Genomic DNA, 57,671 nt, shown 5'->3' on the forward strand with positions numbered 1-57,671 from the left:
AGTTGCGGATTAGGCTTGCCTTAGACAGTAATGACAATCCCCATATTTTATATCGGCACTGGGGTGCTGCCTATCCGCGTTATTGTTATAAAGACAGTATCTGGCATCTGTGCGGACCAGTGGAACCAGACTCTGGTGATGCTAATGTGCAGGCGGATGTCAATATCGTGCTCGATAACCAGGACCAGATTCATATTGCTTATAAATATAATGATTATGTTCAGTTTATCAGTGGTTTTAAGTATGCGGTGGGTACGCTTCAGGGTGTTGATGAAAATTCGGGTAGTGGGAAGAAAGGCAGGTTAAAATCCCTGGTGGTTTATCCGACTCCGGCGTCAAAAAGAGTCAAGATAAGATATGACCTGATTCAACAGTGTGCGGTTGAGCTGTTGTTTTACGATGTCACTGGTGCGTGCATAAAAAGGTTAAAGAGAGGTTCTCTTATGCCGGGGACTTATCAGGAGGAGTTTGATCTTCGTGATTTAGCTGTTGGGGTTTATTTCATCGTCGTCAAACAGGATAAAGAAAAGGTGAGTAAAAAGGTTTTGTTGATAAAGTAGTTCTTTTGTTTTTTCTTTAAACGTTTAATATATCTCTCGAACAAATTGTTATTCTCTATAAATATTGATAAGCAGAGTCCTTTCTAACTGTGTAACTACCGAGTGGTAAGATTTCATGATTTAATCCTGTTAACTCAAAGATAAACTTGACGTCGGTGTCACCAGACTGTTTCGTTACGGTGCTGATAACGGAAGATTGAATGCTGATCCACATAATAAATTTGACCAATACCATATTTTAACGCCACCGATTTCATCACTTGGATATGTGCCCAGGTGGTTTCCACATCAATTAACTCCGCATAGAGGATAATCGCTAAAATTACTCAGTCCGGTTTTATCTTTTAAAAAATACCCCCAAATAGTCCAGTTTTAACTTTTACCTAACATCTCTCAAATCGAGTATTGACTTTGCCATATATTTACATAGAATATACTATAAATAAAGGAGGTTAAAATGCCTTTCAGCGGAATGATAATAGTCATCATTCTCTTAATTATCATCAGCGCAATTAAGATCTTGAGAGAGTATGAGCGGGCAGTTGTCTTCAGACTCGGGAGGTTCTTAAGCGTCAAAGGACCCGGTCTATTCATTCTCTGGCCGGGGATTGATAAAATGATCAAGGTATCACTGAGAGTAATCACAATGGATGTTCCTCCTCAGGACGTAATCACCAAAGACAACATTTCGATAAAGGTGAATGCCGTGGCGTATTTCCGGGTCTTTGAACCGAGTAAAGCAATCCTGGAGGTCGAAGACTACCTCTATGCGACGAGCCAGCTTGCTCAAACCACACTGCGCAGTGTACTCGGCGAATACGAACTCGATGATATCCTTATGAAACGGGAAAAGATAAATCTACGGCTGCAGAAGATCATCGACCTGCAGACCGACCCCTGGGGAATAAAGGTTTCCACGGTTGAAATTAAGCACGTGGATATTCCCCAAGAGATGCAGAGGGCGATTGCCCGTCAGGCCGAAGCAGAAAGAGAACGTCGTGCAAAGGTGATTCATGCTGAAGGAGAACTGCAAGCCGCTGAGAAGTTGAACCAGGCAGCCAAGATAATAAGTGAAACACCTACCGGCATACAATTGCGTTTCCTGCAGACCCTGACCGAGGTGGCGACGGAGAAAAATTCAACGACGATCTTTCCGGTTCCGATAGACCTCTTTGCACCGTTCATAAAGAAAATCAGCAGTAAAGAATGATTGATGTTTATCAGCAAAAATCCCTGAATTACTTCGAGGTCGTCAAAGATGTCATAAGGAAATACCTGGATTTAAATGTCTTTGACGCCGGTTCTTTCGAGATTCCAGCAAACGCCTATAATCCATTGCGTCAGCAGTACAACGCAATGCATATTATTAATTATCTCATTACACTGAGCGAAAAAAAGAAAGCTATGAAGCTGGGAATTGTCGACGTTGACATCTATTCTCAAGGAATGAATTTCATCTTCGGTCTGGCAGCTCCCCTTCAAAAAACCGCTCTCGTCTCCACCCACCGTCTATTCGGTGAAAGACTTCTCGAGAGAATCTCCAAAGAGGTAATCCATGAATTAGGACATCTTCTTGGTCTTCGGCACTGTTCTAATGAAAAATGTGTTATGCGTTTTTCTATGACGATTCAGGATACCGACGATAAGGATCTTGGTTTTTGTAAAGAATGCAGGAGTAAAATTGAATAAATACACTCTTTTCACCCCGGGGCCCACTGACATACCGCCTGACGTACTGAAAGTACTCTCAAAACCCATCTTCTATCATCGGGAAGAGAATTTCGCTAAACTTCTAAAAGAGGTAACCGACGCCCTCGGAAAAATCCTCTCGAGCAGCGGTAAAATCTATTTCTTTACATCCTCGGGGACCGGAGCCATGGAAGCGGCATGTACCAATATTCTTTCAAGCAAGGATAAACCAGTCGTCGCGCTCTGTGGAAAATTCGGCCAGCGGTGGCTGGAATTATGTAAAGCGTACAGGATAAAACCGATTGTAATCAAAGAAGATTACGGTAAAGCGATATCTCCCGATAAAATAGAGAAAGTTCTAAAGAAACGGAAAAGTCCGACGGTGCTGTTTACAACCCTCACTGAAACTTCAACCGGGGTACTTAATGATATCAAAGCATTCGGTAAAATTACAAAAAAATTCAACGCATATCTGGTCGTCGACGGAGTCGCCGGTATCGGAGCCGACCGCTGTTATCAGGACGAATGGAATATCGATATCCTGGTCGGAGCATCCCAGAAGGCATTGATGTCACCTCCTGGAATATCTTTTATTTCAGTCAGTAAACGCGCGCTTAAAAAAATACAAACCTCAACGCTTCCAAAGTATTATTTCGATCTCAATATATACGAAAAGTTCAGAGAAAAAGCGCAAACACCCTGGACGCCTGCAATCAACGTCCTCGTCGGCCTCGCCCGCGGTCTCAAAATTATTCTGAAAAGAGGCATCGAGAAAAATTTTCTATATCACCAGAGACTCGGCGACCATACGCGTCAACGTGTTCAAAAGATGGGGCTTGAGATAATGCCAAGCCGTCCTTCAAACGCATTAACCGTCGTAAAGATGCCTGAGGATATCGGTGCCACACGGATTATAAAGAGAGTAAAAGAAAAATACGGCATACTCTTTGCCGACGGTCAGGCGGAACTTAAAAACAGGATAATCAGAATCGGACATATGGGTAATTACTCGATAAGAAAAATGGACCGGGCACTTGATGCCTTAGCAGAGGTCTTAAACCAATGGAGAAGGTAGTATGAATAGATACATTAAGTTGGGATTTGAAGGTATTGAGCTGGAGCTTCCGGTTCACGCCCTGTATCTCTATCGGGAGAGCGACCAGCTCCTTTCCAACATCATCCCTCTGATTACCGAGGGAAATGAAAGAAAGGAAAGATGTATCTTCATCGGTAAAGAAAAAGAGTGTAAACTCTTAAAGAAAAGATTCAAAAAACATATTACGACAATCAGTAAAGGCGTGGAAGCTGCGGATTTTATTCCCTGGATAAAAAGTGAGTATGACAAACTGCCGAAATCATATCGAGGATTGAGGGTATTTCTCCAGAGTACCCCAGATTTTATTAACTATGAAGATATTCTCGATGACTTCAACACTCAACCTGATCTCCGTCTCTTCTTATTGTGCCAGTATCAAATAACCGACATCAGCTCTGATCAACTCCTCAATATTCTCAAAATACATCCCTATGTCTTCGTCGAGCATCTTTTGAAACCGAACTGTTTCTACTCAAGGGTGAAACATCGCATCTGGCTGGATCCTTTAACCGGTATCTTCAACAGGCGATATTTCGAAAATCAGCTGAGTAAAGAACTGCAGCGCGCCTCACGCTATGAACACACCCTTTCGATTCTCTTCATCGACATCGATCAGTTCAAGAAGATAAATGATGAGTTCGGTCATCAGGTCGGAGACAGCGTTCTTTCTCAATTATCCGACATCCTTGAAAGAAGCGTCCGCAGTGTCGACGTGGTGGCGCGTTACGGAGGCGATGAATTCATCATTTTACTTCCTGAAACCAAGAAAACCTATGCACTCAAAACCGCGGAACGGATATTGAAACACATAAAAAACTATGATTTTTTCAAAAATGCGCTTAAGGTGAAAGAGTTGAATATCTCAATCGGGATCGCCGGTTTTCCTGAAGATGCGGGAGGTACGTATGAATTAATCAAGAAAGCGGATACAGCTCTTTACCAGGCGAAACGCGAGGGCGGTGGAAAAGCACTTTTATGTAAATAGGTTCCATTTAATTTTTATAAGGAGGTAAAATGCCGATAACACCGTTAGAAATACGGAAACAGGAATTTAGAAAATCACTGCGCGGCTATGATCCTCATGAAGTCCGTTCTTTTCTGGAAATGGTCTCCACGGAAATAGAAAATCTGTTGAGAGAAAACGCGGGTTTGAATGAAAAGGTGAAGGATATGGATGCAAAGATCGAAGACTACCGACGGATGGAGAAGATACTCCAGGACACCCTCACCACCACACAGAAAGCCGCTGACGAAGTGAAGAACGGCGCCCGTAAAGAAGCCGAAACCATAATCGCAAATGCACGGGTTGAAGCCCAGCGATTTTTGAAAGAAGCCCAATCCGAACTCGCCCGGGTAAAAGAAGAGACAAAGATGATCGAGCATCAAAAACTGTTGCTGGTTTCAGAATTCCGCGGACTTCTGGAATCCTACCTGAGACTCCTTGAAAGGCTGGAAAATAAATGAGGAAAGAATAAGTGAGGGAAAAAGCTACAGAAGCAGCACGGTTTTTAAGGCGGAAGATAAAAGCCAGGCCGCGCATCGGAATCATTCTCGGTACTGGTCTCCATCAACTGGCAAAGGCGATCACTGTGAAGGCTTCAATTCCTTATGAAAAAATTCCCAACTTTCCCACTTCAACCGTGGAATTTCACAAAGGAAGACTGCTTATCGGCAGGCTGAGGGGCAAACAGATCATCGCCATGCAGGGACGTTTTCATTACTATGAAGGATATAGTGCAAAAGAAATAACCCTTCCCATCATTGTAATGAAAATGCTCGGCATAAGATACCTGATAATCTCCAATGCCAGCGGCGGCCTGAATCCACAATTTTCACCGGGTGATATAATGGTGATCACCGACCATATAAATCTCCTGCCTGATAATCCTCTACGCGGTCCCAATGATCCCCGCCTGGGTCCGAGATTTCCTGATCTGTACAACTGTTATAATGACCGCCTGATTAAATCGGCGGAAGAGGTTGCTTTAAAGAAAAGGATAAAGATACAGAAAGGTGTCTATGTCGCTGTGCCGGGTCCCAATCTCGAAACAGGAGCGGAGTACCGCTTTTTAAGGATAATCGGAGCCGATGCCGTAGGTATGTCCACTGTTCCCGAGGTTATAATGGCACGTTATCTGAATATAAAGGTGCTGGGTCTGTCAATCATAACCGATATGGGGATCGCCGACGCACTGGAACCCGCCAGCCTGGAAAAAATTCTGAAAACCGCGGCTAAAGCTGAACCTTTTTTAACGAAACTCGTTTCCGGAATAATCGAAAAATTATGAAAATAAAATTTCATCTATTAATATGGTCCTCTTTTTTTATCCTCTTTTTTATCAATTGCTCGAATAAAACAGAACATATCAAAAAAGCGCGTGAGTTTATTAAGAAATGGGACTATGATCGGGCTTTGACGGAAATCATTTCATACAGAAGAGAACAGGATGCAGAAGTGCAGTATCTTCTGGGTTACTGCTATCTGAAAAAAAACGTCTTTGAGGAAGCGGCTAATTATTTCAAAAATTCATTGGCGATAGATGATCTTTTTAAAGACAGTATCATAAACATCTATGATAAACTCGCAAAGAATGCACTCAGGATAAATGAACCGGAGCGGGCGCTCATCTTTTATCAGGAAGCGGCGAAACTGGTGCCTGAATACGAACAGGCGAGTAACCTCTTTTTGATCGCCGGTTTGAACTTCAAAAAAGGCAATTATCCCGCCGCTTTAAAGGCGTTCATGCGCGCATTTGAAATCGACTCGACCTCAGAGCAGGCGAAGAAAGCAAAATACAACTACATAAAAACACTTAAGGAATGTGACAGTCTGGAACAGGCGCTGCACCTTGCCGAAGAAGAATACGAAAAATTAAAGACCGCCGCCAATATGCTGCAGTTGAATGAGATCCGGTTTGAACTCGGCAGGAAATTGTTTACAGAAGGAGCCCTGGACAGTGCGTCGCTCTTCTTTGAACAGATTCTCGCGATGCAGGAGCCGAAATCCCTGCTGGACATTTCATATTTTTATATGGGAGAAATCCACCTCAAAAAAGGAGATCAGTCAGCGGCTCTCAAGATGTACAAGAAGGTGCTGCGGCTGAATCCTTATGAAAAAGGAGAAATTGTCAAAAAAGCAAAGGAACGCATAAAAGAATTGAAGGAGAAGAACCGATGAAACTCAACGCCTTTCTTTTCATGGTTTTCTTCCTCATCGCTCTTCTATCGTGTGGAAGCAGACAGGCCGTCACAGTACCGCTGGAGCCCGATATTCAGTTTGAAACCGCTATGGAATATTTTAAAGCGGGAAAGTACGACAAAGCCATACCACTCTTTGAAAAGATACTTTTTTATCATCCCTCATCCGAATATGTAGACGATGCGCAGTACTGGCTGGGAAAAGCGTATTTTGAGAAGAAAGACTACAACCAGGCGATTATTGAATTTGATTATCTCATTAAGAATTTCACGACGTCGAAATTCATCGAAGATGCATATTTTTATCGGGCGAAATCATATCTCAACAAAGCGCCGGGTTATGAAAAAGACCCCACGGAGACAGAGAATGCAATAACCCTTTTCGACCAGTTTCTGACAAAATTTCCAGGTTCCAAATATATTGATGAAGTGAAGAAATCAATATTATCAGCACGCAACCGCCTGGCAAAAAAAGAACTGGAAAACGGAAAGCTCTATATAAAACTGGGGGAAAAAGATGCGGCCCTCCTCTACTTCAACTATGTTATGGAAAATTATCCCGAGACGGACGCGAGCAATGAAGCAAAATATCTGGCGGCGACGCTTTATGAGAAAAAAGGTATGACTGAGGAAGCGCTGAACCTCTATAAAGCCCTTATGGAAGAAGAAGAGTGGAAGGAAAGAGTAAAAGAGAGAATCGAACGGATAAATCAGAAAGATCAACAATCAGTAAATGAATAGAAGAAAAAAAATCGGTGTATTCGGCGGCCTCTTCGACCCGCCGCATATCGGTCACCTCATTATCGCTCAATCGATTCTGGAAGAATTCCATTTTGAAAAAATAATCTTCATCCCGGCGGGAAACCCTCCTCATAAAAGAAGATACTCACCATATAAAATTCGATTCCATATGACGAAACTGGCGATAGAAGATAATAAAAAATTCTTAATAAGCAACATTGAAGAAAAAATAACGGGAAAGACCTATACCGTTGAAGTGATTAAAGAACTGAAAAGAAGAATCAACGGTGCACTATACCTCATCATCGGAAGTGATCAGTGGGCTGAAATCAAAACCTGGAAAAATCCGGATGAATTATTCAAACACTGCAGAGTCATCGTTGCACCGCGCGCCCCGTATAAAATAAAAAAGGTAAGGCGCCTCTCCAATAAGCTCCTGATCGCCCATACACCTTTGATTAATATCTCTTCAAGCGATATAAGAAAAAGACTCAAAAGGAATCGAAGTATTCAATACCTCGTGCCGTCGAAGGTTCATCAATACATCAAAAAAAAGAGATTGTACCAAAGCGTTGATTCATAAAAGCCACTCAAGATGATACTTGTCACCGATTTGAGATTACGTATAATATAGCTTATGGCAAAGACCTTCGTCCTTATCGACGCCCACTCCCTTATCTATCGCTCATACTTCGCCTTCAGTAAAAATCCATTAAAGAACAGTAAAGGGATGACCACTTCAGGAATATTCGGTTTTCTCAACACATTCGAAAAAATCAAACAGCGGTTCACTACTGATTACATTGCACTCGCCTTTGACGCACCGGGCAAAACATTCCGTGACGAGGTTTATGAAGAGTATAAAGCAACTCGACCGCCGACCCCCCCTGATCTGCCGTTCCAGGTGGAAAAGGTCAAAGAAATCTGCCGTTATCTGGGAATCACCGGTTTTGAACTTGAAGGATATGAAGCCGATGATATCTTGGCTACCTGTGTCGTGAAGTTAAAAAAAGAAGGAACGATTTATATCGTCACTTCAGACAAAGACCTTATGCAACTGGTGGACGATACGGTTTTTCTCTATGATGCCTATAAAGACATTGTTTATGATCGGGAAAGGGTCATACAAAAATTCGGGGTGCCGCCGGAACGAATCGGTGAATATCTCGCCCTGACCGGCGATGCGAGCGACAATATCCCCGGAGTTCCCGGTATCGGTCCGAAGCGCGCCACCGCCATCCTGAAAAAATACTCAAGGTTCGAAGATATGATTGTATCCGAGAAAAAGCTCGTCGAGTATAAAGAACAGGCACTCCTGTCCCGAAGACTCGTAACCCTTGAGTTCAACGTTCCCCTGAAGATTACACCTGAAGATCTCAAGATCAAACCTCTGACCAGAGATAAACTGATGCCCCTGCTCATCGACCTCGAACTCCATTCATACATAAAAACCCTGTCAAAAACCGGTATGGCCGAAGCGACGTCGAAATCCGTTGATACCGTCCCCCCACTTAAACAAGGAACGGCCGTCGCCGTATTCAAAGAAAACGATGAAGAAATATACTTCTGTATCGATGAAAATGAAATCTACAAAACATCTTTAAAGGCGGCAGAGGGATTCTTGAAGAACCGAACCATTACAAAAGTAGGCCATGATTTGAAGAACCTGCTGAAAGGCGGTGAGACAGAACCTCCTTTCTTTGACGTCACCATCGCCGCATGGCTCATTGATCCGAATAAAAGGCAGTACAAACTTGAAGACACCGTACTCGCTTATCTGAACGAATATCTGAGAATGACACCCGCAAATGCGGTCTCTTCGATTTTTAAATTATATCCGATACTTAAAAAACGACTTGAGGAATTGAAAGAATTAAAACTCTATCAAGAGATCGAAGAACCGTTGATCTCGGTATTGGCGCGGATGGAACAAAGGGGTATCTGCGTGGACATCGACTATCTCAAAGGGCTGCTTGATGAGTTCAACGATGAGATAACGGCGATTCAGAATAAAATTTACGATCTTGCCGGTAGAAGATTCAACATCAATTCACCGAAACAACTATCGACCGTTCTGTTTGAGGATCTTGCGCTGAGACCGTCGAAAAAGGGAAAGAGCCATTACTCCACCAGGGTCGAGGTACTGGAACAACTCAGCAGCGTACACCCCCTTCCCGCTCAAATCCTTAAATACCGTGAATATACAAAAATCAAATCGACCTATATCGAACCCCTGATTGCGGCTGCCCGCAACGGCCGTGTTCACACGACATTCAACCAAACAGGTACGGCGACGGGACGACTATCCTCATCCAATCCCAATATTCAGAATATACCCATCAGAACCGCGGTCGGACGTCGAATAAGAAAAGGATTTATCGCAGAAAAGGGCTTTCTGCTCGTCTCCGCCGACTATTCCCAGATTGAGCTGAGACTCCTCGCTCATGTTTCAGGTGATGAAACACTTATCCGGGCGTTCAAAGAGAAGAAGGACATCCATACCCATACTGCTTCACTGGTCTTTGATATACCTGAAGATAAAGTCGACGACAAAAAGAGAAGGATGGCGAAAGTCGTGAATTACGGGCTCATATATGGAATGAGTGATTATGGACTCGCCCGGGGGCTCGATATCTCCCGCGAGCAGGCCCTCCAGTTCATCCAATCTTATTATAATCTTTATCCGGGAGTGGCTGAATGGCGGAGATCCGCCGTCGCCGCAGCCGAAGAAAAGGGATATACTGAAACTCTGCTCGGCAGGAAAAGGCCCCTCCCCCATATTCATTCGCAGAATCATACCCTGCGGGAGTTTTCCAAAAGGGCGGCGATCAACACCCCGATACAGGGAACTGCAGCGGATTTGATAAAAATCGCTATGCTCCGCGTTGAAAAAGAACTTTCGAGAAAAGGGTTCAAACGAGGGCTCCTTCTCTCGATCCACGACGAATTGATTTTTGAAATCGAAGCTGAAAGAATCGACGAGGGCAGGGAAGTTATAAAAGAATGCATGGAAAAGGCGCTCGACCTCAAAATCCCGATTGAGGTCACCATCGGCACAGGCGGTAATTGGGATGAAATTCATTGATTATTTGTGTTGACATTTTGAAAATTTTATCTATAATAATAGTCTATGAAAACAAAAGTTTTGAAGAAAAATGATGTGAGCAGAAAGTGGTATGTGGTGGACGCCACTGATAAGGTTTTAGGAAGATTTGCGTCTAAGATCGCCGGATTGCTTATCGGTAAGAATAAACCGCAGTATACACCACATATCGACTGCGGTGATTTCGTGGTTGTCGTCAACGCCGATAAGTTTCGTGTGACCGGCAAGAAATTAAAAGATAAAATATATTATTCACACTCTTTTTATCCGGGTGGGCTCAAGGAGATAAGTCTTGAAATGCTTATGAAAAAGGACCCGAAACGTGCGATATATCATGCGGTAAGCGGAATGCTTCCCAAAAACAGGTTGCGTGCGAGAAGATTAAAGCGGTTGAAGATCTATACTTCCTCGGAGCATCCCCATAAAGCGCAATCCCCCACCAAAATTGAGTTATAAGAGTGAAATCAGTAAGGAGGAAAAAGATATATGCCTGAAGTCATAACCGGTTCCCGAAAGAGAGCACGGGCAAAGGTAATGTTGAAATCCGGTACCGGAATAATAAAGATCAATAGTCGGGATCCCCTCGCCTACTTCGGCAGGCAGGACCTCGTCGATCTCGTTCACCTGCCGCTGAAGACCGCCGGGGTTATGGGCAGTGTCGACATCCGGGTAAAAGTTCTCGGCGGTGGAATTGCTGGTCAGGCAGGGGCAGTATGCCACGGTATCGCCAAGGCACTGGTTAATTACAACCCTGAATTAAGGTCGCCCTTAAAGAGCGCCGGGCTCCTGAAACGTGACCCGCGCGAGAAAGAACGTATGAAATACGGATTAGCCAAAAGAAGAAAAAGATTTCAATTTTCCAAACGATAAGGAGGTATCTTGGAGCTTGTTGATATTGAACAACTAATCACCGCCGGCGTGCACTTCGGACATCGAACCAAACGTTGGAATCCAAAGATGAAGAAGTATATTTTCGGAAAGAGAAACGGCGTTCATATCATAGACCTGCGCCAGACACAGGAAGCGCTCAAGCGTGCCTATGAAGCTGTCGTGCGTGTCGCTGAACAGGGAAAAGGTATTCTGTTCGTCGGAACAAAAAAACAGGCTAAGGACATCATTAAAGAAGAGGCACAACGAGGGGGCATCTTCTATGTTACGGAAAGGTGGTTGGGCGGTTTACTGACGAACTTCGAAACATTAAATCAGCGTGTTCATAGATTAAGGGAATTCGAGCAGATGAAAGAGGACGGACGGTGGGCGCTCCTTCCAAAGAAAGAACTCTCCAGGGCGGAAAGGGAATTTTCAAAATTACTGAAATACTTCCAGGGGATCAAGGAGATGGACCGTTTACCGGGATTGGTCTTCATCATCGACATTAAAAAAGACGTAACCGCACTTCGGGAAGCAAAAAGAAAGAACATCCCGATAGTGGCGATGGTCGATACAAATGTTGATCCGACCGATGTCACCTATCCGATTCCGGCGAACGACGATTCCATCCGCTCCATCGCCCTGATCACGAAGATAATCACAGATGCCGTCGTCGAAGGAAGAAAAGGGTTTGAAACAGAAGAAGAAGTAAAGGAGGAATATGGATCTGGAAAAAGTTAGAGAATTAAGAGCAAGAACCGGCGCCGGAATAGTGGATTGTAAAAACGCCCTTAATGAAGCCGGGGGCGATCTGGACAAAGCCGTGGATATATTACGAAAAAAAGGACTGGCTTTAGCGGCGAAGAAAGTCGGTAGGGTCACAAAGGAAGGGATCATCGACGCCTATATCCATCCAGGTGACCGATTGGGGGTTCTGCTGGAAGTCAATTGTGAAACGGATTTTGTGGCGAGGACTCAGGAATTCAAACGATTCGTGCGCGACATCGCACTTCAAATTGCAGCGAGTGAACCGATTGCAGTAAGTCGGGAAGAACTGCCTGCAGAAGTTATTGAACGGGAAAAAGAAATTTACCGAAGCATGGTCAAGGATATGAAAAAACCCCCTGAAATCATTGAAAAGATTGTCAACGGCAAACTGGAAAAATTCTATTCCGATGTTTGCCTTTTGGAACAACCATTTGTGAAGATTCCTGAAAAAACAGTAGGGGAATATATTAAAGAGCAAATTGCTAAGTTCGGCGAGAACATCGTGATAAGACGCTTTGTCCGTTTTCGCCTCGGTGAATGAAGAAAAAAAAGAATCTTAAAAGAACCTCAAAAAAATCAAGCTATCAAAGACTCATCCTCAAGATCTCCGGTGAAATACTGGGAGGAAGAAACAGCATCTTCAATATCCCGGCTATAGATTATATCGTAGAACAGATCGCCGCGGCGAGGAATATGGGAGTAAAGATCGGGGTGGTCGTCGGAGGCGGAAACCTTGTCAGAGGCAGACAAATCTCCTGGCTCAATAAAGTCGATGCGGACCTCTGCGGAATGATGGCGACCGTCATTAACGGCATTGTCCTGCATTCACGACTACTTGAACACGGCATCACATCCCGATTGTGCAGCAGTATTGAAATCAACGGGATCATCAGGCGTTTCAATAAATTTGAAGACCGAAAATTCTATGAAAAAGGAGAGGTCTTGTTGTTCGTCGCTGGGACGGGCAACCCGCTGTTTACGACCGATACAGCCGCCGCCCTGAGGGCGGTGGAACTCGACGCCGACATTTTGATAAAAGCCACCAAGGTGGAAGGAGTATATACCGCGGATCCAGAGAAGGATAAAAAGGCAAAATTATTCAAAACCCTCACATTTAAAGAGGCAATAGCTAAGAATCTGGCGGTTATGGATTTATCAGCCTTCAAAATCTGCAAAGACGCCGGCGTCCCTATATGTGTATACAACCTGATGAAATACCCGCTCTCCAGAATCATAAAAGGTGACAAAATCGGAACATTTATAACCAAAGGGAGGACAAAATGATAAAAGAGATTCAGGAAAATGCCCGGACGAAAATGGAAAAATCCGTATCTCTTCTGACTCAGGAACTGGCGAAATTAAGAACCGGTAGAGCTTCTCCGGCGCTTCTGGACGGAATCAAGGTGGAATATTACGGCAGTGTCTTACCGTTGAATCAAGTCGCATCAATAAGCATTCCCGAACCCCGTCTGATAATCATTCAACCGTGGGACAAAACCGCACTCGGTGCGATCGAAAAAACACTCTATAAATCCCCCATTGGTATAACACCGAATAATGACGGAAATGTCATCAGACTTTCAATCCCACCGCTGACCACTGAACGCCGGGAAGAACTCGTCAAATTAATCCAGAAATTGGGTGAGGATACTAAAGTAGCAATAAGAAATATAAGAAGAGAAGCCAATAATGAGGTAAAAAAAGAAGAGAAGGATAAAAAGATCTCAGAAGATGAATCATATAAATCTCTGGAAATGATACAGAAAATAACCGATGAATATATCGAAAAAGTCGACGAAATACTTAAAAAGAAAGAAAAAGAGATCAGGGAAACATAACCCTGTTTGAAGTTGGAATATCTGTTAATAAACTATTTATTTAAATATTTGTCTAAAGTGTGAAAGGAGGAGAAATGCCTAATTTTTGGAATGATTTGACGAAATGGTTGGAAGAAGCCTCGAAGGTGGTTGGTAAGGAAGCCGGTGACCTCACACTGAAAGGGCGACTTAAGCTCGAAATCTTCGAACTGAGAAGAAAGCTGAGAGACAACTTTTCTGATCTTGGTGCACTGATTTTTGAACAGGTATATCTCAAAAAGAAAGCGGAATGGAAAAAGAACGCCAAGATAACGGCGCTCGTCAGAAAGATAAAGAAGAATCAAAGGCTTCTTGCGAAGAAACAGGCTGAATATAAAAAGATCGGCAAACAGACAAAAAAGAAGAAAAGATAAGAGTTATTCAACCAAAATAATCCAACCTCTCCGATCTACGGCTGGAATCACCGTGGATTAAAAAGGAGGTATATATGTCAAACAAAATTTCTTTACGGACAGCGGGTATCATCACCGGTGCGGCAGCAGTATTCGCATTCCTCTTCGGGATCATCATAACGGTCAGTCTTCCCACCGTCGTGAACAAAGGTGAAGCGAGCCCGGGTGAACAATCTGCTGTACCTTTAATCGATGAATCGGGTAACAGTCCTTTCACGAAGATCGTTGAACGTGTCTCGCCCGCCGTGGTCAATATCTCGGCTGAGAGAAAAGTAAGCAGCAATATAAGGAATTTTGAATGGCGCTTTGAAGGTCCCTTTGACGATTTCTTCCGGGATTTCTTTAAGGACTTCCCTAAATTTGAAGGCAAAACCCAGACCCTCGGTTCAGGATTTCTCATCAGTTCGGACGGATATGTCGTAACAAACTATCATGTCATAAAAGACGCCTCTGACATAATAATAAAATTGACGAATAAAAAAGAGTTCAAAGGAGACAAGGTCAAGATCATAGGTGCGGATAAGAGAACCGACATCGCCCTATTGAAGATCGAAAGTAAAGAAAAGCTGCCCTTCTTGAAATTCGGTGATTCGGAAAATGTAAAGGTAGGTGACTGGGCGATAGCCGTCGGCAATCCCTTCCATCTTGAAGGTACTGTCACCGTCGGAGTGATTTCCGCAAAAGGCAGAGCCAACATCCCTCTTCCAGAAGGGCCTGATTTACAGAGTTTTCTTCAAACCGACGCGGCGATCAATCCCGGAAATTCAGGAGGACCTTTGATGAATATCCACGGTGAAGTGATCGGAATAAATACCGCAATCACTTCGCCCAGCGGCGGAAACGTCGGCATCGGTTTTGCGATACCGGCGAATCTCGCCAATGAAGTAATTACAAAATTGAAGAGCGAAGGAAAAGTAATCAGAGGCTATCTCGGCATACGCCTCCAGGAAATCACCGAAGACCTTAAAGAAGCATTGGAATTGCCTTCCCTCGATGGTGTATTGATAAGCGAAGTTCTTGAAAATACACCGGCGAGTAAAGCCGGTTTCAAAAGCGGAGACGTCATTCTGAAGTTCGATGGAAAAAAAGTCACGGATATACAATCATTCCGGCTGCAGGTATCGTCCACGCCCGTGGGAAAGACCGTAAAGGCGGTGGTATATCGCGACGGAAAGAATAAAACCATTACGGTGAAGATCGGTGAATATCCTGAAGAGGAAATAAGCGCCGGACTTCCGCAAAAAGAAACCCCCGCACTGGGACTGAAAACAGTCGACATAGACGATTATCAGGCACGGCGATTCAACATCACGGCGGAGACAGGAGTTCTCGTCATCAATGTCGCAAAAGACTCACCGGCTGATAAAGCGGGTATTAAAACCGGCGACGTGATTCTGGCGGTCGGTAAAAAGAAAATAAACGATCTCGGAGATTACAATAAAGCAATCGCAAAATTGAAAAAAGGAAAACCTGTGATATTTCACATTCAGCGCAATAACAGAAAATTATATGTTGCAGTAACACCGTAATTCGATGTTCAGGGTAAGCGGTGACAGAGGACTGAAGCAATATCTCACTGAGATAAGTCAATATCCGATACTCACAAAAAAAGAAGAGTTTGAACTCGCCCGCAGAATAAGGCTCAAAAATGATGAAGCGGCTAAGGAAAAATTAATCTGTTCCAATCTGCGGATAGTCGTCTACATCGCGAAGAAGTTTCAACAGCAGGGTCTTACATTATCCGAACTGGTGAATGCCGGAAATGAAGGATTGATTCACGCCGTCAACAAGTTCGATGAACGAAAAGGATATCGTTTTAATACCTATTCTGTCTGGTGGATAAAAAGGTCCATATACGACGCCATAAACGCCGGACGTGGGATTGTACCCAAAAGTTATCTTGCAAAAAGAATCCAGATTCAAACATTGAAATATGTCCAAAAACACGGTCAGGAGCCGACTGTGAAAGAACTGGCGAAGATGCTGAAAGTGGACGAAAGTGCCATCTCCCTGGCGCTGGGTGAGCTGGTACCGCCTTATTCCCTTGACGAGACATTTGAAGATTCGGAAAACCCTTATATCGAATCAGTCCGTCTTGATATTGAAGGAGCCGATAATTTAATCTCTCCGCCCCCTGACGAGCTTTTCAAAAAGAAGGTTCAGAAAGAAAAATTGCTCAACGCCTTAAATACCCTCGAACCCCGAGAACGGGAAATTCTGAAAAGGAACTTCGGATTGGGGGATTATGAGGTGCACAGTCTGGAAGACATCAGCCGGATAATGAATATCACGCGGGAACGTGTCCGCCAGATAAAAGAGAATGCCTTGAGAAAGTTGAAGATCGTGATGTTGCGCCATAAGATTTAAAAACCCCGGAAAGATCACAGCTCTTCGATAAAAATCTCACGATTGGTATATATGCATATACCAGCGGCGATCTCAATCGCTTCCTCAACAATCTCTTTGGCGGAAAGGTTTGAATATTTGATCAATGCCCGACATGCTGCAAGCCCGTAAGAGCCGCCTGAACCGATGGCGACGATTCCGTCCTCAGGTTCCACAACATCCCCTGAGCCTGAAACAATATAAGCATGTTCTTTATCCAGGATTGCAAGCATCGCTTCAAGGCGACGCAGTACCTTATCCTGCCGCCAGTCTTTTGCCAGCTCCACCACACTCCGCGGCAGGTTGCCGCTGAACGCCTCGAGTTTCGATTCGAACCGTTCAAAAAGTGTAAGGGCGTCGGCAGTGGAACCGGCGAAGCCAACCAGCACTCTGTTATTGTACATCTTACGGATTTTTCGGGCTGTATGCTTCATAATAACCTCTCCGGCTGTTATCTGACCGTCACAGCCGATCGCCACTTTTCCTTTATGTTTTAGACCAACTATAGTCGTTCCTCTCATACGAAACCTCCTCTGGGTTTAAATTTTTATATTACACATATCGCTTTGATCTTCGATTCGATCTTCTCATAACGTTTTTTCAACTCTATGTCTTCAACCATCTTCTCCTTCAAGCGCCGGCGTAATTGATGCACCGAAACATAATCAATCCTTCCCAACAAACTTCCTATCTGAACCTGAGTGAGTCCACAGTACCTGTACAACAGGTCGGCTGCCATCCCCCGAAGCTCACCATGAGCGCCGCGCTGCTCGAATAACTCTCTACTGATGCCGTATTCCCGCTGGAAGATCTTGAAAAGTGCGGTCGGTTCCAGAGTCGCTGCTGTCGTATTCCGGGAAAACGACTGTTCCCGCCGCGCGCCCCAGCTTAAATACTGTTTGGCATAAACCACGAACTTATCGTCACCCAGGATGAATCGACTCTTCACCTTCTCAAAAGGATTTCCTTTATCGTATTTCAAACCGTCGATCATGAAATTACGATAGCCCCGCCGGCCGCCGGCCTTCGACAGAATAAAATCATAATTTATAAAAGAAAGTGCATATCGCTTTCTGAGATAACCACCTAAACTGCTCCAGCGGTAATGTCTTGCATATCGCCACTGTCCACGATAATCCGCTGATCTTTTTCTCAATCGTACGATACTCAAATGAAGATATCGGGAAACTTCAAGTAAATAGGTATCGGCGTCAACCAGAAACGCCTGGTACCGTCCCTGATATAAACTGCCGCACCGGCCATAGCGGCGATTAAACCAGCTGGTGTAACGAATATTAAAGTGACGCATGAATTCAGAACAATTCGCTCTTCTGGTCTGAATCAGTAGATGAAAATGATCGGACAACATAATGTAGGCGAAGGGTATGATCTGATAGATTTCTGATGATTCCAGGAGTAATTCGAGAAATCTGGAACGGTCTCTGTCATCAAGGAATATCCTCCGCCGTTCCATTCCCCGGCAGGTGATATAATACACCGCACCCGGGAATTGAATTCTTAAAGATCTCGCCATAAACTCAATATAACCATTTTACGGTTGATGTCAATGTACAATGTAAAGATTTGACCCCAGCTTTCGGCCTTGACAAGTTTCAGAATACGTATATAATATCTTATATGAAAACAACGGTTAATAGCAACAAGGAGGTCTATGAAAAAATTAATCGTGTTCTTTTGTTTTATTTGCATCGCCCTTGGCGAATGGCACCAGAGCAAGGAATTTACCTTACCTAAGGGACTCCAGGTCAATGACCTGGCTATAAGCAACACAGGAGAGCTGTGGATTCTCTCCTCATCTTCTATCCTTAAATATGAAACGGCTGCGGATGCTCCGTTTTATATCAGGGATTTTGAAAACGGTAAGGTGCTCGCCGTCTATGACAACACGGTCTATATCATTGACCAAGCCAACCGCTTATACTCCCTCGATCTCGTCAAGGAAGAGATGAAACGTGCTCTCAACACGTCCTTAAATATAACCAACCAGATAGTCGTCGTGCCCGTTGAAGAAAAACCCTTCCTTGTAATCCGTGAAGCCAATCGCTTGTCTTTCATCCTAAACGACAACCGGGTCGGCTCAATAAACACCGTGGCGGAAAAGATAAGTATGATCCCCACCGGTGATTATGGAAATTCACAAACTCCTTTCTATACCCTGTCCAATAACCGCATCTCCGCCTGGGCCGGCGGAACATTCACCAATCCTGATGCCTATACTGAAAATCCGCTCTACAGCACATCAAGCGGTATACTCGACTTTACCGCCGACCGAAACGGTAATCTCTACATCCTCTTTTCCGACTCCATCGTTGTATTACAACCGAACGGTAAGTACCGGAAGAAAATATCCATCGATAATGTCCCGATGAACTCAAAGATACTTACGGATCCGACAAACAACAATGTCGTTATTTTCAACAGGCGATTGAATTCCTTGAAAATTCTCACGGGCATACAAAAAAATGACAGCCGGGAGATAATCGTGCTGAACAACAATCAGCCGAATCCTGTTGACAACTACACGGAGATCGAGTTCAGCATAAATCAACCCCTGAATCTGACCCTCACGATCTACAATTTGATCGGAGAACCGGTCAAGGTCATCGCCAGTGGACGTTATTCCAAAGGTACTCATAGAGCTGTCTGGCGGGCTGACGACGAAAACGGAAACCTGGTGCCCAATGGAATCTATTTTTACCGTCTTGAATCGAACAAGGGTGTTGCAATAAGGCAACTTATCGTACTCAGATAATTGCTGTTTGATAAAACCGAAGGCAGAAATATAGTCAATACCTGCCTTACATTAATAAGACAGGCGATAGAACGCCATCATTTTCTTGAAAAGAATTCCCGGGTTTTGATCGGTGTGTCAGGCGGTATCGACAGTATCTCTCTGCTTCTGCTGTTGACAGAATATAACCGGCGATACAACCAGAAGTGGGAGATACATGCTTGTCATGTGAATCCTCAATTTCCGGGTTGGGATGCAACGTCACTAAAAAAAATATTCAAGGACCACAATATACGCCATACAATGGTCAGGACGACCATCTATCAAAAAATAAAAGCACTTCCGAATAAATGTTTTTTCTGCTCTCGTGAACGAAGAAAAAGACTCCTGGAAACAGCCGATCGACTCAACATCTTTCAGGTCGCCCTTGCCCACCACAAAGAAGACGCTGCTGAAACCATGCTTTTGAATATGATCTACAACGGTGAAATATCGACTTTGGTTCCGAAGCAGTCGGTGATCCAGGGCAGGTTCTTTTTCATACGGCCGCTGTACTACCTCGACAAAGGAATTTTAGAGGCCCTGGTCAGAATCTACAAGCTCCCGGTTGCGGGTAACGTATGCCCTTTTTACAAGAACTCGAAGCGTGAAACGATAAGACGATTTCTTAAAAGACTCGAAAAAGGCAACCCCGATGCATACCACAACATTTTCAGGGCGATATTTCATATCAAAAAAACATATATGCCTTAAGATCGATTTCAAAGCAGACAGTCGTTTCTTTTTAATCTTTTTGTTTGAGGGTAAACTTTTGTAATATCTCATACACCGGGCCTTCCGGTGTAAGGGTGGATTTAAAAAGCACAAACTCCTTAATCCTGAACGGATCGGTTTTGAACTCTCCGGCGATGAGGTCATCCAGTTTACATCGCTTTTTAACCCGGCCTATCGTAAGATGGGCGTGGAAGCGCCTTTCTTTTTTAAAACCGAAATGAACCAATTCTTCTTCCAAATCTCCGGCGATGGTTTTAAGTTCATCCGCTCCCTGCCCGACACCGATCCACACCACCCTCGGATTTCGGATATCAGGGAAGCAGCCGAAATTTTCCAGATTGAGCTGGAAGTCCGTGTGTTTCCCGGCGATTTTCTCTACAACGGGTGTTATCTGTCGTCTCTTCTCTTCACTGGTTTCACCGAGAAATTTAAGTGTAATGTGGAGATTTTCGAACTTAACCCATTTAATGGGTAAACCTTTTCTTCGCTCCGCAGCAAGTAATTCATCAATCCTTTTCCTCACGCCATGGGGAACTTCAACAGCAAAGAACAATCTCATCGCCGTCCTCTCTTTGACAGCAGGTCGTTCAGAAAAATCAGTGCTTCCTTACAGGCGTTTTTTCTGACTGTGTTACGGTTTCCCTTGAACAGAAATTTCTTTACAGAACATCTTCCACCTATTGCAATACCGATGTAAACAAGTCCGACTGGTTTATCTTTCGTACCGCCGGTCGGTCCGGCGATTCCTGTAATACCGACTCCAATCTTTGATTTCAACCTTCGCCGCCCCCCTCTTGCCATCTCTTCCGCCGTCTCAGCGCTCACCGCACCGAATTTCCGTAAAACAGTTCTTCGTACTCCAACGACCTTTTCTTTTATCAAATTGGAATATGCAATCACCCCGCCCTGAAAATATCTTGAGCTTCCCGGAACAGCCGTAATAATACTTCCCAGCATACCGCCGGTGCAGGATTCGCAGATACCGAGTGTTAATCTCTTCGAAATGAGCTTTTTACCGACCCGCTCTGATAACTCGTTTATATTCATATCCGGATGAACAATCTTAAAATCACGACGATTACCGTGGTATAAACCGCCGCTCCGAAATCATCAAACATTATCCCCCATCCTCCGGGCGCTTTTTCCAGCCGTCTTAAAGGTGGAGGTTTAATTATATCAAAAATTCTGAAGAGGATAAAGCTCAGCACCAGAGGCAAAAATCTTCGGGGCGTGAAATAGAGAGGAATAAGAAAACAGGCGTACTCATCAATGACAATCATACGGGGATCCCGTCCCCATTCTCCGGTAAGGCTGTCGGAGAGAATTACACCTGCAAAAAGAAAGACAGCGGTGACCGCGATATAAATAATCTTATAGGGAAACAGAAAGTACCAGATTATTATACTTATTGCGCAGGAAAATGTGGCTGGAGCTATGGGGATGTATCCTGTATAAAACCCCGTCGCGACTATCTTCTTAAAAAAATCTATTTTTTCTTCTTTGGAAATTTCTCTTCCCAGACTGAAACGATATTAGCCACGATAAATATCGATGAATAAGTACCGATCAGGAATCCGACGAGCAGAGTAAAGGCGAAATCAGCAATGACCGCACCACCGAAGATCAACAGTGCGAGGACGGCAAGTAAAGTCGTGCCTACGGTCAGTACTGTCCTTGAAAGAACCTCATTCAGACCGGTGTTCAACACGGTATTATACGGCTCTTTGCGCATCTTCTTGTATTTTTCCCTTATCCTGTCGGAGATGACGATCGAATCATTTATGGAATAACCGATTATGGTCAGAAGCGCACCGACGATTACGATTGAAAACTCCTTCTGGGTGAGAACGAGAACACCGATGGTGATTATTGCGTCATGGAACAGAGCGATGACCGCCGCAGTGCCGAAACGATAGTCGAATCTGAAAGAGACATAAATGAGAATCAAAACCAATGCGACGATGATCGACCAGAGTGTTTTAACAAGTAATTCCTTTCCTATCTTCGGTTCAACCGTCTCTTCCCGCAGAAACTCACGTTTGTTGTCAGGAAAATCGGCGGCCAGAATCTCTTTGAGCGCCCTGGCGAATTCCACCGGGTTCTTTTCCGCAGCACGGATGATATATTCCCGATTCTCCGCCCCCAGCGATTGAATCATCGCATTTTCAGTCCCTAATTTTGCAAGAGAATTTCTTAAGTCGGCGGTGGAGATAGGTTTATCGAATTTTATCTGAAGAAGAACACCACCCGTGAAGTCGATACCGAAATTCGGACCCTTTATGAAGATAATTAGAACAGCTACAACAAGCAGAACAGCGGAAAAAATGAATCCAAACTTTCTTTTACCGATGAAATCAATATTCGGATTTTTTATTATCTCTACCATCTTTCAGATCCTCAGTCTCTGTACTTCGAATTTATACACGAAATAATTGAATATCACCTTACTGACGAATACCGCGGAAAAGAGGTTGCTGATAAGACCGATAGTAAGTGTCAAGGCAAAACCTTTGATCGGACCGCTTCCGAAAAGAAAGAGTATGACACCGATGATTATCGTTGTGACATTGGAATCAAATATTGTAATCCAGGCACGTGCGAACCCCTGATCGATCGCCGTACGGGTGGTTTTCCCCACTTTTAACTCTTCGCGGATCCGTTCGAAGATTAAAACATTGGCGTCAACCGCCATACCGATGGTCAACGCGATACCCGCGATACCGGGCATGGTCAAACTGCCTCTGAATGCGCTCAGGATGGCGATCAAGAAAAAGAGGTTTAAAAAGAGGGCGATATCCGCGACAAAACCTGAAAACGAATAATATATCAGCATAAAGAGAATAACCAGGGCGCCGCCGATCAGCACCGCCCGAATACCGCTCTCAATTGAATCCCGACCAAGACTTGGACCCACTGTCCTTTCCTCAACGATCTTCAATGGGGCGGGAAGGGCACCTGCCCTGAGTACAATCGCTAAATCCCTTGCCTGTTCAGCCGTGAATGTGCCTGTAATCACCGCACGCCCATGAGGTATTCTTTCCTGGATAAAAGGAGCTGACTGCACCACATTATCAAGGATGATCGCCAGACGTTTATTTATATTCTTACCCGTAATTGACGCAAATTTTCTTGCGGCTTCTCTTTTGAATTCAAGACTTATCTGCCAGGAACCCAGATGTTGAAGATCACGACCTGAGCTCGGTTGATGGCGTGCGTCACGGATCGCCTCACCGGTAAGTTCGGCTTTCTTCTTCATCAGATAAATTTTCTTAACCTCTCTACCCTGAACGACTTCTTTCGGTCCGAACAGAAACTCTAAGTCTTCGGGTATAACCTCCTGTGCCTTTGCGAGCAACGCCTTCACCGAATCTTCATCGCGGACATCTATACCGATATCCACTCTGTCCACACCGATGAGATAAGAAGAAAAAGGTTCCTCAAAAGCGAGTGAATCTTCCCCCTGTAAGAATTTATCCATCTTCTCGATAACCTGTTCTTTCTGGTCGTCGGCTACAATCCTGAATTCAAGGTGGGCGACCTTTTCAATAAGGCTTACCGCGCGATCACGGTCAACGCCTGGAAGTTGAACAAGTATCCTTCCTCCTGACTGTTTCTCTACCACGGGCTCATAAACACCGAATTCATCAATTCGATTCTTTATGATTTCAAAGGCTCGATCCCTTAAATCCTGAGGATTTTCCTTGATGCCCGTGGTATCCAGTTCCAGAACAAGATGCATTCCACCCTTAAGGTCGAGTCCCAGATGTATCGCCCTTTTCGACAGGGCGATTTCATCACTCTTTGACAGATTTTTATCTGTATATAATCGGACCGTGGGGTAGATTGCATAAATACCGAGGAGAATTACAAAAATTACAATCCCTATTCTTATCCCAATATTTCTCATCTTGCTCCTTTTATAAGTCTGACCATCTCGTTTGTCGCCTGTCTCAATCCCACAAAGACAGCCCGTGCAACAATTGCGAAACCTATCGAATAACCGGTTATTTCAGAAACGGTCAACAACGGTTGAATATTCCGATAATCAAGGCCGTGACCGGCGTGAACCATCAGATTCTCGCGTTTTCCCGCTTTGGCAACGCGGGCGATCCTTATCAACTCATTCCTGATCTCTCTGGTCTTCAACCTTGAATATTCACTGGTATTGATTTCGATATACTGTGCACCGATTCTTGCAGCCTCTTTTACCTGTTCGATATCAGGGTCAACAAAGATACCGACTGTAATACCATGTTCTTTTAAATTGGAGATAAAAAGTTTTAAATCCTCTTTGATATTAAGAAGATTCAGACCACCCTGGGTTGTAACCTCACCGGGTGACTCAGGGACAAGGGTTATGTAATCCGGCTTAATCCTCGCCGCCAGTTCCGCCATTTCCCGATCAACCGCCATTTCCAGTGTCACCTCGGTCTTGATGATCTTCTTTATTAATTCCAGATCGCGTTCTTTAATATGACGTCGGTCGCCGCGCAGATGCACTGTAACACCATCAGCACCGCCGAGTTCCGCTTCAACGGCGGCGTACACCGGATCCGGAATATTTTCTTTCCGTGCCTCTCTTAAAGTTGCAATATGGTCGACATTAACTGAAAGTTCCATTCGCTATTATAGTCAAAATGTCTTTAATGTCAACCATAAATAAGTAATAAATACGAAAGGCGGGCTGTGCCCGCCTTTCGTAAAAATCCGCACCGGTTCTCAGTGTAGAACAATAAAAGTCCGACTGATCGTCTCACCGTTCAAATCAAGAACAGCGAAATAGGTTCCGTTTGCAAGGCTGTTTGTCTCCATATTCACACTGTAAGTTCCACGGGTCTTCTGCCCGGTACCAAAATCTTTCACCACCCTGCCCGATGCATCGAACACCTTCAAGGAAACCGCTGTTTCTTTTGTCAAAGTGTAATTGATCAAGGCATTATGCTGGACAGGATTAGGAAGGACAACCATGCTCATCATATCCGGTACTTCTGTCTTATGTTCCTGGATACCAAACGTCGGCATAACCCAGCAACGCACCGGATTCTCAGTCACGGTACCTTCATTCTGCGGTACTCCACCGGCGTCCTTATCCTCGATATAGGTCAAGAAGATACTGTCATTAACCACATAAGGACAGGCGGTCATATAATCTTCATCATCACAGGCACCGGCACCAGCACCGGGAGAACGGGTATTGGTCAGATTCACATAATCCGACCACGTGGCTCCGCCGTCGAATGAGACCGAACCGAAAAATTCACCGTTGAAGAAACCAGCGGCAGAACCGTCATTATAATCGTCATTACCCTGCCACAGACAATAAAGGGTGTTGTCAGTCAGATCAACGACAAGTTGAGGCTGGTCTGCCGGCAATCTCCAACCTCCGGGCTGAGGACTGGATGCCGTCGCGATCCACCAACCGCCGGGTTCTGTATAATAAGTGCTCGGGCTGTTCACGACCGTGATATTTCCTGATACCTCATCCCAGTGGAAAATCTTTGAGGCGACATAATAACCACCGGCGTCGACCTTGCGGCCGCTCCATACAATATGCAGATTGTCATTTGCATCAAAGATCGCATTAACATCTGTATAGGCGCGTACTGTGTCAGCCGGTTGATAATCGGTCACATTGACCGGTGCTCCCCAGGTCGCACCGCCGTCGGTCGAAAGCATATACCAGATATTGTTGTCAAGCTGGCCGCTGGCGATTGAATCCGTGATGAATTTTGTCCAGCACACAACAACTTTTTGTGAACCGGAATTCCTTGAAGCACGTACAAACTGGGAAATTGTAGCACAGGAATCAATACTTGCAACCGTGGTCCAGGAACTACCCCCATCAGTGGTCACATCAACATAAATATGATTATCTCCGGGCACGGGATAGCCGTGGGAAACAAGGATGATATTATTGTTTCCCGCAAGTGCAACATAAGGCCAGATATGATCGGCGATCTGCGGCGACACAGGATTATTGGGCCAGATGCCCCAGAGATTTCCACCGTCGATGTCAACCCACGAATAATAACCCGTACCGGGATCAAAGTGATATGCGATGGCGGTTCTCTGATTATCGGGATTGGCGTCCTGTGTCACATCAAGCTGTACATAACCGCTCCAGGAATTTGATGCCTGAGTCTCTCCATAATACGAACCGTCTGAAAAACGGGCGTTCCAGGCGCAATATCTCATTGTCTGCCCTGGATAATCCTGCCACATCCAGTCGATGTGCGCCTGTCCATAATCATCAACTACAAACCTCTGACCGAAACCACCGTTTGCCTGATAATCATAGGCGGTTGTGCCGATCTGATCACCGGGACCACGACCGCCGAGATACGGAATAATTTCCTTTGCAATCAATGGTTCGTTTCCGACAATACCCCGGCATGGCTGAGTATCTGCCTTCTTGATCGTCAGTGAAAAACCGGCGGTAACGATCAAAACGATGGGCAATAGCATATACATCTTCACACTTCTCATTCTTCCTCCTTTCAGATTGTTCTGCTTCCTAAATTAGATTATAGTAAAAATATTTATGGTGTCAAGAAGTTCTGATGTAAAAATGAATATATCTTCTATTTAGATTTTCTGGCAAGCGCTTCTGCTTTTTTTCTATATGCCGCCGCAAGCTTTTTCTCACCGATCTCCTTCAATATCTCTGCATAGTTGTAATATGCATCCTGAAGCAATCTGATCCGTCCGAGGTCGACAAACAATTCATCGGCTTTTTCCATATACTCTTCGGCTTTCTTCAATTTTCCTATACCGGCGTATAACTTCGCAAAATTCAAAGCACAATCCGCTTGCCCCGCCTTGTTACCTGTTCCCTGCGCCAAATCCCATGCGAGATTCAGGTACTCAAGTGCATTCTCAGGTCGTTCATGTTTCAAACGCTTTATTTCAGCGAGGTAATTATATGCTGTCGCCAACAACTGTTTGTTCCCTAATTCTTTAATAATCTTTTCTGCACGCAATAGATGCTGTTCTGCTTTATCATATTCTTTAATTCTCAAATAGAGAATTGCGAGATTACCAAGGGCAGCACTGATGCTCGTTTTGTCACCTATGCTCTCAGCGATTTCCAAATATTTGTAAAAATACTTGCGTGCCATTTCGTATTCATCCGTGTTCAGGTAAAATATCGCCAGGTTGCTGTATGCAAATCCTTCACCGCGTCTGTCTCCGATCTCCAGACTAATTTGCAACGCCTTTCGATGAAAATCTAATACCTTTTCACCTTTCTCAAGATATGAATACATAATTCCGAGGTTAGTATATGTACGGCCGATATTCTTTTTATCACCGATCTGTTCGAGAATCATCCTGCTCTGTTCATTCAATTCAATCGCCTTTTTATAATCACCTTTCATATGATATACAATCCCCAATAGATACATAACGTTTCCGATAACCTGTTTGTCATTCAACTCTTCAAGTAACACCCTACTCTGTTCATATCTTTTAATAGCCTTATCGTAATCACCATGATTGCGGAATATGCCGGCCAGGCTGATATATGCCTTGGCCCTTATCTTTTTCACGCGTTCATCTTCAGAGATTCTCTCAATGATATTCAATGTTTTTTCGACTGATTTCCGGGCTTCTTCCATGGCCCCCTGGACTTCATACACGGCGCCACGCAGTAAATAGACCTCGGCCTGTTCAAGGAGGGCGTCGTCAGAGTCATCCGATAAAATTTCTAAACTTTTGTCCAGAAAATCTAACGCCTCAGTGAAGTTACTCTGGTGCCAATAAACTCTGGCTGTCTTTCGTTGCGCCCTGGCGCGCAAAATCAAATTTTCACTTTTATTAATTATTGATGCATAAGCATTAATCGCTGCCTCATATGCACCGCGTATTGCATTAACATCTCCCAATGCTTCATATGCTCTCACCTGTATCATTTTATCTTGTGTACTGACTTCAGGAAATCTGTTAAAGAGAGAAATAACTTTTTCAAAATATTTAACCGCCTCTTTATTGGCATACTGCTCTTTGGCACGAAAACCTGCTTTCTCCAACCAGACGATAGCCTTCTCTTTTTCATCGCTGTTTGCATAATGGAGGGCAAGAAAATCAGTGAATTCATCAAGACGGTCAACTAATATCTCTTCCATGATTTCTGCTATTTGACCATGTAATTCCCGTCGTTCTTTTTTCGGTAGACTGTTGTAAACGACTTCCCGAACCAATGGGTGTTTAAAAGTATACTCCAGCTGCGGTTCCTTTGTTAATAAACGAATATATTCCAGTTCTTCAAGGGTCGCCAGATGAACACTCATCATCAAACTATCGATTCCTGTTAAACATTCGAGTAAATGCACCAGAAAATTCCTTCCGATGACAGCCGCTTTCTGGAGTATCACTTTAAGATTAGGTTCAAGGTTGTCAATTCGAGTAGCGATGATTTCCTGAATCGAATCAGGTATCCAATCAATATCGAGATCATCACTCGCTTTCCAGGTGCCGGATTCACGAATCAGAAGACCTCTGTCAATAAGTGAACGAATAATCTCCTCAAGGAAAAGCGGATTCCCCTCTGCTTTATCAAGGATCTTTCTCTGTACCTCTTCAGAAAGTCCGGAAACCTTAAGTAGATTATCTGTAAGCTGCTGACTTACTTCATCGCTGAGTACATGCAGTTCAATTTCAGTAAAATCACTCCCCAATCTTTTGCGAAAAAACTCCTTCACTTCATATCCATGCGTTTCCTTCGTGAAACGGGAAAGACACAACAGAAGTATTGGTTCGTTCTCGGTGGTATCAAAGATGAACTTAAGAAAATCAAGTGAGGCATCATCTATCCAGTGGTAATCTTCAATGATCACAAGAAGCGGCGTCTTTTTCGCCGCCATATGCAGCAGAATCTTCAAAGCGACAAACATCTGCAGATTCAACCCCTCAGCATCGAGATGTTTGACCTTCTCGCTGAATTCTTTAGGCAAAGGAATTGAAAGTAAATATAGAATGTAAGGCACAACTTCTTGATCTTTGTGGGGAAGAAGTTTTTTACATACACTCAGAACTTTCTGTTTAATGATATCCATCGTATCCTTATCCGAAATATGAAAAAGTTGCTTTATGATTTGCAGAATGGGATGATAAGTGATCATCTCGCCGTATGAAAGGCAGCGTCCTTCAATAATCTTTACAGGTATAGTTTCGGAAATAATCCGCCTTTTTAGTTCGTTGTAAAGTCGTGACTTCCCGATACCCGCTTCACCGAGGACAAAGACAACACCCCCCTTTTTCTGCTGATAAAGAAGCTGCGCCTTATTATGGAGTAGCGCCAGCTCTTTATCCCTACCGACCATAACCGACTCAAATCCTTCGATACCCCGCTTGGGATCTGCTTTATCCTTTATCTTCAGAGGCCTGAATATCTGAACCGGTCTACTGATACCCTTCACATGAATCGGCTTCAGGGGTTGGTATTCAAATAGGTAACGCGTCTGCCGAAAGACCCGCCCGGAAACCAATATTTCCCGATCATCCGCTGCATCCATAAGACGCGAGGCCATATTGACTGCCTCACCGATGATAGTATATTCTTTTTTTTCTCTGGAGCCAATAGTACCGGCGAATACCGTTCCGAGATTTATACCTATATGGAGCCCGAGATCACAATCGGCCTTCAGCTTCATTCCCAATGCCTTATTGATCTCTGGAATGCGCTCCATCATTTCCAGAGCCGTTTTCACTCCCCGTTCAGGGTCATCTTCATGTGCCTGAGGTAAACCAAATACCGCTAGAACGGAATCACCTTCATACTTGTGAATCGTCCCACCGTATTTAGAGATAATACGATTGAGGATCTCAAAACAAATATTAAGTGCTTCATTAAGTTCTTCGGGATCAAGATTTTCAGAAAGAGCGGTAAAACCAGAAAGGTCCGCAAAAAGGATTGTAACCAGACGGCGCTCTTTCTGGCATTCGTTATGGAGCGAATTTTTCATAATTAAGGAACTATATCGCGCCAGATTTTGAGTGCCTTTATTTCCTGCTCCCTCGCTTCTGTCAAACGGATCACTTCTTCCCTGCGCATTCTGTCCGACCAGTCACCGCGGTCTTTCAGAGTAAAGTTGTAAATAACAACCTCTTGAGCCGGTTTTAAAATTTCCACCTCTTTCTGATATATGCCGGCGAGTTCATTGAGTTTATCACTCAATTCAGGGAATGTGGATTTGATTTTCTTAAGATACTCAACTGCAAGCGTTCGATCTTCAATCAACCGCTCATAGATCCAGGCGTTCGCCTGACAGGCCGTCATGAAACCATCATTGTCCATTGTTTCAAAATCGTCTGTTTGCAAACGATTTAACCAACAGTCAAATGCCGCGATTCCGGATCGATAAAGACCGTAGCTTTCGGTCGTAAGATTTTCAAAAGCGACGGCAAAAGAACGCATATGGTTTTCAAGATCCCTGGGCATATCCCCTTTACCATCAATAAAGTATACAAGCCAGGGAAACTTATCAGCGATGTCATAACCATCTCTTCGATCAAAATAGGTTCGACATATTAATTCTTCACCACCGCTTTGATATCCTGTGATAATACCCCATTCAGGAACATCAATGAGTTCCACGGCCATAATCGGCATCCCTTCGTCGATACTGTCCATGATTTCTTTTAAGAATGCTTTCTGTCCCGCCGTGTCATCCTTCGGAACATATTTGGTGTGGTACTTTAATCCAAGAGCATCGAACGCAACTTCATCCGCTCTGTAGCCGCAGCCCGGGTCCGGTGAACTCGGACACCAATTTTCATGGAATTGAAGTCGAAATACAGTTCCCGACACCCCGCTGATATAGAGATAATCTTTTTCAATCCCAAGATGCTGTGCGATGATCTCCAAGCTGGCATGGAAACTACAATACTTTCCCGTCGACCAGTCGAGCTTCGGGATACCTCTGAGTATTACGGCATCTTTCTTATATTTAATATCAGGTAGCAGTTCTTTCAAATAAACCCCCATCTGCCCTTTCGGCAGTTTATAGCTTATATTCTTATTATCCCTGAGGATAACGACATCTACAGATTCTTTTTCGACCACGGCTTCGAGCGTAAGGATTTGATTTGGTGTATGCGTGGGTTTACCATTATATTCAAGTACAATATCTCCTTCTCTGATCCCGGCTTGTTGTGCCGCAGACCCTGGAATAATGCCGGTAACTACAAGTCTTGGGACTTCCGTATCAGCATAGAGAACCGGAGTCGATAATATTATGATAGTGGACAATATTAAATTCTTCATTCAAGCTCCTTTGTTTAGTTTTGTCTATATATAGATTCTACCTTTATATCACTGAAAGTCAACCCCTGAGAAAATACAAAACTGAGTATTGGAATATTTCTTCGATTTCTTTGTATAATTAAGTAAAGGAGGTAAGAATGAAACGCATGCTGTTGATTCTCCTGGGGCTGTTTCTCTTCTCTGCCAGTGGAGCTGGAGAAACGACCGTCGATAAATATCTCAATGCCGTTGAAATCGGCAAACCGATTGAATATGAAAATTTGACGCTCTTTCCTCTCAAATCAAAAAAATCCCTGTCGATCCAGAGTTATGTAACCCTTGACCAGGCGACTGACAAGGGATGGATAAAGATCAAAGAACGCGGTACTGGAGAAGTAAATTATGTCGAAGTAAAGAACAACGGTAAAAAGATGGTTTTTCTTATGACCGGCGAAATAATCAGCGGTGCAAAACAGGATCGGATGATCAATCATGATATCCTGCTGCCAGCAAACAGCGGATGGATACAGGTACCGGTATATTGTGTTGAACACGGCAGATGGACCCAGGTAACACCAGAATTCAAATCAGAAAAACTCATTGTACCCAATGCCCTGCGTCAGAAAGCGAAACTATCTGAAAGTCAAGCCGAGGTCTGGGATGAAATAAGCGCAAGCCAAACCAGAATGGGAATCGCATCAGGAACCGGTACTGTAAGAGCGAACTACGAGGATGCAGAAATCAAGAAAAAGCTCGACGAATATGTCAAAAAATTCGAAAAGGTTCCGGCTTTATCAAGTTCCACAATCGGAGTCGTTGTTACAACCGGTGACAGAATAATCTGTTTCGATATGTTCGCCAATAACGGATTGCTGAAAAAACTATGGAAGAAACTGGTGAAGTCATATGCAATGGATGCACTTGAGGGAGAAAAAGGGAATTTATCAAAAGAAGATATCAAAAAATTCCTTGAGTCCCTTAAGCACGCTGATTATATATCAACGGGCACCCCGGGCCTGGGTAGTCTTATCAAAGTCGAATCTGATTTTGGTAAAGGCTCTGCCCTGCTCTATAAATCGGCTGTTGTGCATATGGATTTTTTCCCGAACCAGGGATTCATCGACCAGGAAGAAGAACTCGATCTCCAGTTCCGACGCGACCAGAGATTGGATGAATAGCCGGTGGATCGTTTAATATTCCTTTCGCAGCTTGACAAATCATTGAAATTTATTATAGTGATATAGAATAAGCAGATGTGGAGGTAAGAAACCATGGCTAAAAAACGCAAAACCTGGCGTGAAAAACTGGCTGGCAGCAAAGATCTTCCACGCGTTGAAAAAATAACACCGAAGATGGCGGGTAGATGGGGGACAAAATCCGGTGACACCGTGGTGATCCCCGCCCCCAAAGAAGTGGATGAGATAATGAAAAAAGTTCCACAAGGAAAATTAATTACGATTAACCAGATTCGTGAAATCGTCGCCCAGAGACACAAAGCGACGATAGGCTGTCCGATCACCTGTGGAATCTTCGCAAGAATCGCAGCCGGTGCGGCAGATGAAGAAGCGAAAGAGGGAAAGAAGAAGATTACTCCTTATTGGCGGACGCTGAAAGCCGGCGGTGTGATAAACGAAAAATACCCCGGTGGAGTAACGGCGCAAAAGAAACTTCTGGAAAAAGAAGGACATAAGATAATTAAAAAGGGTAAAAAGTATGTAGTTGTTGATTTTGAAAAGCATCTGGTTAAATTATGAGCGACGTGTGCGACGTGGAAATATATAAATTTACTTTATCTCTTGCAACGTTGTATTGACAAAAGAATATTTTTCTGTATAATAAGAATCGATCGCGGGGTGGAGCAGCGGTAGCTCATTGGGCTCATAACCCAAAGGTCGCTGGTTCGAATCCAGCCCCCGCTATTTTTTTTACAGAGAAATAACCGTCAAATCTGTCTGTAAGCGGCGAGGATTTTGCAGATACCTGCAATAGCCGCGGTTTCACTGCGAAGTCTGTTCTCACCGAGATTCAATAAACCAACACCCCCATTCCGGAATTGAGTGATTTCGTCCGGAGTGAATCCTCCCTCAGGTCCGACAATATAAAGAAGCGACTTTAAAAAAAGCGGGATCTCATCGCCACCCGACATATCAGCCACACACACATACGCAAAATCCTGGAACTTTTCTATCAATCCGTCCAGTCCACCACAGGGAACGATATGTGGTAAATGATATTGTCGTGATTGAAGCATTGCACCCCTTGCAATCTTCTCAAAACGCTCGATCTTTTTCTGGCTCAGCCGACGTACAACAGAAAATCTGGAGATAAACGGAAAAAAGATTCTCACGCCGAGTTCTGTACCTTTTTCAATAATAAATTCATTTCTTGTCCCTTTTAAAGGAACAAAAGCAAGTCCCAGATTCAAACTTCCTTTCTGCGGCATATATTTCGTCTCCAGAATTTCAGTGATTATCTTCGAACGTTCAATATCCACAATCTCTGCTTTATATCTATTCCCCTGACCGTCGGTTACAAAAACAACATCGCCGATCTTTTTCCGTAAAACATTCTTGAGGTGATGTACTGTATCCCCGCTCAGAATTATCTGTCGGGATGAGATCTTCTCCGGCGGAGAAAAAAATAAATTATGAATCCAATCTGCCGTTTCTTCCTTCATAAATCGGACAGATATTCAGGGGAAACTATTGAGTCCTCTTTCGCGGAACCGATTCCCCTTCGTACTGACTGAGTTCTTCGAGTATCTTATGTAAATTTTTATCGCGACTCTTCAACGGTTTCAAATCAAGTTCCACATATAAATCACCATGACCACCATCCGGTCGGGGCATACCTTTTCCTTTTATACGAATGATCTCAGGAGCACTGCTGCCCCTGGGTACTTTAACCCGTTCTTTCTTGCCGTTGAGACTCGGGATGTCGATAGATCCTCCGTTCGCCAAAGTGGAATACGGCGTGAGCATTCTTAAGTACAGGTCATAACCTCTTCTCTCAAAAAACTGATGGGGTTTTTCTTCAAACTCCACGATGATATTACCCTTACCACCCAGACCATAATGTCCTTCACCACGCAGTACAATATATTGACCGTTTGCTATTCCCTGGGGAATTTTTATCTCGATGGTGCGTGTTTTTTTGAGCCTTCCTGAACCCCGGCATTTGGTACACGGGTTCTTTATGATCTTTCCCTGACCATGGCATCTCGGGCAGGTTGAAACGCTCGTGAACGTACCGAAGAAACTGCGCGTCTGGGTCCTCACCTGACCCCGGCCTCCACACTGGGGACAGTCCACCAAATCAGTACCTCCCTGACCGCGGCATACCGGACACGCCTCATAACGATCGATCTTGAATTTCTTTTTTGTTCTGTTGACGATATCCTCCAGGGTCACCCGGAGAATAACGTGGATGTCACCGCCCTTTCTCGGTCGGTACCGGTCCGCCCTCCTGCCGCCGCCGAAGAACTCTTCGAAGATCGAACCGCCGAACAGATTACCGAGAATATCCTGCAGGTCATCAAAATGAGTGAAATCATCCCAGGAGAATCCTCTACCCCGGAAAGTCTGTGAAACCCCTTCATGGCCGTACTGGTCATAGAGCTGCCTTTTCTGGGGATCCATCAGAACTTCATAAGCCTCTGAAACCTCCTTGAATTTCTCTTCCGCCTCCGCTTTATTACCGGGGTTCATATCGGGATGATACTGTTTCGCCTTCTGACGATAAGCCTTCTTTATCTCCTCGGCAGAGGCGTTTCTGGAAACCCCCAGTATTTCATAATAATCTTTCTTCATAATTTCATCTTTATCAACCTCTGTTCTACATAAAAATTATCTTCGGCCGTTGTCTATCTCTTTTCAGATTTATTTGTTTTCCTCCTCCTCATCAACGACCCGATAATCAGCTCCGCCGTCTCCTTCTGAAGCCTGCCGCGGCTCTTGTTTCGGCGGTTCCTGAGGTTGTTCCGGACCCGGCGCCTGATGCTGTTGCTGTTGTGCCTGGGCAGCCTCCCGATAAACCGCTTCAGACAATTTATATACAGACTGCTGCAGGTCATCCATCGCCTGTTTGATCGCCGCAACGTTATTGCTGTCTTTTTTACTCTTCAGTTCATCGAGTTTTTTATTGATTTCGCTTCTGTCTTCAAAAGAAATCTTTTCACCGTAGTCTTTAAGGGTCTTTTCCACCGAATATATAACTGCATCCGCCTGGTTTCTGATATCGATCAATTCCTTTTGCTTCTTGTCTTCGGCTGCATGTTCTTCAGCTTCCCGCACCATTCGATCCACTTCTTCTTTTGTCAAACCGCTTGAAGCCGTAATACGGATCTTCTGTTCTTTGCCGGTTCCCATGTCTTTTGCCGAAACGTGAAGAATACCGTCGGCGTCGATATCAAATGTGACTTCGATCTGCGGTATGCCGCGCGGCGCCGGTGGGATACCGTAAAGGTCGAACTTACCGAGTGTTCGGTTCTGACTCGCCATTGTTCTTTCACCCTGAAGCACGTGGATCGTCACTGCGGTCTGATTATCCTCGGCGGTGCTGAAGATCTGTGATTTCTTCGTCGGTATCGTGGTATTCCGTGGAATGATCTGGGTCATGACACCACCCAATGTCTCGATACCGAGAGTCAACGGTGTCACGTCGAGGAGAAGAATATCTTTTTTCTCACCGCTCAGAACCGCACCCTGTATCGCAGCTCCTACGGCAACGACCTCATCCGGATTAATCCCTTTATGGGGTTCTTTCCCGAACAACTCCGTCACCAGCTGCTGAACCTTGGGCATCCTTGTCTGACCTCCCACGAGAACGACTTCATTGATGTCTGCGGGAGTGAGCTTCGCATCAGCGAGCGCTTGTTTGCACGGCGGCATTGAACGTTGTATCAAATCCTCAACCAGGGACTCGAGTTTTGCACGCGTGATTTTCATCTCTAAATGAAGTGGTGTCTTATCCTTACCTGATGCGATAAAAGGTAAACTTATCGTCGTCTCCATCACTGACGAAAGCTCGCACTTCGCCTTCTCCGCCGCCTCTTTCATCCTCTGCAGTGCGGTAAGATCCTTGCGTAAATCGATCTCGTGTTCCTTCATAAACTCATCAGCGATGTAATTCATTATCCGTTCATCAAGATCATCACCGCCCAGGTGAGTATCACCGTTTGTCGACTTGACTTCAAAAACACCTTCACCTATTTCAAGAATTGAAATATCAAATGTTCCACCACCGAAGTCATAGACTGCGATCTTTTCATTCTTCTTCTTTTCAAGGCCGTATGCCAAGGAAGAAGCCGTCGGCTCATTGATGATACGCAACACCTCAAGTCCGGCGATCCTTCCTGCATCCTTTGTCGCCTGACGCTGGGAATCATTAAAATACGCCGGTACCGTAATAACCGCCTTGGTCACCTTTTCTCCAAGATACTGCTCTGCCGCCTGCTTAAGATACTGCAAGATCATCGCTGAAATTTCCGGTGGAGAATAGCGTTTTCCCTGCACTTCCACCCAGGCGTCACCGTTATCATGTTCGACAATCTTAAAAGGGAAACGGGCGACCTCATTTTCCACTTCTTTAAACCGTCTGCCCATAAAACGTTTTATCGAATATATCGTATTTTCGGGATTGGTTATCGCCTGACGCTTTGCCAGAGGACCGACCAATCTCTCACCCGTCTTTGTGAAAGCCACCACCGACGGCGTGGTTCTGCCGCCTTCCGGGTTTGGAATGACAATAGGTTGACCGCCTTCCATGACTGCGACACATGAATTTGTTGTTCCTAAATCAATCCCTATTATTTTCGGCATCTTCTTGACCTCCTTTCTTCTGTTTGGAGACAAAAACCTTCGCGGGTTTTACAATCTGGTCATCCACAATATATCCCTTGCTGACTTCCTCCACAACCATATCCTCTGGATGTTCATCCGTGGCGATCGTCGCAACCGCTTCATGTCGGCTCGGGTCAAAGACTTCACCGAGTCCTGAAAACTCAATAAGTCCCATTGACTTCAGTGATTCCTTTAACTGCCGCTGGATAATCTCCATTCCTTTATAAAAATTATCAAAATTTTCCGATACCTCGGCACTGCTCAACGCCCTGTCAAAACTGTCGAGCACCGGAATAAGTTTTCTTATGAACTCAACCTTACATGACCTTCTGTAATTAGCCATCTCCTTCTGCATAAGCTTACGATAGTTATCCAGTTCCGCCACCGCACGAAGATATTTATCATTGAGTTCTTTCACCTCATCCATCTTTTCTTTGAGTTCTTCTTTTAGCCTGGTAACCGGACCTTTTCTCTTCATTTTATCTCCTTAACAGAAATATATCTTGCTCCAAAATTTAGACATTAAACCATTCCTTAAAGTTTATCGGGTAACTACCATAAAAAACAGAATAAAACAATATAATCTCCTCACCGTCCCACAAGTAATCTATCAGCAAGGGATTCAGGCAATCCCGCATCAATGACCTTTTGCTGGGCAAGCGGAATATTGTAATCCAGGCGTACGATTTCGATCGTCTTTTTATTGCCGTCGTAAATGGCATAACTCGCTCTCGGATCGAGGTCTCTCGGTTGCCCCACACTACCCACATTCACGATATATCTCCTGTTTTCAAGCAGAGGAAAAGGGTTGTCCCGTAAAAAATCAGTATAACCGTTGGCATCCTGGAATACTGCACCGGGGATATGTGAATGGCCTATAAAACATATCTGAGTCTTGTAATACCGGAACTGCTTTTTGAAGTTTTCCAAGGAAAAGAGATAATTCCATTTTGAAGGATCGCCAGGTGAAGCATGGACCAAGAAGAGATTGGCGGTCGTTTCCATAAGTTTCAGTTTTCTCAATCTGGCGAGATTATTGCTGCTCGTGTGCTCCTGGGTCCATCTTATGGCTTCGGCTGCAACAGGATTAAACAGTGTTACATCGGTCTTATCGATCGCCGCCCAGTCGTGATTTCCCGCTATGGTAATCTTCGCTTCTTTAAGACATAGCTCTATACACTCATTGGGATTCGCTCCATAACCAACCAGATCGCCGAGGCAGAAGATATTTTTTATTCTCCTCTTCTTTATGTCCTTAACAACTGCCTGTAAGGCTTCTAAATTTGAATGGATATCACTGATTATCGCTGCTTTCATAATTCTTTTTTACGGCATCAAGGACCCCATTGACGAACTTACCGGAATCTCCTCCTCCGTATTTCTTTGCGATTTCAATCGCCTCATTGATTGAAACCTGAGGCGGGATATCTTTAAAATATAAGATCTCACAAGTACCGAGCCGTAGAATAATTTTATCGATGACTGAAACCCGATCAAAGGGCCAGTTTTCCAGAACATTAATGATCTGCTCGTCGATTGTCTTTAAATTATCTATCGTCATCTCCACCAATTCCCTGGAAAATTTCTTATCTTCCTCGGCATATTGTTTCGCCTCCAATACAGAATCCAGTACCTTCGACAATTCCCTGTCTCCTTCTTCATAACGATAAAGGATCTTCAACGCAAGTTCACGCGATAATCTCCGACCCATTTAAGCTGTCCCGTCAGAAAATTTCATTCCACGGCAGGGAACAAATCCATCAACGTTTTCCAACAGGTTTTATCTTCGCGTAAAGGTCTGCAAGCTCCAGGCCGGTCATCGCCGCATCCCAACCTTTATTTCCGAGCTTGGTACCCGCCCGATCAACCGCCTGATCAACAGTATCAGCCGTAATAATACCATAAACCAGGGGAGTGCCGTCTTCAAGGTTTAATGCGGCAATACCCTTTGTCACCTCATTTGCGATATAATCAAAATGAGGTGTATCTCCTCTGATGACCGCTCCGAGACAGAGAACGCAGTCATATTTCAATTTCCTGACGCGAAGTGCGACACCCGGTATCTCAAAACTTCCCGGAGTCCAGTAAACCGTCACATCTTCTTCCCTGACACCGTGTCGACGCAGACAATCATATGCTCCTTCGAGTAATCTCTTGGAGATAAACTCATTAAAACGTGAAATCACTATCGCGAACTTTCTGCCCTTGCCTGAAAGATGTCCCTTGATTTCCTCCATTCTATGCCTCCTCATTATTTTCTTCGCTTCTTTCCTTTCTTCCTCTTCTTTTTTTCTGTTCTTTTCCTGGAATTTTCAACTCTTAAAAAGGCTGAATCAGGAATCAAATGACCAAGCTTTTCCCTCTTTGTCCTTAAATACCTCACATTTCCTTTATGAACCACATAAATAGGAATCTGTTTGGTCACTTTCAAACCGTATCCTTCCAGACCGATGATTTTTTTGGGATTATTGGTTAAAAGCCTCACCGAGGATAATCCCAGATCACAGAGGATTTGAGCACCGATACCATAATCCCTCAAATCCGCATCAAATCCCAGGGCAAGATTTGCTTCAACAGTATCAAGCCCTTTATCCTGTAATTTATACGCCTTCAGTTTGTTCACCAGCCCGATTCCTCTTCCTTCCTGCCTCATATAAAGAAAAACCCCTTTTTTCTCTTTGGCGATAAGCCGCAGGGCTGCATCCATCTGATCACCACAATCACACCTCAAGGAATGGAATACATCACCGGTAAGGCACTGAGAATGAACCCTCACCAGAATATTCTTTCCTCCCTTAACATTACCGAGTACCAGGGCGATATGATGATCCCTGGTTACTGTATCCTCAAACATAATCAACCTGAATTCCGCATACTTTGTCGGCAATCTCGTTTCCAGAACACGCTCCACCAGTTTCTCTTTTTGTCGGCGGTATTCAATCAAGTCTTTAATGGTTATAATCTTTAAATGAAACCGCCGGGCGATCTTCTTCAGCTCAGGCAGCCGCGCCATTGTTCCGTCAGAACTCAGAATTTCACACAGCACACCGGCGGGATAAAAACCGGCAAGCCGGGCAAGATCCACACTCGCTTCAGTATGGCCTGCACGGCGCAGAACACCGCCGTCCACGGCACGCAGCGGAAAGATATGGCCGGGTCGGGCAAAGTCAGAGGGTTTTGTCTTTTTGTCGATCAGGGCCTTTACTGTCCGCGCCCGATCAAAAGCGGAAATTCCGGTGGTCGTCCCCTTCTTTACATCAACACTGACTGTAAACGGTGTTCCGTGCAGAGCCGTATTCTCCTCGACCATAATGGGAATCTCCAACTCCTCAAGTCGCTCCTGCTTCATCGGAACACAGATCAAGCCGCGTCCGTACTTTGCCATAAAATTTATCAATTTCGGCGTTACCTTCTCCGCAGCGGCGATAAAATCGCCTTCATTCTCCCGATTTTCATCATCGACGACAATCACCGGCTTTCCCTTCTTTATCTCCTTAATACCCTCTTCAATGCTCGAGACCATAACTAATATTGTATTAAAATTAAAGAAAAAGTCAACTATAATTTTGGCTGACTCCTCTCCACTTTTTTATCATCCCTCCGCCCGCTCTTTTGTCATTCTGAAGGAGTCTGCCCCAAGCAGACGACTGAAGAATCCCAATGACTAATGACTGATAAAGATTCTTCGTTTCACTCAGAATGACAGAGAAAGAAGGTAAACTCAGACGTTGTCCTGAGTGTAACGAAGGAATGATAGAGAAAGAAGGATCTTTAAATAAAAACAAAAAAAGTGGAGAGGAATCAGTAATTTTGGAAGTACACCCGGGATCAAGCTAACAGAAGGAGGAGCTCAGCGATCAGGCAGAAAAGCGCCAGAAAGAGGAAAAGACGGCTCAGGCTGCGTGTTTTCAGATCTTTCTCCATATCAAGAATATGGACATTCAGAACTTCGGCGGTATTCTTACCGAGCACCTTCAAATTTCCCTCTTCCGGCCCCACATTGACGCCGAGTGTCTGGGAGGGCGTGGTATAAAAACCAGGCAGTAAAAACTTATCCCCTGTTTTCAAATATTCACCGGTGGGTGCCTTTAGTCCGCTGGTCTCCGGAACAGTATCCCCTACATAGAACTCTTTATCCGGCGAGGCATTACAGACATTGATTATCAATCTGAAGAGTAAAGGAACAAAAGCGGCTTTGTATACGATGTTCGTGGTCTGGGGTTCGAATCGTAAGGCGAGAACCGCGACATTACCGTCGACTATGATAAAAGGATATTCACCGGTGAGTTTTGCAATAACTTTTTTGTCGGTCGAGAATTTGTGAAAGCGATATATCTTTATGTTCTTCAAACCGACATTTTTATCAAAAACCTTAAAGATTGGATGATTATAGTCTATCCAATCAATGGTTACATACCCCTGAGCCGCGACCGTCTCCCCGGGGGTGCAGTACTGGCTGAGGAATGTCTTTAGGTTCTCACCGATTTCCGCACCGGGGAAAAAGATAAACCCGTGCCGCCTCTGCGCGATGAAATTATGTAACCGATAGATGTCACTCTTTGAAATATCGGGAACCCCGTTCAATATTACAACGGTGAATCTCCGTAAATCAACGCCTTTCAACGTGCTGGCTGTTTTGACGACGAAGAGCGGATTGAGTTTGTCCGCCGGCTGCAGGGCGGTATGCAGAAATTTATCATCACCCACAATCAAAATCTTTATTCTTTCGGGAAGTGATTTTGAAAAGAAATAGCTGTTGTCTTTCAGGAGGCTGTCATCATAAATAGTGAATTTGCCGTGTGTTACAGAGACCGGCAGGAGAAATTCCACCTTTAAATCACTCTGCGCCTGAATCTCGGCTTCTTTTTCATAATGATAACCGCCTGCCTGGAGTACGACCTTTCCCTGCCAGAACCTACTTGAATGGTTCATTAATTTCACATAGAGGCTGTAATTTTCTTCAGGTATGGAAATCGGGTCCTTTACAGCCACGCTCTCTATGGAGACATTCCCGCCGCAGGGGATTTTCAACCAGTAGAAATCCACTGTGTCGGCGGTAATATCTTCGGAAAATCCTCTGAAGGTGACCTCCTGACCGTCACCGATGTAGATGTACTCGAGATGATGCTTTGCTTTTTCTGACGGGGTCAACCCTGTCAACAGTGCAGAAAGCCTGCCCGTTTTATTGGAAAGTGTTATCTCTTCAATAATCTGCAGGGCGGATCTCTTATCCACCCATGAAATCGGTGCATCGGTGTCATGGAAGTCGGTTTTGTCGCAGAGGGGCAGGACGATAAATTCCGAACCGGCTGAGTACAGGGAGAGTATCTCAGCCGCCGCTTCTTTCGCCAGTGTGAAGTTTTCTCCGTAATCCATACTATAGGAGTTGTCAAGCAGAAGAATCACGGATGCAAGACGCCGCGCTCCCGGAACCGGCCGCCTGACCTGAGGCTTTGCAAGACTGAGGAATATAAAGGTGATCAGCAGACAACGCAGGATAAGGATAAGAATTTCCCTAAATCTCAACCAGCCCAGTTTTTTCGCTTCGGTCTTCTTCAGAAATTTCAAGGAGGAAAATGGAATCTTCTGCAGTCTTTTATGAAACCAGAGGTGGATTATGATGGGTACGGCGGTGAGACCGACGCCGAGAAGAAAGAAGGGTTGCAGAAAACTCATGGAAGTTTTTTCCTCTTCTGAAGATAGGCGAACAGTGCTTTATCATAGAGCGTATTGGTGTACATGATTTCGTAATCGATATATGAGGCGAGCAATCTGTCATGATAGAGTTTCAATATCTTATTGAATTTTTTCCGATATGAATCACGGATGGCGTCCGGTTGAATTACAAGTTCTTCTTTGTTCTCGAGGTCGCAGAATATCGCCGATTTATTAAAAGGAAATGTGGCTTCATCGGGATCGAGGATATGAAAGACAAGGAGCTCGTGCTTTCGGTATCTGAAAGAACGCAGCGCCTTGATCACCGTCTCCGGTTCATCCAGGAGGTCTGAGAGTAGAATAACGATTCCCCGACGTTTTATTTTTTGCGCCAGTTCAAAGAGCATATTGGATAAAGAGGTTTCGCCACCCGCTGCGGCGCTGTCAATGGTATTGAGAATCTGCAGGAAATTACTTCTCTTTGAAGAAGGTGGAATGATTACCTTGAGTTTCTTATCAAAGGTTGCAATACCCACACTGTCTTTCTGCCTGAAGAGCATATATGCCAGGCTGGCGCTCAGATACTTCGCATATTCAAGTTTTTCTATCTTTTTTCCGTACCCCATTGAACCGCTTTTATCAAGAAGGATATATGCACGCAAATTTGTTTCTTCCTGAAATTCTTTGATGTAGAAACGGTCACTGCGTGCAAAAACCTTCCAATCAATACGCTTCGGTTCATCACCGGGCATATACTGACGATAATCGGCGAACTCCTGAGAAAATCCCTTGTATGGACTGGAGTGCAAACCGCTCATAAATCCCTCGACGACCAGCCTCGCCTTCAATTCCAGACGAGATAGACGAGCGAGGACTTCTGGATTAAGATATTTTCTGGAAGTACTCAAAGGTTCTTCTTATCCCCTCTTTCAGGGATACTATTGGCCGCCACTGAATCAAGGATTCCGCCTTTGTCGGATCAATGACATTTCTCCGTACCTCTTCAAGCCGCGGTGCGTCGTGTCGATGTGCGACCCGCTGTCCGGTTATCTCGGAGAGCATATCTATCAATTCATTGACACTCGTTTCGATCCCGGTGCCGATATTTAAAATAACAGAATCACAGGTCAAGGCGGAGATGTTCGCATTGACGACGTCCGCCACGTATACGAAATCACGCGTTTGAGCACCGTCGCCGAAGACCACACACTCTTTATTCTTCAAGATCTGTTCAATGAAGATGGAAATGACGCCGGCTTCACTCTTTGATATCTGCCTGGGTCCGTAAACATTACTGTATCTTAATATCACGTAATCTATATTATGCTGTAATGAGAAAAGAGTAAGATATCGTTCAAATGTCGCTTTGGAGATACCATAGGGTGAATTCGGTCTTATCGGATAGTCTTCGGTGATCGGAAGCTCCTTCGGCTCACCATAGACCGTGCCGCCGCTCGATGCAAAGATGAACTTTTTAACGCCGTATCGAAGAGCCGCGGACATCAAATTCAAAGAACCTATGATATTGACATCTGCATCAAAAAGGGGGTCTTCAGCTGAAACCCGTACATTGATCTGGGCGGCGTGGTGATTGACAACGTCGAATTTTCCTTCTTCGAATATTTTTTTGATATTTTGACTGCGGATATCTTCCTTAAAAAATTTCGCCTCAGGGTTGAGATTTTTTATATCACCGGTTGAGAGATTATCGATTATTGAAACCTTATGTCCCATATCTATGTAGGCATCAACAATATGGGAGCCGATAAATCCACAACCTCCGGTTACAAGAATCTTCATGCTGAAAAATTATATCTATAAAATCAGGAGAGTCAACCGCCATAATGAAATCAAATCTTTCTTGATTTTAGAAAAAAGTTCGGTATAATATAGACTATGTCGATAATAGTAACCAAATTCGGTGGGACTTCACTCGCGACACCGGCATTGATTATGAGTGTCGCGAAAAAGATTTTTCGTATAAGCAAGAACAACGATGTAGTGGTGGTGGTCTCTGCAATGGGCGATACAACAGATAAACTTCTTGCAATGTCCCGGCAAATAACCGCCGAGCCGAAGGCCCGGGAGCTGGATATGCTCCTGACCGCCGGCGAGAGGATATCCGTCGCCCTGCTCTCCATGGCACTGGAAAAATTAAATTTAAAGGCGGTCTCATACACCGGCTCCCAGGTGGGAATCATCACCGATAATAAACACACAGACGCGAGGATTCTTGAGATCAGGGGGGAGCGGCTCAAAAAGGCGCTGTCCGAGCACAAGATCACTGTTGTCTGCGGTTTTCAGGGAGTGAGTCTGGAAAAAGAAATAACGACCCTGGGCCGCGGTGGTTCAGATACTACTGCACTTGCTTTAAGCGCCGCTTTAAAGGCGGAAAGATGTATCATCTATACGGATGTCGACGGTGTCTATACAGAGGATCCGAATAAATATCCCGGGGTTAAAAAAATCAATAAAATTTCTTATAATGAGATGCTGGAGTTGTCCTGCCGCGGCGCCCAGGTCCTCCATCCACGGGCATCAAGCATCGCCGCCCGTTTTAAAATCCCGGTCGAGATACGCAACAGCTTCAACAACAAGAGCGGCACCTTGATAACCGATCTAAAGAGGATTGAAAACCCCCGGCCAAAGGCGATAACCCATAATGATGAACTTTATTTGATCACTTTGATGAGAGTGATTAAACGGCCCAATTATCTTTCACAGATTGTAACCGAGCTGGCGAAAGCCGGCATTCATCTGAAATTCTTTTTTCACGGTATTTCGTCGGCGAAGAAATTCGATCTTTCCTTCATAATCCCCCTTGAAGAAAAGGAGAAGGCGAAATCGATATTAAGGAAGGTTGCTGAGAAGCTCAAGATTCGACAGATCAGCGAATCTTCGGATATCTGTTCTCTCAGTTTGATCGGTCAGGGCATTGGTTCGGCGAACAGAATATTAACTGAAGTCTTCAACACTCTTTCAAAAACAAAGATTCACATCGAAGCGATCACCACTTCTGAATTATCCGTTAATATCTTCCTGAGAAAAAAATACCTGGACCGCGGAGTAAACGCCCTGCTGGAAAAATTCAATTTAAAGAAGAAAACTTGAAGACCACACCCAGCCCGAATTGATTGACCGTATATTTTATCCCCATATTGTCGCTGAACAACCAGTTACTCTCCGGTAGAATAGAAAATTTATCACCAATGACGAGCCCGAGTCCGTGTCCGTATTGAAAAATGTAGCGCGGCGGTCGTTCTGAATGTTCCTGACGGTCTCTCAGGTGAATCGAATAGATGATCTTCGGTGCATAAAACAAGCAAATTTTTTCAGTAATCTTTTTACTCAGGATAAAAGTCGGATAGAAATCAAACACATAATCAGTCACAAATCCTCTTCTTGTACCTTTCATATAACCGAATCCGAACTTGAACGCCGCATCAATGGAATTCTTCCAGAACTGATATTTCAGGGAAACGACGCCGCAGGTGGGTGAGGAATATTTTATCTCAAACTCTGCATTCTTGAAGACACCCACCCGGCCGAACAGATCAAATCTACGTGTGTCATAAGAGATAGAATCCGGATCATGGGTATACAGAGTGAAATTATTTATACTGAAGCCGAATGCATAATCACCGGGAACATAACTTACGGCGGACTCGTACGTGCAGTATGACTGTGACCAGGTGTTGGGCAGACTCTGGGAAAAAATCATACAAATAAAAAATGACAATAAGAATGTACTTCGCTGCATATTCCCATTATAAAAAAAAATACCACCGGTGTCAATACCAGAATCCTGGAGTATCCTACAATTTTCTAATGGGCCCCTTCCTGCTTTAACACCGTAAGTATGGTTTTTAAGAATATCTTTAAATCAAGTTTCAGTGACATGTTATTTATGTACTGCAGATCATAACTCAGTTTCTTCTTGACATCTTCGATCGAAGTGTCATAAGTATGTTTCACCTGAGCCAGACCCGTAATTCCGGGATGGACATTCAACCGCAGGGTGTAAAGCGGTATCGATTTCTTTAATTCTTCAACAAAAGCAGGTCTCTCGGGTCGGGGACCGACAAAACTCATATCTCCCTTCAACACATTAAAAAGCTGGGGTAACTCGTCAAGTCGGAAAGGACGCAGGATTCTTCCCACCCGCGTAATCCGTTCATCATTCTTTGACGCCCAGACCGGACCAGTATGTTTCTCAGCGTCACTGATCATCGAACGGAACTTATAAAGAGTGAACTCCTTACCGCGGAAACCCAACCTCCTCTGTTTGTAAAACACAGGACCACTGCTGTCTATTTTGATGAAAAGTGATATCAATAGCAGAATGGGTGCCAAAAGCACCAATGAAATTGCGACAATTGTAATATCCATCACCCGTTTCAAAAAACGATCCCAGTTTGACAACGGATGAAAAATAATCTTCAAAAACGGTGAATCAGGAATCTTCTGCACAAGAAAATATTTATAGACCAGTGAATATAATTTCGGAGAGATGAATATTTCATATTTTGTATCGGCGAATTTTGAAATTATATTAAAAACACTATTCATACTGTGCCCGTTACTCTCGATGACGATACCCTGAATATTGTGTTTGGACAGCACCTCCTCCTGCATGGCACGATTGAATTCACTCAATTTCACCTTCTTGACAACATTGAAGTTGCTGTAGTCGTTTATTGTATCCCCATTTTGAAAAATCAGCACCTTCTCCTGTGGGGTTTTGAAGAACTCACCGACTATCCCCCGCCAGAAAAACCGCCAGACAAGGATTGACGGTATCAGCACCAGATATGAAGGAATAAAGCCGCTGGCTTTGACGAAGTTTATATTGATAAGATAACTCACTCCGAAAATCATCAAAAGCCCGACGCATATCGCCTTAAAGATCTTGAACAATTCGTTCATTATCTGCACTTTTGAACGGGGGACATAGAGTTCGTATGTCTGGAACAGAAAAAGCCAGAAAATAAGGATAAGAAAATTACCGATAATCGAATGCCAACTTATCACTGAAGTGTTTATAGCCGAGGCTTTCCAGCTGATAAAATAGACTGCGGAAAGTATCAGCACATCACCTGAGATAGTCAGTAAAAATTCAGTCTTACGGTTCATCAAACATCTGAATTACTGCTAACAACCTCCTTGTAACCGATCTTTATCTTTAGTGACCCATCTCCCGGCTTGCAGTTTTATACTGGAACCAGCCGTTAAAGAAAATGTTGTTCTTAAAATCGATGATGAAAAAATAGTATTTAAACTGAAGCCCATCAAACATCTAAGGTGCCGCTAACAACCTCCTTGGACATATCCCATTATATCCAGTATATAAAAGTTGTCAAGAGATCAGTTTCTGTTGACTTTTCGGGATATTTTTTTATAATATGGTGTGCGTATAGATCTATTCTTAAAAAAAATACTTATTTTCAAAAAAAGGAACGAAGCGAAAATGATGTGCAACAAAGAGTTGATAAAAGTGAACGGCAGGATCAGTAAACCGTCCCGAAATGTGCGGAAAGGTGACGTTATTGAAATAGAAACTTTTCACGGCTTGGTGAAATTAAAAGTCCTGGAAATTCCAGCGGGAAATGTTAAAAAAAGCGAAGCGGATCTCTATTATGAAAGATTATAAATACTGTTCGGTTACGGAAGATCCGAACTTTATCACGGTTTTTAAAAAAAGCCCTTCATGATGAAGATCGGTATTACGATCGGCGATCCCGCGGGCATCGGTCCGGAAATAATTCTGAAGAGTGCCTCTATGATGAAAAACATAGGGAATCTGTTCATATTCGGTAATAAAAAAATTTTAAAAAAAACCGCGCTTGACCTGGGTCTTCGATCCAATTACGGATTGATAAAAGATAAGATACTCGATTGTATCGGAAATATAACTTTTCAATACGGAAAACCTTCTGGCAAGACCGGCCGGGCGGCGATGGAGTCGTTAAAGAGCGCTCTGGATCAGGGGGTTGATGTCTTAATTACTTCACCGATCGTAAAAGATGTTATAAGAGATTTCATACCGGGCTTCATCGGACATACTGAATATCTCGCCCGATATTTCAAAACCAGAAACTATGCCATGATGGGGCTCTGGCGAAACAAAAGAATCATGCTCCTGACCACCCACGTCCCGATGCGCCGTATATTTAAAACAATCACCGTAAGAAATGTGTTGAAGAAAATAATACTTCTCGACCAAAGTACAAAAAAATATTTCGGAGTCAAAAGACCGAAGATCGGAGTGAGTTCTTTGAATCCTCACGCCTTTGAATTCAGCCTTGGTGAGGATGAACAGATACAAAAAGCAGTGATTGAAGCGCGAAAGCTGAAGATCGATGTATCTGGGCCATATCCCGCAGATTCACTCTTCAATCGCAGTTTTGATGCGTTTCTGGCGATGTATCATGACCAGGCGATGATTTATCTTAAGTCGAAAAACAGAGGCTTGAATTTCACTGTCGGCATTCCGATTATCAGACTTTCTCCTCTATTCGGCGCCGCACTCGATATCGCCGGAAAGAGAATAGCAGATGAATCGGGTTTTATCCATGCAATCCTGCAAGGTATAAAGATCTTCAAAAATGTGAGGAAATATGAAAAAAAAGAATCTTGATCAAAAACAACATCTGAATTATTTTTGGCTTTTTCTGTTATGTTTCTTCACCCTGATATTCTGTTCACGTAAAAGCGACCTCCAGAAAGGTATTGAAGCGATAAAAAAAGGTGATTATGCAAAAGCGGTGCGGACCCTGGAAAAAAGTCTGGAAGCCGACTCCATGAATCCGGATGTCCATTATAACCTCAGCTTTGCATACGCTAATCTCGATTCCGTGAGGAGCTCATTTTTACATTATCTTAAACTTGTCGAAATGGAGTCTCCGTTGAAAAATGACGTAAAATTGAAAGAACTGCTTGCGAACTTTCTGAACTTAGACCCATACCCGGCACGCTTGATACCCATGAAAGGAATGAATCAATTTAAAGGTTCTCTGGCGCCGCAAGGAGATATCATTGCTGTTGCTGCGGCAAAACGCGACATCGCAAACATCTATCTGGTGACATTAAAGGGAAAAATTAAAGAGAAAATAACCTCGCGGGGGATGAATACCGACCCCGACTTCTCACCGACCGGCGATTATATCGTGTATGTTTCAAATATAGACGGTGATGACGAATTGTATCTTTACGAGTTAAAGACCAAAAAGGTCAAAAAGATCACCGACAACACCGCTAAAGATTTCTCACCGTCATTTTCACCAGACGGCGAGGAAATCGTGTTTGTCTCTAATATGGACGAGCCGTATAAATGGGAAATCTATAAAATTAACGTGAGTTCGGGACGTATCAAACGGTTGACCAGAAACAATTACTGGGACGGTTTCCCGAAATTCTCTTCTGATGGAAAGTTCATTGTTTTTTCATCCAAAAGGGACGGCAGTGAAGACATATATCGTATGAAGAAAAACGGCGGCGGTGAGAAGATTCTCTATAAGAGCACCGGTGACGACAGCGATCCGACTTTGATCGACGATAATCTCTTCTTCAAATCAGATCAGAACGGAAACCTGGAAATTTTCCGATATAATCTGAAAACCAAAAAGTTGACCCGGATTACAAACAATCGTGTTCCAGACTGGAATCCACGCATCGCAAAAGACGGTTCAAAAATGTTGGTTACAAAAAAAGTCAAAAAACGATGGCGGCTCTATCTGATTGACTTCAAAAACGGTATAGCGAGCGAGTTACTTGCTGAAAGAATAAAGGCGAAACTGAAAATAAATACCACCGAGAAAAAATAGATTTTCAGCTTTTACTACAGAAAAGTATAGTATATTACATTCTTTCATCTTGACAAAACAAAAATTGTGTATATAATTTCTCAATGGAAAAGGAGGTAAAATGAAAAAGCTTTTTGCTGTAGCAATAGCTGTTTCCATATTCAGCGGTCTCTATGCTTTAAATCTCGGTCTCGGTGTTGCCTATCAGGATGTTACCGAGGATGCACGCTATCTCGCAGTCAAAGCCGACGCCCGTGTTCCAGTACTTCCCATTCTTGACTGGCGTGCCGGCCTATTGAATGTAGCGCTTCCTGACGGCGGTAAGGCAATTCACTTTGGTACTAGTGTATCTTCTGACCTGCTCATTAAATTCCCGATGCCGGCTTCATTTCAGCCGTATCTGGTTATGGGGCTTTGGTTTGATATGGGGCTTGAGGACGAACCCTTAGATTATACAGTACTTAAGCTCAAAGCGGGTCTCGGCGGTGAAATGGGTCTCGGCGGTGTAAATGCCTATTTAGAAGGCGGTCTTGATAAATTCAACTGGACAAAAGATGGTGATCCTGCAACCTCACAGGAGATCTATGTGCAAATTGGAGTACTGCTGCCGGTTGGTCTATAGGTAAAACACTCTATAAAAAAAGCGGGCAGTGCCCGCTTTTTTTTATTACGGAGAGAGAGGGATTTGAACCCCCGATCCCTTGCGGGATACGCGATTTCGAGTCGCGCGCCTTCGTCCACTCGGCCATCTCTCCTGGTTGTTTTAAATCACATCTCAAAGCTGTTCTTTACGTCTTTTTTGAAAAAACTCTCTGATCAAAGCCGCGGCTTGTCTCTGTAGAACCCCCTCGACAATTTCTATCCGGTGATTAAGTCTCTTTTCCTGCACAACATTAAAAATTGAACCACAACCACCGAATTTTTCATCCCGTGCGCCGAATACTATCCGTCTTACCCGCGCCAGGACCAGGGCACCGGCACACATAATACACGGCTCGATCGTGGCATAGATATCGACCTCCTGCAATCTCCAGGAATTCAATGAATTCGCCGCCGCAGTGATCGCTATCATCTCAGCATGGGCAGTAGGATCCTGCAACCTTTCCGTCTGATTATGTCCCCTGCCAATGATTTGATTTTTGAACACGGCAACCGCACCGATCGGCACTTCCTTTTCATTAAACGCCCTTTCTGCTTCCTTGAGTGCCTCTTTCATAAAAAATTCATAAGTCATGGTCTTTCCGCTGCAAACAATCTGCTGTCTTTTGACGACATATACGCCCGAGGCGATTTGAACGCCTAACCTGCGGATCCGTAGTCCGCCGCTCTATCCAGTTGAGCTACGGGCGCAATATGGGGGATTCTCCCCCCTATTCTCCACTCTGTTTTTGTAAACAACCACAAAAACATTCGTGGAGACCTCACACCCCCCTACCACCTGCAGTCTCTGATCTTTTTATCTTATCTGAGACCGCCGTGGTCGATACCTTGAGCAGACGCCGTTTCATTACGCTAACAGATTCATAAAGGAGGGATTCTCCCCCCTATTCTCCACTCTGTTTTTGTAAACAACCACAAAAACATTCGTGGAGACCTCATACCCCCCTTTTTTGATTTTGTTTTATTATATTAGTTTTTTTATTATTGTCAATAAACTTACCAGGTTGATCACTGCTCATAGCGATAAGGTAGATATTCCGGATTCCATATTGCGTGGCTTATCAATTCCCGGAGTTTATCATCCGCCAAATGAATTCCTAAACCGGCATCACGTGCTTCCTTAGCAACTGCAAATGCCACTTCTTCAGAAACTTTTCGGATATCACTTATCTCAGGCAGAAGATTTCCTTTTGCTGCAGCTGAATGAGGAATAAGATCCTGCAGTGCCTTAGCCGCCGCATAGAACATCGCATCAGTAACTTTTGATGTCATAGAAACAATCGCTCCAAGCCCGACCCCCGGGAAAATATACATATTATTACACTGCGTGATTTTCCTGGTTTCGCCATTAACCACTACAGCGTCAAAAGGACTGCCGGTTGCAATTAAACAAGAACCATTGGTGGCGGTAAAGGCTTGCTCAGGTGTACACTCACATTTTTTATTCGGATTAGACAGGGCGAAAATCACCGGTTGAGCTGTATTCTCAGCCATCTGAGCAAGTACCTCGGCGGTAAAACTGTTCGGCATACCGGATGTCCCGATTAACACGGTCGCCTTGCTGTTCAGAACCGTGTCATATAAATCAATCTTATCAGGATTACGGAGTTTCCAGGAGCCGGTATCTGCACGCGAGCGGGCAAAAGGCGCCTGATATTCGTGAGGATTGGTGTCATCAAAAACAAGCCCATTGTGACCCAATGGATAGATGCGTTCTTTTGCTTCTTTTTCTGTCAGCCCTTCATCAATCATTGCATGGGTTAAAATGTTCGCGATACCATAACCGGCTTGACCGAATCCGAAGAAAACATAAATTTGGTCTTTCAACTTCTCTCCTTTGCCGTAAATAGCTGAGAGCAGAGCAGCAAGCGTCACTGCACCGGTACCCTGAATATCATCATTAAAAGAACATATGCGTTCACGATAGCGATTAAGAATGCGCAGTGCATGCTGTTTTCCAAAATCTTCCCATTGCACAAGGGCATGAGGAAAAACTCTTTTCACACTCTGCACAAAATGTTCAATCACTGAATAATATTCATCTCCAGTGAGCCGTTCATGTCTGAGGCCGAGATAAAGAGGATCATTAAGTAAATCCTTATTGTTTGTTCCCACATCAAGCAGTATCGGCAGACACAAAGCCGGATGTAACCCTGCTCCGACTACATACAAACTCGTCTTGCCGACCGGTATTGCCATACCACCGACTCCCTGATCACCCAGGCCTAAAATCCGCTCACCGTCAGTGACGACGATTAAATTAACATTGGAAAAAGGCGCATTGGCGAGAATCGAATCAATCATTGTGATTTGATCAGCCGCAATATACAAACCGCGTGGTCGGCGGAACATATGACTGAAGGTCTTCGCCGCCTCACCAACCGTCGGTGTATATACTATCGGTAACATTTCTTCAGCATTATCCAGGACAAGTCGATAAAAAAGTGTCTCATTACGATCCAGCAACCCAAGCAGAAAAATGAATTTTTCGATCGGACTCGTCTTCTTTGAATAATTTTCATATACCCTTTTCACCTGTTCATCCATTGTCGAACTGTGACGCGGTAAAACCCCATGTAAATCAAGTTGTTCACGCTCCTGCTCAGTAAATGCTGAACCTTTATTATAAATTGGATGTTCCACCAGCAGCCTTCCTTTAAAAGGAACCCTGATGTATTTCTCACCATTCATCGGGTCAACCTGTATTGCAAAGTCTCTCATATTACCTCCAATTTCAGAATTCCAAAATATAAGATATGCTTCATGGCTATGTTTTTCAGAACCCTACATCTTCTTCAGTATATACCATTCAAACAAAAAGTCAAATGTTTTAAATGTAAATCTAAAAAACTACACCTTTTATAATTCTTTCAAGATAATTTTGTATTCAAGAAAAAAACATTAATTCAATAATTTGAAGATTAGAGATTTGCCCCTAACTAGTTCTTTCTCCTGAAAAGACTGATGATGCCGGGAATGAAAAGAACGGTCATCACAAAGCATGCTGCAACCCCCACGGTCAGTAAAGTGCCCAAACTGCGATATGCTGGATAACTGCTAAATGAAAGCGCCCCGAACCCGGCCATTGTAGTCAGAGATGTCAGAAGAATTGCCTTGCCCGTACTGCGCAGCACATCCGATGTTTTATCAAAACCTTCGTATTTATAGCGATGAATGACATGCACACCATCATCAATACCAATCCCGACGATCATTGGTATTCCCATCACATTGATAAAGTCAAGAAGCATACCAAATGATTTCATAATGCCCATCATCACAATACCTCCGCTGATAAGCGGTAGCATCCCCAGCAGGGCAAGACGCAGACTGCGAAAATCAATCCACAAGAGGAGCAAGACAACGATAAGCGTCAAAATTGTTGCCCATAATCCATCTTTCCCAATCAGATTAATAAGATGTAAAAACATTGGAGGTGTGCCGGTTACCCGGGGGCTGACCAGTTGCAGTTGTTTGGTAAACCGATCAAGCACAGCAAAATCCCACATCTGTTTGCGTGCATAGATTGTTACAAGAAAGTTATCACCACGTTCATTAACATACCGATCTTTTATGTGCTGAGGCAGAACATCAAGGGTAATGAGTTCAGGATTTGCCATATCAAATAATTTCTTTTTTAAAACCGGATAATAATACTTCTGAAATTTATTGAGCTGACGCACTGCCAGTACTGGCTTATCCTGAATTGCTTCAATCAGTTCCATAATAAGACCCTGAACATCTTCCTGTTCTGGGTCTCCGATAATGAGTTTACATTTCTCATCAATCTTATCCTGACCTCCGATATATGCCAGCTGAGCAAGCTCGTAGATATTCAGATCAAGCCGCTTTAGCTGGGCAATTAATTTTTTAAGTGAATTTACTTCTAAAAGGGCTATTTTCTTATTCTTTCCAATTTTTTCTCTTAGGGCTTTAACATAGGGCTGGCGCAACCTCTGCACTGATTCAGGCGGACAGACATCACCGATTCCCTCAACAATACTTAATGCCGGCAAGGCCTTTGCTTTTTGTTCCAGTTTCCAGGATTCTTCAATTGAAGAAGCAGTAACCATGGCAAAATCAGGGCTCATTTCAAATGCCTTTATAATTGTATCCTGAAGATGGATTACTGGAATATCCGGCTCTAAACTCATCATATTATAATTGAATTTTAGATTGAATGCTTGATATAACAGAATACCAGTAATAACCACCCCGCCTATTATGTAAAGCGCTCTATGCTTTACAACATTTTGACCGACATTACCAAGAAAATGAAATTCAGAAACCTTTGGTTTTACCATCTCCTTTTTAACGCGGAAGATCCAGCGTTCCCGCACAACCAGGATCGCAGGCAGTGCGGCAAGCGAAGTAATCATTGCACTACAGATCCCAATACCGAGCACAATCCCCATCTCTTTAATACCACGGGTCGACGAGATTGCCAGGGCAAAAAATGCCGCCGCCGTAGTCAGGGCACCAGTAATTATACCGGAACCCGAACGGGCAAAAGTTTCTTCCATTGCCTGTCTCTGATCAGAATCGATATTACGGCGCTCATTATAAACTGAAATCAGGTGAATCGCATAATCAATACCAAGGCCAATAAGTATCACAGCGAATATCGAAGTCATCATATTAAGCCGACCAATTGTAATAGCCACAATGCCCGCAGTAATAATTATTGCGATAACAAGATTTAAACCGGCAAGGATCGGTGCACTCCACATCCGAAAGCTAATAATAAAGAGGATTATCACAAGCAGTAGGGCGATTATTGAACTTAAGAACATCGCCTTTTCCGTATATTCCATTTCATATTTCTGAATTGGAATAATACCAGTGACACCGGCATGAATCCCGAGATATTTTTTTTGTGTCCTTTCGATAATCTCTTCAATGGCACTGGTTGCCGCAATGTCTTTTTCAATATCGATCGAAGAAAAGGTTGGTTTACAGGAAAGAAGTAGAGTTTTCTTATTGTAGGAAATAAAATAAAGATCGCCATATAGAAAACGCTCAACCATTGAGTCAATCAGAACATGATTTGCACCTACCGGGGTATTTATAAATGTATCCATTGTTTTAAGCCAGTGGTATAAGCCATCGAGTGCGCGGGCTGCTTCGTCTTCTTTTGTCCGCGTATCCAGTGCCTGATCATTGCCAACATATTCTTTTTCAAAATTATTATTAATGTTATCAAGCAAAGGTACTAAATTCAAATCATTGAACATATCAGTTGTATTTCTGAGATCTTCAATGTCAGTAAGCATAAAACCGTGCCGACCAAAAAATTCCTTATCGAGTTTATAGTCAACCCGTTCAATATACGCCTCTAATTCTTCGATTTCTGGAGCAATTTCATCAGCAAATTTTTTGATTGCCGCCTCTTCACCTTGAATAACAATAAGTATTGTTGAGGTGCTCTTAAATTCTTTTATGATACGCTCGAACTCCTGAGCCATAGGATCGCCTGAAGGCAGCATATCTGACCAGCGCATATCCATTCGCAGAGCAGAAGCAAAGATCACTGAAAGGATAATAAGAACAAAAATAACAGCCAATACCCACCAGGGATGTGTTGCCACAAAACGTGCCCACTGCCGTAATAATCTTTCTTTCATATATTTCTTTCTCCTCAATTTATAGTTTAGAAGTAAACCGTAGCACGCAGCAGACCGCTGTTTCCAAAATTATGATTGAATGCCTTGCCTTCAGCACCAATAAATATATTGAACATCAAAGCGAGATCGATGTTTTCAAAGAGACTGCTGTTTATCATCGGCACCAATACCACACTCTGATCACTAATACTGAAAATGAACATACTGCCTACAGTGGTTAAATCAGTAATGGGGTATTGCGTAAGACCATATAACTGGTCGCGTGAGATTGTTTTGACCTCCCCTGTGATATAACGCATCCAATCATTGAGGTCATAATTATGGTAATCATCTTTTGCAATCGAGTTGTGATGATACTCGAACATTATATAAAAACCATTCTTAAAGGTGTAATCACCACCTGCCAGACACTCATAAGAATTCTCTCCTTCATCAGCCATAACATTATAAACACCTTCACCCCACACTCCACAGCCGAGCAGTTCTCCCACAAAATCAGCACCGAGCATGGTTCGTTCTTCCGTAGCAGACTGGAATGTATAAAAATCGGTCGTTGTATGCCAGAATCGATATGCAATAGCTGAAATATCAAAATGTCCCAGTCCGAGTTTTACCCGACCGAGTTTACCTGATTGCTGCCAAT

At 43.9% G+C, this 57,671-nt stretch carries 57 protein-coding genes and 3 tRNA genes (1 of these 60 running past the window's edge); 30 read left to right on the forward strand and 30 right to left on the reverse strand.

The genetic code is table 11. The features are described 5' to 3' along the window. The first annotated feature begins 2 nt into the window (after window positions 1–2). From ENI34_01715 to ENI34_01810, 20 genes are all read left to right on the forward strand, one after another. A complete protein-coding gene (locus tag ENI34_01715) occupies window positions 3–560 on the forward strand; it encodes a T9SS type A sorting domain-containing protein (protein HEC77845.1) in 558 nt (185 codons plus the stop codon). A gap of 457 nt (window positions 561–1,017) precedes the next feature. Beyond that, complete coding sequence (locus ENI34_01720; GenBank protein HEC77846.1) at window positions 1,018–1,770, forward strand: slipin family protein; 753 nt, start codon at window positions 1,018–1,020, stop codon at window positions 1,768–1,770. Further along, window positions 1,767–2,249 carry a Zn-dependent protease gene (locus ENI34_01725; protein ID HEC77847.1) on the forward strand — a complete coding sequence of 161 codons (483 nt, stop codon included), beginning with the start codon at window positions 1,767–1,769 and terminating at the stop codon, window positions 2,247–2,249. The genes ENI34_01720 and ENI34_01725 overlap by 4 nt, the downstream gene beginning before the upstream one ends. Further along, a complete protein-coding gene (locus ENI34_01730; protein ID HEC77848.1) occupies window positions 2,194–3,324 on the forward strand; it encodes an alanine--glyoxylate aminotransferase family protein in 1,131 nt (376 codons plus the stop codon). The genes ENI34_01725 and ENI34_01730 overlap by 56 nt, the downstream gene beginning before the upstream one ends. A gap of 1 nt (window position 3,325) precedes the next feature. Beyond that, complete coding sequence (locus ENI34_01735) at window positions 3,326–4,330, forward strand: diguanylate cyclase (GenBank protein ID HEC77849.1); 1,005 nt, start codon at window positions 3,326–3,328, stop codon at window positions 4,328–4,330. 29 nt (window positions 4,331–4,359) lie between these two features. Next, window positions 4,360–4,809, forward strand: coding sequence for a DivIVA domain-containing protein (locus ENI34_01740; protein HEC77850.1), 450 nt, complete (start codon window positions 4,360–4,362; stop codon window positions 4,807–4,809). An 11-nt stretch (window positions 4,810–4,820) separates the two neighbouring features. Next, on the forward strand, window positions 4,821–5,633 hold the full coding sequence (locus ENI34_01745; GenBank protein ID HEC77851.1) for a purine-nucleoside phosphorylase: 813 nt from the start codon (window positions 4,821–4,823) through the stop codon (window positions 5,631–5,633). After that, entirely contained in the window at window positions 5,630–6,523 is an 894-nt protein-coding gene (locus ENI34_01750; GenBank protein ID HEC77852.1) for a tetratricopeptide repeat protein, read from the forward strand. Before ENI34_01745 ends, ENI34_01750 begins: the two co-directional genes overlap by 4 nt. Continuing rightward, window positions 6,520–7,284, forward strand: coding sequence for an outer membrane protein assembly factor BamD (bamD, locus tag ENI34_01755; protein HEC77853.1), 765 nt, complete (start codon window positions 6,520–6,522; stop codon window positions 7,282–7,284). Before ENI34_01750 ends, bamD begins: the two co-directional genes overlap by 4 nt. Continuing rightward, window positions 7,277–7,867, forward strand: coding sequence for a nicotinate-nucleotide adenylyltransferase (locus ENI34_01760; GenBank protein HEC77854.1), 591 nt, complete (start codon window positions 7,277–7,279; stop codon window positions 7,865–7,867). Before bamD ends, ENI34_01760 begins: the two co-directional genes overlap by 8 nt. A gap of 54 nt (window positions 7,868–7,921) precedes the next feature. Continuing rightward, window positions 7,922–10,369, forward strand: coding sequence for a DNA polymerase I (gene polA, locus ENI34_01765; protein ID HEC77855.1), 2,448 nt, complete (start codon window positions 7,922–7,924; stop codon window positions 10,367–10,369). 45 nt (window positions 10,370–10,414) lie between these two features. Then, complete coding sequence (locus ENI34_01770; GenBank protein ID HEC77856.1) at window positions 10,415–10,843, forward strand: 50S ribosomal protein L13; 429 nt, start codon at window positions 10,415–10,417, stop codon at window positions 10,841–10,843. A 30-nt stretch (window positions 10,844–10,873) separates the two neighbouring features. Then, on the forward strand, window positions 10,874–11,257 hold the full coding sequence (locus tag ENI34_01775; GenBank protein ID HEC77857.1) for a 30S ribosomal protein S9: 384 nt from the start codon (window positions 10,874–10,876) through the stop codon (window positions 11,255–11,257). 9 nt (window positions 11,258–11,266) lie between these two features. Further along, complete coding sequence (gene rpsB, locus ENI34_01780; GenBank protein ID HEC77858.1) at window positions 11,267–11,998, forward strand: 30S ribosomal protein S2; 732 nt, start codon at window positions 11,267–11,269, stop codon at window positions 11,996–11,998. After that, the gene (gene tsf / locus ENI34_01785; GenBank protein ID HEC77859.1) at window positions 11,979–12,566 is read left to right on the forward strand and encodes a translation elongation factor Ts; all 588 of its coding nucleotides are present in this window, start codon (window positions 11,979–11,981) and stop codon (window positions 12,564–12,566) included. The genes rpsB and tsf overlap by 20 nt, the downstream gene beginning before the upstream one ends. Then, entirely contained in the window at window positions 12,563–13,309 is a 747-nt protein-coding gene (gene pyrH, locus ENI34_01790; protein ID HEC77860.1) for a UMP kinase, read from the forward strand. Before tsf ends, pyrH begins: the two co-directional genes overlap by 4 nt. Further along, complete coding sequence (locus ENI34_01795) at window positions 13,306–13,863, forward strand: ribosome recycling factor (protein ID HEC77861.1); 558 nt, start codon at window positions 13,306–13,308, stop codon at window positions 13,861–13,863. The genes pyrH and ENI34_01795 overlap by 4 nt, the downstream gene beginning before the upstream one ends. A gap of 74 nt (window positions 13,864–13,937) precedes the next feature. Then, on the forward strand, window positions 13,938–14,255 hold the full coding sequence (locus tag ENI34_01800; GenBank protein ID HEC77862.1) for a hypothetical protein: 318 nt from the start codon (window positions 13,938–13,940) through the stop codon (window positions 14,253–14,255). A 74-nt stretch (window positions 14,256–14,329) separates the two neighbouring features. Beyond that, window positions 14,330–15,823, forward strand: coding sequence for a Do family serine endopeptidase (locus tag ENI34_01805; GenBank protein HEC77863.1), 1,494 nt, complete (start codon window positions 14,330–14,332; stop codon window positions 15,821–15,823). 4 nt (window positions 15,824–15,827) lie between these two features. Next, entirely contained in the window at window positions 15,828–16,661 is an 834-nt protein-coding gene (locus ENI34_01810; protein ID HEC77864.1) for a sigma-70 family RNA polymerase sigma factor, read from the forward strand. A gap of 14 nt (window positions 16,662–16,675) precedes the next feature. On the opposite strand, the gene hslV is transcribed toward ENI34_01810, so the two are convergent. Both hslV and ENI34_01820 read right to left on the reverse strand, forming a co-directional pair. Beyond that, on the reverse strand, window positions 16,676–17,200 hold the full coding sequence (hslV, locus tag ENI34_01815) for an ATP-dependent protease subunit HslV (GenBank protein HEC77865.1): 525 nt from the start codon (window positions 17,198–17,200) through the stop codon (window positions 16,676–16,678). Between the two features lie 26 nt (window positions 17,201–17,226). Further along, window positions 17,227–18,213, reverse strand: a complete 987-nt coding sequence (locus ENI34_01820; protein ID HEC77866.1) for a hypothetical protein — start codon at window positions 18,211–18,213, stop codon at window positions 17,227–17,229. 138 nt (window positions 18,214–18,351) lie between these two features. Between ENI34_01820 and ENI34_01825 the strand changes: the two genes are divergently transcribed. Together ENI34_01825 and ENI34_01830 are read left to right on the forward strand one after the other, a co-directional pair. Beyond that, on the forward strand, window positions 18,352–19,452 hold the full coding sequence (locus ENI34_01825) for a T9SS type A sorting domain-containing protein (GenBank protein ID HEC77867.1): 1,101 nt from the start codon (window positions 18,352–18,354) through the stop codon (window positions 19,450–19,452). Continuing rightward, entirely contained in the window at window positions 19,453–20,184 is a 732-nt protein-coding gene (locus ENI34_01830) for a hypothetical protein (GenBank protein HEC77868.1), read from the forward strand. Window positions 20,185–20,215: 31 nt separating this feature from the next. On the opposite strand, the gene thpR is transcribed toward ENI34_01830, so the two are convergent. From thpR to ENI34_01875, 9 genes are all read right to left on the reverse strand, one after another. After that, complete coding sequence (thpR, locus tag ENI34_01835) at window positions 20,216–20,764, reverse strand: RNA 2',3'-cyclic phosphodiesterase (protein ID HEC77869.1); 549 nt, start codon at window positions 20,762–20,764, stop codon at window positions 20,216–20,218. Next, complete coding sequence (locus ENI34_01840) at window positions 20,761–21,252, reverse strand: CinA family protein (protein HEC77870.1); 492 nt, start codon at window positions 21,250–21,252, stop codon at window positions 20,761–20,763. The genes thpR and ENI34_01840 overlap by 4 nt, the downstream gene beginning before the upstream one ends. Next, window positions 21,249–21,725, reverse strand: coding sequence for a phosphatidylglycerophosphatase A (locus ENI34_01845; GenBank protein ID HEC77871.1), 477 nt, complete (start codon window positions 21,723–21,725; stop codon window positions 21,249–21,251). The genes ENI34_01840 and ENI34_01845 overlap by 4 nt, the downstream gene beginning before the upstream one ends. Then, window positions 21,692–22,591, reverse strand: a complete 900-nt coding sequence (gene secF / locus ENI34_01850) for a protein translocase subunit SecF (protein HEC77872.1) — start codon at window positions 22,589–22,591, stop codon at window positions 21,692–21,694. The genes ENI34_01845 and secF overlap by 34 nt, the downstream gene beginning before the upstream one ends. A gap of 3 nt (window positions 22,592–22,594) precedes the next feature. Then, on the reverse strand, window positions 22,595–24,112 hold the full coding sequence (gene secD, locus ENI34_01855) for a protein translocase subunit SecD (GenBank protein ID HEC77873.1): 1,518 nt from the start codon (window positions 24,110–24,112) through the stop codon (window positions 22,595–22,597). Then, window positions 24,109–24,825, reverse strand: a complete 717-nt coding sequence (locus tag ENI34_01860) for a pyridoxine 5'-phosphate synthase (GenBank protein HEC77874.1) — start codon at window positions 24,823–24,825, stop codon at window positions 24,109–24,111. Before ENI34_01860 ends, secD begins: the two co-directional genes overlap by 4 nt. A 99-nt stretch (window positions 24,826–24,924) precedes the next feature. Next, entirely contained in the window at window positions 24,925–26,691 is a 1,767-nt protein-coding gene (locus tag ENI34_01865) for a T9SS type A sorting domain-containing protein (GenBank protein ID HEC77875.1), read from the reverse strand. A gap of 95 nt (window positions 26,692–26,786) precedes the next feature. Continuing rightward, complete coding sequence (locus ENI34_01870) at window positions 26,787–30,167, reverse strand: tetratricopeptide repeat protein (protein ID HEC77876.1); 3,381 nt, start codon at window positions 30,165–30,167, stop codon at window positions 26,787–26,789. 2 nt (window positions 30,168–30,169) lie between these two features. Continuing rightward, complete coding sequence (locus ENI34_01875; GenBank protein HEC77877.1) at window positions 30,170–31,468, reverse strand: hypothetical protein; 1,299 nt, start codon at window positions 31,466–31,468, stop codon at window positions 30,170–30,172. A gap of 137 nt (window positions 31,469–31,605) precedes the next feature. On the opposite strand from ENI34_01875, the gene ENI34_01880 reads away from it, so the two are divergent. The 3 genes from ENI34_01880 (at window position 31,606) to ENI34_01890 (ending at window position 33,366) form a co-directional block, all read left to right on the forward strand. Further along, window positions 31,606–32,625, forward strand: a complete 1,020-nt coding sequence (locus ENI34_01880) for a hypothetical protein (GenBank protein HEC77878.1) — start codon at window positions 31,606–31,608, stop codon at window positions 32,623–32,625. 93 nt (window positions 32,626–32,718) lie between these two features. After that, window positions 32,719–33,201: a hypothetical protein gene (locus tag ENI34_01885; protein HEC77879.1), complete on the forward strand. Its 483-nt coding sequence runs from the start codon at window positions 32,719–32,721 to the stop codon at window positions 33,199–33,201. Between the two features lie 93 nt (window positions 33,202–33,294). Next, window positions 33,295–33,366: transfer RNA gene (locus tag ENI34_01890), tRNA-Met, on the forward strand. Between the two features lie 23 nt (window positions 33,367–33,389). Here ENI34_01890 and ENI34_01895 read toward each other — a convergent pair. From ENI34_01895 to ENI34_01945, 11 genes are all read right to left on the reverse strand, one after another. Continuing rightward, window positions 33,390–34,124, reverse strand: a complete 735-nt coding sequence (locus tag ENI34_01895) for a 16S rRNA (uracil(1498)-N(3))-methyltransferase (protein HEC77880.1) — start codon at window positions 34,122–34,124, stop codon at window positions 33,390–33,392. Window positions 34,125–34,149: 25 nt separating this feature from the next. After that, complete coding sequence (dnaJ, locus tag ENI34_01900) at window positions 34,150–35,256, reverse strand: molecular chaperone DnaJ (GenBank protein ID HEC77881.1); 1,107 nt, start codon at window positions 35,254–35,256, stop codon at window positions 34,150–34,152. A gap of 69 nt (window positions 35,257–35,325) precedes the next feature. Next, window positions 35,326–37,266 carry a molecular chaperone DnaK gene (dnaK, locus tag ENI34_01905; GenBank protein ID HEC77882.1) on the reverse strand — a complete coding sequence of 647 codons (1,941 nt, stop codon included), beginning with the start codon at window positions 37,264–37,266 and terminating at the stop codon, window positions 35,326–35,328. Beyond that, on the reverse strand, window positions 37,244–37,765 hold the full coding sequence (locus tag ENI34_01910; protein ID HEC77883.1) for a nucleotide exchange factor GrpE: 522 nt from the start codon (window positions 37,763–37,765) through the stop codon (window positions 37,244–37,246). Before ENI34_01910 ends, dnaK begins: the two co-directional genes overlap by 23 nt. 110 nt (window positions 37,766–37,875) lie before the next feature. Further along, entirely contained in the window at window positions 37,876–38,604 is a 729-nt protein-coding gene (locus ENI34_01915) for a metallophosphoesterase (protein HEC77884.1), read from the reverse strand. After that, window positions 38,582–38,998, reverse strand: coding sequence for a transcription antitermination factor NusB (nusB, locus tag ENI34_01920; GenBank protein HEC77885.1), 417 nt, complete (start codon window positions 38,996–38,998; stop codon window positions 38,582–38,584). Before nusB ends, ENI34_01915 begins: the two co-directional genes overlap by 23 nt. Before the next feature lie 49 nt (window positions 38,999–39,047). Further along, entirely contained in the window at window positions 39,048–39,524 is a 477-nt protein-coding gene (locus tag ENI34_01925) for a 6,7-dimethyl-8-ribityllumazine synthase (protein HEC77886.1), read from the reverse strand. Window positions 39,525–39,538: 14 nt separating this feature from the next. Beyond that, the gene (locus ENI34_01930) at window positions 39,539–40,810 is read right to left on the reverse strand and encodes a bifunctional 3,4-dihydroxy-2-butanone-4-phosphate synthase/GTP cyclohydrolase II (GenBank protein ID HEC77887.1); all 1,272 of its coding nucleotides are present in this window, start codon (window positions 40,808–40,810) and stop codon (window positions 39,539–39,541) included. A gap of 305 nt (window positions 40,811–41,115) precedes the next feature. Then, window positions 41,116–42,963, reverse strand: a complete 1,848-nt coding sequence (locus ENI34_01935) for a hypothetical protein (protein ID HEC77888.1) — start codon at window positions 42,961–42,963, stop codon at window positions 41,116–41,118. Then, window positions 42,960–43,760, reverse strand: coding sequence for a DUF58 domain-containing protein (locus tag ENI34_01940; GenBank protein HEC77889.1), 801 nt, complete (start codon window positions 43,758–43,760; stop codon window positions 42,960–42,962). The genes ENI34_01935 and ENI34_01940 overlap by 4 nt, the downstream gene beginning before the upstream one ends. A gap of 64 nt (window positions 43,761–43,824) precedes the next feature. Further along, window positions 43,825–44,742 carry an NAD-dependent epimerase/dehydratase family protein gene (locus ENI34_01945; protein ID HEC77890.1) on the reverse strand — a complete coding sequence of 306 codons (918 nt, stop codon included), beginning with the start codon at window positions 44,740–44,742 and terminating at the stop codon, window positions 43,825–43,827. A 96-nt stretch (window positions 44,743–44,838) separates the two neighbouring features. Between ENI34_01945 and ENI34_01950 the strand changes: the two genes are divergently transcribed. Then, complete coding sequence (locus ENI34_01950) at window positions 44,839–46,053, forward strand: aspartate kinase (GenBank protein ID HEC77891.1); 1,215 nt, start codon at window positions 44,839–44,841, stop codon at window positions 46,051–46,053. On the opposite strand, the gene ENI34_01955 is transcribed toward ENI34_01950, so the two are convergent. After that, window positions 46,031–46,663: a hypothetical protein gene (locus ENI34_01955; protein HEC77892.1), complete on the reverse strand. Its 633-nt coding sequence runs from the start codon at window positions 46,661–46,663 to the stop codon at window positions 46,031–46,033. The genes ENI34_01950 and ENI34_01955 overlap by 23 nt on opposite strands. 104 nt (window positions 46,664–46,767) lie before the next feature. Beyond that, entirely contained in the window at window positions 46,768–48,075 is a 1,308-nt protein-coding gene (locus ENI34_01960; GenBank protein HEC77893.1) for a sugar transferase, read from the reverse strand. A 274-nt stretch (window positions 48,076–48,349) separates the two neighbouring features. Here ENI34_01960 and ENI34_01965 point away from each other — a divergent pair, with 274 nt between their 5' ends. The 4 genes from ENI34_01965 to ENI34_01980 all read left to right on the forward strand — a co-directional run bounded on the left by ENI34_01965 (window position 48,350) and on the right by ENI34_01980 (window position 51,366). Then, window positions 48,350–48,592, forward strand: a complete 243-nt coding sequence (locus tag ENI34_01965; protein ID HEC77894.1) for a hypothetical protein — start codon at window positions 48,350–48,352, stop codon at window positions 48,590–48,592. A 57-nt stretch (window positions 48,593–48,649) separates the two neighbouring features. Continuing rightward, entirely contained in the window at window positions 48,650–49,579 is a 930-nt protein-coding gene (locus tag ENI34_01970) for a hypothetical protein (protein ID HEC77895.1), read from the forward strand. After that, the gene (locus ENI34_01975) at window positions 49,560–50,765 is read left to right on the forward strand and encodes a DUF5050 domain-containing protein (protein ID HEC77896.1); all 1,206 of its coding nucleotides are present in this window, start codon (window positions 49,560–49,562) and stop codon (window positions 50,763–50,765) included. Before ENI34_01970 ends, ENI34_01975 begins: the two co-directional genes overlap by 20 nt. A gap of 100 nt (window positions 50,766–50,865) precedes the next feature. Beyond that, a complete protein-coding gene (locus tag ENI34_01980; protein HEC77897.1) occupies window positions 50,866–51,366 on the forward strand; it encodes a hypothetical protein in 501 nt (166 codons plus the stop codon). Window positions 51,367–51,414: 48 nt separating this feature from the next. Here ENI34_01980 and ENI34_01985 read toward each other — a convergent pair. From ENI34_01985 to ENI34_02010, 6 genes are all read right to left on the reverse strand, one after another. Beyond that, window positions 51,415–51,499 (reverse strand) — tRNA-Ser (locus ENI34_01985). 20 nt (window positions 51,500–51,519) lie between these two features. Then, window positions 51,520–51,978, reverse strand: coding sequence for a tRNA adenosine(34) deaminase TadA (tadA, locus tag ENI34_01990; GenBank protein ID HEC77898.1), 459 nt, complete (start codon window positions 51,976–51,978; stop codon window positions 51,520–51,522). A gap of 42 nt (window positions 51,979–52,020) precedes the next feature. After that, window positions 52,021–52,094: transfer RNA gene (locus ENI34_01995), tRNA-Arg, on the reverse strand. 318 nt (window positions 52,095–52,412) lie between these two features. Continuing rightward, window positions 52,413–54,125, reverse strand: a complete 1,713-nt coding sequence (locus ENI34_02000) for an NAD-dependent malic enzyme (protein HEC77899.1) — start codon at window positions 54,123–54,125, stop codon at window positions 52,413–52,415. A 218-nt stretch (window positions 54,126–54,343) separates the two neighbouring features. After that, window positions 54,344–57,028, reverse strand: a complete 2,685-nt coding sequence (locus ENI34_02005; protein HEC77900.1) for a multidrug RND transporter — start codon at window positions 57,026–57,028, stop codon at window positions 54,344–54,346. 26 nt (window positions 57,029–57,054) lie between these two features. Then, window positions 57,055–57,671, reverse strand: partial view of a hypothetical protein gene (locus ENI34_02010; protein HEC77901.1) — the 3' portion only. It continues 577 nt past the right edge of the window; the window shows 617 of its 1,194 coding nt (coding positions 578–1,194); its start codon lies beyond the right edge, outside the window — the gene reads right to left on this strand; it ends in the stop codon at window positions 57,055–57,057.

This window comes from candidate division WOR-3 bacterium, assembly GCA_011052815.1.
Taxonomy (GTDB): domain Bacteria; phylum Hydrothermota; class Tepidihabitantia; order SM23-42; family SM23-42; genus DRIG01.

Coding starts and splice junctions, on each gene's coding strand:
- ENI34_01720 (HEC77846.1), top strand. CDS start 1,018: ATGCCTTTCAGCGGAATGATAATAGTCATCATTCTCTTAATTATCATC.
- ENI34_01725 (HEC77847.1), top strand. CDS start 1,767: ATGATTGATGTTTATCAGCAAAAATCCCTGAATTACTTCGAGGTCGTC.
- ENI34_01735 (HEC77849.1), top strand. CDS start 3,326: ATGAATAGATACATTAAGTTGGGATTTGAAGGTATTGAGCTGGAGCTT.
- ENI34_01740 (HEC77850.1), top strand. CDS start 4,360: ATGCCGATAACACCGTTAGAAATACGGAAACAGGAATTTAGAAAATCA.
- ENI34_01750 (HEC77852.1), top strand. CDS start 5,630: ATGAAAATAAAATTTCATCTATTAATATGGTCCTCTTTTTTTATCCTC.
- bamD (HEC77853.1), top strand. CDS start 6,520: ATGAAACTCAACGCCTTTCTTTTCATGGTTTTCTTCCTCATCGCTCTT.
- ENI34_01760 (HEC77854.1), top strand. CDS start 7,277: ATGAATAGAAGAAAAAAAATCGGTGTATTCGGCGGCCTCTTCGACCCG.
- polA (HEC77855.1), top strand. CDS start 7,922: ATGGCAAAGACCTTCGTCCTTATCGACGCCCACTCCCTTATCTATCGC.
- ENI34_01770 (HEC77856.1), top strand. CDS start 10,415: ATGAAAACAAAAGTTTTGAAGAAAAATGATGTGAGCAGAAAGTGGTAT.
- ENI34_01775 (HEC77857.1), top strand. CDS start 10,874: ATGCCTGAAGTCATAACCGGTTCCCGAAAGAGAGCACGGGCAAAGGTA.
- tsf (HEC77859.1), top strand. CDS start 11,979: ATGGATCTGGAAAAAGTTAGAGAATTAAGAGCAAGAACCGGCGCCGGA.
- pyrH (HEC77860.1), top strand. CDS start 12,563: ATGAAGAAAAAAAAGAATCTTAAAAGAACCTCAAAAAAATCAAGCTAT.
- ENI34_01795 (HEC77861.1), top strand. CDS start 13,306: ATGATAAAAGAGATTCAGGAAAATGCCCGGACGAAAATGGAAAAATCC.
- ENI34_01800 (HEC77862.1), top strand. CDS start 13,938: ATGCCTAATTTTTGGAATGATTTGACGAAATGGTTGGAAGAAGCCTCG.
- ENI34_01805 (HEC77863.1), top strand. CDS start 14,330: ATGTCAAACAAAATTTCTTTACGGACAGCGGGTATCATCACCGGTGCG.
- ENI34_01810 (HEC77864.1), top strand. CDS start 15,828: ATGTTCAGGGTAAGCGGTGACAGAGGACTGAAGCAATATCTCACTGAG.
- hslV (HEC77865.1), bottom strand. CDS start 17,200: ATGAGAGGAACGACTATAGTTGGTCTAAAACATAAAGGAAAAGTGGCG.
- ENI34_01820 (HEC77866.1), bottom strand. CDS start 18,213: ATGGCGAGATCTTTAAGAATTCAATTCCCGGGTGCGGTGTATTATATC.
- ENI34_01825 (HEC77867.1), top strand. CDS start 18,352: ATGAAAAAATTAATCGTGTTCTTTTGTTTTATTTGCATCGCCCTTGGC.
- thpR (HEC77869.1), bottom strand. CDS start 20,764: ATGAGATTGTTCTTTGCTGTTGAAGTTCCCCATGGCGTGAGGAAAAGG.
- ENI34_01840 (HEC77870.1), bottom strand. CDS start 21,252: ATGAATATAAACGAGTTATCAGAGCGGGTCGGTAAAAAGCTCATTTCG.
- secF (HEC77872.1), bottom strand. CDS start 22,591: ATGGTAGAGATAATAAAAAATCCGAATATTGATTTCATCGGTAAAAGA.
- secD (HEC77873.1), bottom strand. CDS start 24,112: ATGAGAAATATTGGGATAAGAATAGGGATTGTAATTTTTGTAATTCTC.
- ENI34_01860 (HEC77874.1), bottom strand. CDS start 24,825: ATGGAACTTTCAGTTAATGTCGACCATATTGCAACTTTAAGAGAGGCA.
- ENI34_01865 (HEC77875.1), bottom strand. CDS start 26,691: ATGAGAAGTGTGAAGATGTATATGCTATTGCCCATCGTTTTGATCGTT.
- ENI34_01870 (HEC77876.1), bottom strand. CDS start 30,167: ATGAAAAATTCGCTCCATAACGAATGCCAGAAAGAGCGCCGTCTGGTT.
- ENI34_01875 (HEC77877.1), bottom strand. CDS start 31,468: ATGAAGAATTTAATATTGTCCACTATCATAATATTATCGACTCCGGTT.
- ENI34_01880 (HEC77878.1), top strand. CDS start 31,606: ATGAAACGCATGCTGTTGATTCTCCTGGGGCTGTTTCTCTTCTCTGCC.
- ENI34_01885 (HEC77879.1), top strand. CDS start 32,719: ATGGCTAAAAAACGCAAAACCTGGCGTGAAAAACTGGCTGGCAGCAAA.
- ENI34_01895 (HEC77880.1), bottom strand. CDS start 34,124: ATGAAGGAAGAAACGGCAGATTGGATTCATAATTTATTTTTTTCTCCG.
- dnaJ (HEC77881.1), bottom strand. CDS start 35,256: ATGAAGAAAGATTATTATGAAATACTGGGGGTTTCCAGAAACGCCTCT.
- dnaK (HEC77882.1), bottom strand. CDS start 37,266: ATGCCGAAAATAATAGGGATTGATTTAGGAACAACAAATTCATGTGTC.
- ENI34_01910 (HEC77883.1), bottom strand. CDS start 37,765: ATGAAGAGAAAAGGTCCGGTTACCAGGCTAAAAGAAGAACTCAAAGAA.
- ENI34_01915 (HEC77884.1), bottom strand. CDS start 38,604: ATGAAAGCAGCGATAATCAGTGATATCCATTCAAATTTAGAAGCCTTA.
- nusB (HEC77885.1), bottom strand. CDS start 38,998: ATGGGTCGGAGATTATCGCGTGAACTTGCGTTGAAGATCCTTTATCGT.
- ENI34_01925 (HEC77886.1), bottom strand. CDS start 39,524: ATGGAGGAAATCAAGGGACATCTTTCAGGCAAGGGCAGAAAGTTCGCG.
- ENI34_01930 (HEC77887.1), bottom strand. CDS start 40,810: ATGGTCTCGAGCATTGAAGAGGGTATTAAGGAGATAAAGAAGGGAAAG.
- ENI34_01935 (HEC77888.1), bottom strand. CDS start 42,963: ATGAGTTTTCTGCAACCCTTCTTTCTTCTCGGCGTCGGTCTCACCGCC.
- ENI34_01940 (HEC77889.1), bottom strand. CDS start 43,760: ATGAGCGGTTTGCACTCCAGTCCATACAAGGGATTTTCTCAGGAGTTC.
- ENI34_01945 (HEC77890.1), bottom strand. CDS start 44,742: ATGAAGATTCTTGTAACCGGAGGTTGTGGATTTATCGGCTCCCATATT.
- ENI34_01950 (HEC77891.1), top strand. CDS start 44,839: ATGTCGATAATAGTAACCAAATTCGGTGGGACTTCACTCGCGACACCG.
- ENI34_01955 (HEC77892.1), bottom strand. CDS start 46,663: ATGATTTTTTCCCAGAGTCTGCCCAACACCTGGTCACAGTCATACTGC.
- ENI34_01960 (HEC77893.1), bottom strand. CDS start 48,075: ATGAACCGTAAGACTGAATTTTTACTGACTATCTCAGGTGATGTGCTG.
- ENI34_01970 (HEC77895.1), top strand. CDS start 48,650: ATGATGAAGATCGGTATTACGATCGGCGATCCCGCGGGCATCGGTCCG.
- ENI34_01975 (HEC77896.1), top strand. CDS start 49,560: ATGAAAAAAAAGAATCTTGATCAAAAACAACATCTGAATTATTTTTGG.
- ENI34_01980 (HEC77897.1), top strand. CDS start 50,866: ATGAAAAAGCTTTTTGCTGTAGCAATAGCTGTTTCCATATTCAGCGGT.
- tadA (HEC77898.1), bottom strand. CDS start 51,978: ATGACTTATGAATTTTTTATGAAAGAGGCACTCAAGGAAGCAGAAAGG.
- ENI34_02000 (HEC77899.1), bottom strand. CDS start 54,125: ATGAGAGACTTTGCAATACAGGTTGACCCGATGAATGGTGAGAAATAC.
- ENI34_02005 (HEC77900.1), bottom strand. CDS start 57,028: ATGAAAGAAAGATTATTACGGCAGTGGGCACGTTTTGTGGCAACACAT.